Below are 51764 nucleotides of genomic sequence, written 5' to 3' on the forward strand. Positions count from 1 at the left end.
GACAGGGCTGAAGGCATGGCATCCTCCATCACAAGCCCACCCAGTGAATCACACGCCAGCCAGATCGCCTACCCCAAGTGATTCAACCCGCTAGGGCACGGCTCTAGCCGGGAAGCTCGACGACCGGGCCGAACTCGCCGAGGGCTACGTGCTCGACCTGGCTGAGGCCGTGAAGGCAAACGCGTTCGCCACCGCCGTTCAGCGCGACAAGACGAGCATGCCGGGCGCGCGGCCGAATGCGGCGCGGACCGCGATCCTGCTGGCGCGGGCGCGGAAGGTGTGAACGCGCCGGATCACGTCATCGAGGACGGCGGTGCCAGCGGCTTCGTCGTGCAGGCTGGCGGGCCCGTCTCGGCGGACATCGAGCGCCCAGGTCTCTGGATTGCCCCTGATCAGCACGGCAGTTTGATGGGCAGGCACCGTAGCCGAAAGGATGGCGCCGAGTTCCTGGCGTCTTGGTTCATTGCGGAGGAGCCGGAGAGGTCATAAAGAACCGTACCGTCGCCGACTTAATCGCTGACGGCAAGACTACGAAGCCGCTGTTCACCGTGGCGTTGGGATGCGAGCACAAAGTGCTCCTCAAGCTGGCACCATCTAGCGCGTGCTCGGCGAGTTGTCCCGGCTATGCCGCTCCGCGGCGGGAGACGGGAGGCTGCCTGCTTGCCGAAACTGGCGGTCCTTCCATCTTTCGCAAACTATCTCCAATCCACTCGGCTCCTCCAAAGAGGAGGCGATCTCGGGAGTCGTGATGGATGAAGCGGTCACTTCTCACCCTTTCGGCGCTGCTCGTCCTGCCGTGGGTTCTACACGTAGAGGCAATCGCACTGCAGCCAGGCGATGGCTCCGCCTTCGATGTTACAGTGCCATTCAGTGGTGCTCAGCCGTACAATCTCGCTGAACGGTCCCGCGATGAAGTGAACGTTATGGCCTTTATCCCACCGAGCATACGAGGAGCGGTGCGGGCAGGAACGAACAAGGCTGACCTCACACCTTATATCCGGGCAGCAGCAGCGACTGGTCGAACAATCCGGTTTCCAGATGGGGCTTATCGCGTCTGCAACTCGATCCCTCTGAGTAACGGGCAGCGGCTGTTAGGGAATGGAGTTGCGAGTACACGATTCGATATCGACACCTGCTTCGAGGCAACGGCGAGGGCTGTGATCGACGTTGCATTCGGAGACAGTTCTGGTCTCGACGGGTTTGAAATCCGCTTCATGCAACCGGAGCGTCCGGGCGGTAGAGACGCAATCATCAAATACCCACCAGCGGTTGATTTCAGCGTCGCGACTCGATTCAAAATTGGCACACTTCGAGTCTCGGGCGCATGGAATGGCCTACGGGCAGTCGGAAACGCTGGAGGCTTTTCGGCTGATCTCCTGGAAATCGGTGCGTATCGTCAGGGAATCATCTTAGATGGCCTGCTCGACTTTGCTCACGTCAATTCGTTGCACTGTTGGCCTTTTGGATTGCATACTGATACGCAAAGAGAAATCTACTACGATAAAACAACAATTTGCGCCGAATTTGGTGCAATTGATGGACTTGATATTGAAAGTTTAAATGCCTTTGCTTCCTCGGTCTACTCAAATCGAAATGGAAATAGCGGTGCCGCGAGGCAGATCGGAATGATGCAACTCGATGGTGATGGCGCGAGGATCAAGAACGACGGCGGCGATTTTCAGTTCGGGATGATTTCCTCGACAAAAGGCGTCTCGCCCGATCCAATACCCGTACTTTGGAACACTAGTGGCACCATCACGATTGGGAGCCTGCATCTTTGGGGAGCTTCCACTAAGTCATACGTCATCAACACTGCTGGGACACTAGTGGTCAATGGCGGATCTTTCGAGCACATTGGTGACTCGCCGGCTCTGCAAGTGACCGGCGGGACTGCGATCGTGACCGGTGTTCGCCTCTCCCCTCTACAAGGGTCAACCCGCACACAGCCATATCTCCTTGCGAACAAGGGCGGGTGTCTGATTGCAATAGCTAACACGGTGACGACCGCTGGTTCTGGTGATCTCGTCTCTCTAGAGTCGGACGACGCTTGTCATACAGTCACCGAGAACGACTTCGGGACCTGGGGTTACCGGCTGCCACCAGGTGCCCACCTTGGAGAGTACGGGCCGAACAAAGTCGCAGCGTTTACTTGGATGCCGACACCAACTTTCGACAAGGCAAATGGAACTTTTGCAGCAAGCAAATACCTCATTCGTCAAAGCTTTTATAGCTATGATCGCGGAGAGATAAGGTATTCTTACCGTGTTGTGTTTCAGAGCGGCCCCTATTCTGGCGCTTCTGGAAAATTTGTTTTGGTTGGACTTCCATTTACCTCTCAATCAATCGATCAGTATCCTGGAATTGGGGGAGAATTCTCTGGGTTCAATCTGCTCGGCAGCGCAGCCTTCGCAACGCCAATCGTTTCGGCTAACCCGAACCATCCAGGCGTATATTACTCGTTGGGCGGTGGTCCGGGTTCCTCCCACCTTAATGTCGCTAACGTGCCAACAGCAATAGGTTTGCGGGCTTTAAGTGGCGCTGGCTCCATCCCATTGCGCTAATTTCGGCTCATTTAGCACAATGCGAGCACGGCGACTTTCTTCGAGTCTGCGCTAAGACGAGTTGGTCCGCTCTCGGCAGATGAGGGCGCGACCTTATATTGTGAAAGCAAGGTAGAGCTCGGCGCGACGCTCATGGCGTTTGGCAAATCATTGGAAGTGAGCCGGTCACGCTAGAGGCTGTTATGTGGACATGGGCAGGATACCTGATCCAGGCGCCGCCCGAGGGCTCAGCCCGGACGAGGCGGCCGTGCGGGAGATCTGTGAGGCCGTTGGGCGGAATGCTGCGGCGACCAGCGTCAGCGATGACGACCGCATGGCCGAGGTGCGGAAGCGGATGCTCGCGGCGGCGAAGTAGCCAGACGTCAGCGGCGTCGATGATTGCTCGCGGTCATGTCGACAGCAGCAGCACTCCCGCCTCCCCCTTAATGCTCGATAGCACCTCGATTCCGTCGCTATTGTAGCCGACGAGGTGGGCTCAATTGCCCGCTGCGATGGACACCATGAGAGACGCTCCCCACTCCACGCGCCCTATGCCGAGTTACATAGACGTCTACCTGCGTGTCCTCAGCGCTCTGATGCTGCGCGATATGCGCAGCCGCTTCGGTGGAAGCTACTGGGGCTATCTGGTTCAAGTGCTGTGGCCCTGCGTGCATCTCGGGATCATCGTCGGGGCGATGGCTTTTCGCGGCATGAAGCAGCCAATTCTCGATAGCCCCATGCTGTTCGTCGCGACGGGCGCATTGCCTGCACTCGCGTTTCAATACGTCTCGCGCGAGGTGATGAAAGGCTATTTAGTCCATAAGCCTTTGACTTATTTCCCGCAAGTAAAAAAGTTCGACACTGTAGTCGCTCGAATACTCGTTGAAATAGTTAATGCATTTCTGGGATTGATGCTTGTTATGGCGACACTTATTTGCTTCGGTGTAGATCCTGTCCCGGTCGATATATTCCAATCTGTTACCGGCTATTTGGCGGCGATTGGCCTGGGTATCGGCATTGGGTTTATAAATGTTGGCATTGTCTCGATCTTTCCGGGCTGGGCCCTCGGCTATGTGTTGATAACAATTTTGCTTTACCTTTCGAGCGGCGTGTATTTCCTCGCCTGCTACATGCCGCAGGAGATCTATTATTATATGCAGTGGAATCCCGTCACGCAGATTATCGATTGGGTTCGTCTTGGCTACGAGCCCATGATACCTGCCCAGGTAGGCTACCTTTATGTCTTTATGTGGATATTCGGATCTCTAACCGTCGGACTAATAATGGAGCGCTTCGTCGTTCGAGCACAACAATAGTCTCAGCAGCAATAAATGCCTAGCCTTCATCCTGCAATATTAGCGATCGTCATAACCGTTGATCTCTGGTGCTGGATGTCAGCATTCCTTTATGCACGTGCCGGTCGAACATACCGCGCCTTGATCTATCTGTGGATTGCGGGCGTGCCGTTCCTTATCGCTGCAAGCTGGGCAAATGCCGATCAGGCGGCTAGGCGGTTGGAGGTGAATAAACAGCGCGAGTTGGCAGAGCGGCAGAAGTTCGCGCCCCCGTCAGACCGCTAGGCCAATCTTGTCAGACTGCGCGCACGAAAATAGCCCCGAGGCCGAAGCCCCGAGGCGGTATGTGGATAGCGGGGAGGATCAGGAAGGCGAGCGGCCCGTGATCGCCTTGAGCATGGTCTGGCGCGTCTCCTTCATCTCGTCGCGCACCGAGGATACCAGGTCGTCGATGCGTCGCTCGAGGCGGGTGATGACGTCGCCGGTCACGTAGGTCCGCGCGACCTCGACCTTGAAGTTGTGTAGGGCTTTGGTCTGGGCGGCGATCTGGATCTTCACCGCCGCCATGTCGATCGTCAGCGGGGACACCGCGTCCTTCGTGCCGGCACGCAGCTTGCCGATGACCCAATCCGCGTCCTTGCCGAGGGCGAATAGGAACGCGGCGAGCGCCACGACCTGCGCCCAGGTGATCGGGCCGGGCGAGAGGAACGAGGTGTCCATGGCATCAGGCTTTCAGCAGGCGGGCGGCGCCGGCGCGAACCAGCGTCGTGAGCGGCGAGGAGACGAAGAAGGCTGTCAGGATGGTGGCCTCGATCGGCACGTAGGCTGGGGGCAGGTCGTGTACCGGCCATCCGAGATCGAAGGTCGCCGAGGCGCACATCGCCCCGAAGTGGACGGCCGGCGGGATGCCGATACCGTAGATCAGCCCCTTGAAGGCGGGCGCGATGGCCGCTTTCGCTTGGTTGGCCGCGATCTCGGCCTGGACCACCTGCACCGCGACGTCGCGCTGGGTGTTCTGGCCATTCTCGATCCCCTTGAGGATCGGGGCCAGCACCGAGTTGCCGAACACCTTGATCAGGCCGGAGCCGACGGCGCCGAGCGCGGAGCCGATCGGGTATCAGGTCGTAGAGCCCGGCGAGGCCGGTGCGGACCGCGCCACCGGTCGCCTGGACCCCGGAACGAAGAAGCCCGCCGGTGGGGGCGGGCTTGGCGGGGTCGTTAATTTTCGCGGCCACGATTGTGGGGGCAGAAATTAGCGTGGGACTTGGATGGGAGCCGGGCTCCATGCCCGCCGCCGTCATCGGCGCCAGCGGGTCGGGCGCCGGCTCACCCATGCCCGGCGACCAGGGCGTGTCCTTGATCTTCGACCACTTGGCGAAGGCCGCCGCGAGCTTGGTGTGATAGCCGTGCTTCGCGTGGCCGGCCTCGTTGGAGCCGCGGGCGAACCCCGCCCAATCGTGCCGGCGCAGCTCGTCGAGGCCGTTCGTGACGATGAAGCGGACCATTGCCGTGAGATGCTCGGCCTCGCCGCCGTTGCAGAACGCCAGCACCATCGCCTGCGGCGTCGCGTAGCCGGCGGGCCCGGTGGTTCTCGCCGAGGATCTGGCCCAGCCCCCAGGAGGAGGCCTTCAGCGCCGCCGTCTCGTTGATCGCCATCGCCTGCATCAGGCGGGGATAGCTATCGGTCGGGTAGGCACCGGGCTTCCAGGACGCGTAGGCGAGGCCGAGCGAGGCCGCGCGGGTGCGTTCGGCACCCGAGAGATTGCGCCAGAGGACGTGCGGCTCGAACAGCATCTTCGGCCGCTTCAGCCGGTCGAAGCCGCCGCCGGACGACTCCACCTCCATCACGGCGTGGATCTCGTCCTCGCCGACGCCGATGGTGTGACCGATCCGGGGGAGGTCGTAATCCGTCAGCCGTGTTGCGGCGCAGACGAAGCCAGCGGCGCGCGAAAGCGCCTGCGTCGGGGGACGAGATCATATTCGACTCCGGTTTGTTCAGGAAGGCCGTTCGGCTCTTGGGGAGCGCTTATCCAAAAGGTCTATACTGGCAACACGTGGATCAATACGCGTAGAGCCCGCCAATCTCGGACACTATATTTTCGAGACACGAAAGGCCCGAAGGGTTTTATCCCAACGAGCCTATCCACTTGGTAGAAACGGGTTTTGCCATCGCCCGCCTATTTAGAAACAGATCTGGCTTAGCCCAGAACGCGCTTCAACACCTCGACCGTGCGCTCGTCACTCGTCATCTCATAAGCACGGGCTTTGCCGTTTTCCGAGAGACGAAGGTAATCCTCGAATGAGATAGAGAGGAGCTTTTCGACCGCCTCTTCGACCGTGTCTGCAATTATCGAATTGTCGGGCATTAGGAAAAACTCTCCCAATGTTTTCCCTTCGATAAACCGCTTAAGCGTGACGATAGGCGTTCCTAGCATCATGGACTCAAGGCACGCTAGCCCATAAGCCTCGTGATCTTTGAATTGTGCGGTAAAAAAATTCTCCACCATTATACGATTGGCCGTGGCATGGTCTACATAGCCGCCCGGAGCTTCTAATCCGTAGTTGACGTAATGGTGTGGGTAGAGCCGCGCGAAAGCCGCAAAAACTTCTGATGCGATAGGCCATACATGCGGAGTGCTCACGAACGAGCTAATTGACTTTTTTGCATATGATGAGGCGTGATCCTTGGGCGTGATGTCGCTTATGTGCGGCTGCACAAAGTATAGCAACTTGTGCTCGACATAATGTGGGTAATTTTTAAATGTTTCAGTATCAGGACAAATCATCACGTCCGCAATCCCGTCCTCATATACCTGATACTGTTGAGCAACATTCAGGATCATCAAGTCGCCATGCTCGCGCGCGACTCGCTTCAGCGACTCTTCTGCAGGCTTACACGTAATAAGCACGTATCCCGGCGGCCGAGAAAAATATTCACTCTCGCTGATAAGGGCGCTTCCAATCCCGTCGTTCGGCGCGTACCAATTGAAGCGCCCCCAGTCACTATCCGGGCTGAGAACCTCGAAACCTATTTTCTTGAAGTCCCTTACCAGGGCAGTTGTAGCAGGCGGATGATAGTTCTGAATGAGAATGGACTTGTTTCGCATCGGCCCGCCATTGATCCGCGCAATACGATTACGAGAAGGCGCCGCGTTAACGCCGGAGACGCAATCGGGACCGGCAGGTAGCAACATTCAATCGTGGCGTCTAGTAGAAGCAATCAGCGGGTGGTATAATCACTGGACGACACCGGAACATGGGGGGGGGGCTGCGAGGACGTACGGTGATTAGGGTCGCTAGCTACGATCACAACCCTCCGGACTAGAACTTGGCCTCCTCAACTCAAAAAGTCGACAAGAAAGAGGGCGTGATGCTTCTCAAAATCGCAGGACAAGAGGTGGAGTTTTCGGGGAGCGACACCGATGATTATTTCAAATCGCTCCAGACCCACGCCAACAGCTTTGATGATCTTATTCAGCTGGCGAGCCGCGTGCCGGCCGATGCTGTTATCTTTGATGTCGGGGCGAATATCGGTGTAAGCGCCGCCATAATGGCGTTGGTGAAACCGGCTGCGAGAATTTTTGCTTTCGAGCCGTCACCTGCAAACATCGGCTTTTTGAGGCAGAACACTGCGCGGTTCCCTAACGTGACTGTCGTCGAGGCAGCCGCTTCTCACAAGCCAGGCACCCTCCATTTTCATATGTCCGACTACGGCGCTGGCTCGCACGTCGTGACCGAGAACCACATCACACTCGGGATGCCGGTGGTTGATGTTCCAGCCATTCGCCTCGACGACTATGCCAACGAGCACGCCTTGCGCCCGGCGCTCATCAAGCTCGACGTGGAGGGGCATGAACCGGAGGTTCTGGCTGGAGCTGGCCGCATCCTCTCCGAGGAGCGGCCATTCGTACACATGGAGTTCAACACGTGGACGCTCAACGCCTATGCCGGGCACAGTCCCGCTGCATTTGCGCAAGCACTCTGGCACGCGTTCGATGTTGAAGTGCATAACAACCCAAAACCTAATTCTCTTACATTTCTTCACGATCATTTCGTCAAAGATCACTGCTTCGCCGATTTGATAATGAAGCCGAAGGCGGGTGTTCCGATGCCTACCTATGAGGAGATGTCGTTTTCACCCGCCGCGCGAGAGGCGATTAGCGCCGCGCGTCAGCTACCTCGCTGAGGATCACCAATGGCTCAAACCATTCACACCGGCTTCCCTGCTCGCGCATTGGGCCGAGGAGGGGCGCCATATAATGCCTCAGAGCCGAGCTTGTCGGCGAGCACGTCAAGGCCCGTGCTAGTCGTCGACCTGTCCAACTTCGCTCCGGTCCTGGACGGTCCGGTTAGTCCTCGCGAGCAGACGCAGACTTGGATCAACGAGCAGTCGGCTGCGGCCGGCTTTGGTCGACGGCATCCGAGTTGAGAGACGCGGGTCGAAGTATGCCTTTTTCAGGTCCGAGTCTTAGTCGCCAGTGCACGTGACGGCCCGGCGGATTGCCGCCCTGCCTATTATCGCAGCGGAATCGAGTCAGATCCCGCGATGTACCGCGTGCCGGCACTGGTCGGCACGTTGGCCGGCCCGATAAAGGCGAGCGAAGCCCCTCCCAACTGCACCGGATAGATGCCAGGTTTGGTCGTATCGGCGCGAGCGGCCGGCGCCGCCCAAAGCTGGCCGGCCGTCAGGGTGAACCCTCCGAACTCAGAGAAGGCGCCCGGGCGGAAGTCGATGGCTGACGCATAGAAGGGCAACCCGGACAGGAAGACGTTGCCCGAATTGCCCGAGTAGGCGCCGTGGGTGAAGTATACGCGGAAGTTGTAGTCGATCTTGCCGGCACCGTAGCTCCAGCTGCCCTGCTGAACGGCATAGGACGACACCGAGAACGAACCGTTGCCCCCATCGAACGCGGGCGTCGGGGTCCATGTGAAGGGCGCAACCTTGTTCGGCCCGTACTCGCCAGCGCGGGCGCCGGCCGGAACCGACAGGTTCAAGGTGTTGAAGTCGTTGTTCTGGATCGTGTGCTCACCGAAGTCCTGCGCCACAGCGATGAACGGCCCGGACGGATTTGCTGCGCGCGGCAGAACCACGTTCCCCTTAGCGATGATCGCACCACCGTTGGCGTTGATCATCGCAGCCGTCTCGAGGTGACCTGACCGGCTGGCTTTGGACCGGGCTGGTTGAGAGGATCAGCCGGAACGGAAGGAGTCGGACATGCGGCGAGGTCAGAAGACGAGCGCGGAGCAGGTGGTGCTCAAGCTGCGCCAGATCGAGGTGCAGACAGCCCAGGGCAAGAGCTTGGCGTTGGCGTGCAAGGAGGCGGAGATCTCCGAGCAGAGCTATTACCGCTGGCGCAAGGAGTACGGCGGCCTGCAGGTCGAGCAAGCCAGGAAGATGAAGGATCTTGAGCGCGAGAACGCTCGGTTGCGCCGGCTCGTGGCTGACCTATCCCTGGAGAAGCAGGTGCTGGCGGACGTCGCCTCGGGAAACTTGTAGCCCCCGAGCGACGCCGGCAGGCAGTGGACGGGATCCGGGAGAAGTATGGTCTCTCCGAGCGTCACGCCTGCCGGATCGTCGGCCAGCACCGCGGCACGCAACGCTACGTGCCGACCGTGCCGGCCGACGAGGATTAGCTGACCCGCGCCATCATTGCCCTGGCGTCTGAGTATGGGCGCTACGGCTACCGCCGCGTCACCGCGCTGCTGCAAGCAGACGGCTGGCAGGTCGGCAAGGATCGGGTTCAGCGCATCTGGCGTCGCGAGGGGCTGAAGGTCCCCAGCCGACAGAGACCTCGCAGCCGCCTCTGGCTGAACGACGGCTCGTGCGTGCGGCTGCGGCCGCTTCGCCGCAATCACGTCTGGAGCTTCGACTTTGTGCGGGCCCAGACCCACGATGGGCGAAGCCTGCGCATCCTGACGCTGATCGATGAGCACAGCCGGGCATGCCTCGCGCTGAAGGTGGCACGGCGCATCAACAGCCTCGGTATGATCGAGGCGCTGGCCGACGCCATGTGCCTACACGGCATCCCGGAGCATATCCGGTGCCACAATGGTCCTGAGATGATCTCGAAGGCACTCTGCAAATGGGTCGCCAAGACGGGCCCTCAGATCCAGTACATCGCCCCGGGCTCGCCGTGGGAGAACGGGTACTGTGAGAGCTTTAACGGCAAGCTGCGCGACGAGTGCCTGAGGCAGGAGATCTTCTACTCGCTCAAGGAAGCCCAGACTGTGATCGGTCTCTGGCAGAACACCTACAACCGCCTCCGGCCGCACTCGTCCCTGGGCTACCGGCCGCCCGCGCCCGTCAGCTTCCCTGATCTAGAGGCTGTTATGGACCTGGGTGGGGCGGTGCTCAGATGAGCGAGGATGAGCCCTGCCCGCAAGCCGTATCCGTCCGACGTTTCCGATGAGGAATGGGCGCTGGTCGCCCCTTACCTGACCCTGTTGCGCGAGGATGCCGGCCAGCGCGAGCATCCGCTACGGGAGGTGTTCAACGGCCTGCGCTACGTCGTCAGGAGCGGTTGTTCCTGGCGGCTGATGCCCCACGATCTGCCGCGCTGGTTCGTCGTGTATCAGCAGGCCCAGCGCTGGCTGTCGGCCGGCTGCTTCGAGCAACTGGCCGAGGATCTGCGCGCGGTGCTGCGCATGGCGGCCGGCCGCCCCCCGGAGCCGACGGCCGCCGTGCTCGACAACCGGACCTTGCGCTCTTCCCCCGAGAGCGGCGAGCGGGCGGGCTACGACGGGGCCAAGCGCAAGAAGGGCTCGAAGCTGCATATGGCGGTGGACACGCTCGGCCACCTCCTGGCCCTGCACGTCACCACCGCCGATGCCGACGACCGGGCTCAGGTCGGCCGCTTGGCCGAGGCCGTGCAGGCTGCCACCGGCGAGAGCGTCGAGGTCGCCTTCGTCGATCAGGGCTACACCGGCGAGGAGCCGGCCATGGCCGCCCGTGCGCACGGCATCCACCTGGAGGTCGTGAAGCTGCCCGAAGCCAAACGCGGCTTCGTTCTGCTGCCGCGCCGATGGGTGGTCGAGCACACCTTCGCCTGGGCCACCCGCTTCCGCAGGCTCGTCAAGGACTACGAGCGATACGCCAGCACCCTGGCAGGCCTCCACCTCGTCGCCCTCGTCTGCCTCATGCTCCGACAGGCCGCTTCAATCGCCACAGGTTCATAACAGCCTCTAGGCTACCAGCCGCCCGCGCCCGTCAACTTCCCCGATCTGGCCTTCCGGCTGCCCATGGCAGTGGCCATGCAGTAGCCTCTCACTCGGCTCGGTCCAAAATACCGGTCAGGTCAGCGGTCGCCACCGGCATCCCGCTCCGCTACCTCCAGGATTACGAGCGGGGGCGCAGCAGCGTGCCGCCGGCCCGCCGCCAGAAGCTCGGCGAGGCGCTCGGGCTCGACCCTCTGGTGCTCGGTGCGCCGGTCGCCCCCGCACCGATCGCTGAGCCGCTGCCCGCCGACGAGGCCGCGTGGCTCGCGCTCTACCACCGCCTGCCGACGTGGCTGCGCGCCCTGGTGCGCCGCTGCCTCGTCGTCCCCGCAACCCCTCAGGAGGAAGCCCGCGCATACTGAGCCCAGCCGATTTCGCCGTCGCCGATTGGGACAAGCTGTCCGCTGGCCTTCTGGCGCTCTCCGCTCGCCGTGCGCTGGCCGCTCGGCAGGACGAGCGGATGCTCCGGCAGAAGTTCGCTCCGGTCGGCGAGGACGAGCACCGCATCGCGGACCACGACCTCCCGGCAGTCGAGGAGGACCTCGACGAGATGGACCGGGAATCGGTGGTCCTCGCTCAGACCGCGCACGCCTTCTCGCAGATTGGGCGCTTCATAGCGGACGAGCAGAGCGGTCGGCCCGCTCCAACATCGGCCGGGACCGCATCGTTCAGCCCGTCGGGGCGCTGCTTCCTCGCCCGCGCTATCGCCCGGTTGACCGGCGCCCCCATCGGATCGGGAGCCGCCGCATGAGCGCCCTCGGCATCTACTGCGCCGATTGCGGCACCGAGTGCGAGCGGATCACCGGTCGCGAGGCCGGCGCCCGCGAGCCAGACCTGATCGACGCCCAGGTCTGGGCCTGCACGGTCTGCCCCGAGGCATGGGCGCCGTGTGCGGAGGACGGCACGCCGGTCGGGCTCCCGGCCGGCGCCCAAACCCGCAACGCCCGCGCCATGCTGCGCGAGCGCGAGGTCGAGCGTCTCGTCGGCGAGGCCCTGCGCGACGTCCCGAACGGCCGGACCATCGCCGAGGAGCGCGTCGCCGCCTTCCTCGCCCACGCGCTGCGGCTGCCGGCGTCCGAGGCCGCGATCGACCTCCTCAACCTCGAATGGTGCCGCCATGCGTGGCGGGTGCTCTATGGCGCCTCCTACGCCGAGGTCACGAAGCACGCCCAGACTTATCGCCCGAGGAAAGCCGCCTGATGCGTTCTGTCCTCGCCCGCGCCTTCGCCGCCCTCACGTCCCCCTCTCGCAATGGAGGGGGGCCGTGATGCGTCCGCACCTTCTCGGCGGCCCCTATGCGGCGGCCGAGATCTCGACGGCCTTCAGGTCGAGCCACAGATCAAGCCCGAGCGGGCCTTGCTTTCGGAGGCCCACACGCCCTTGGCGGACTTCTCCGTCGATCTCGACGGTCAGCCGCTCGGGCAGACGTGCCGCTACCAGAACACGGACCCTTGCGCTCACGCTGGATTGCTCCAGCACGATGCAGGGCACGATGGAGGAGCCCAGCAGGATCTTTCCCGACTTTCTCGGCACGTCGTGGGTGAAGTGCTTGTTGGCCATCAGCTCCGCCACTGCTTTGCGAGGAGCGGGCAGCGTAGCGACCCCTGCATCCTGCGCCTGTCGCATTGCGGCAACGGTCCGGTGTTCCCTTCTGCTGCGGTGCCACATTCGCGACCATTTTTGCAGCGGCTCGAAAGCAGTCAGGCTTCTTGCGCAGGCCACCTCTGCTCTGGAGGCCGCATGACCGTCTCCCACCCCACCGAGACGCGAGCCCCTGTGGCGAAGGCTGTGAAGGTCTTGTCGATCATGCAGCCGTGGGCCTGGCTGATCGTCAACGGCCACAAGGACATCGAGAACCGGGATTGGCGCTGCCACATCCGCGGCCTGCCCCTATCCAGCACCGCCACTGCACAAAGGAGGACGGATCGTGCGTAAGGAGAGGGGCGCTATCGCCCCCACGCGGATCAAACCGACTTCGCCGCTGCGCCTCGAGGTGGCGGCGTCCCTTGCCTATCCCGACGGGTCCATGACCGCGAACGGGCTCCGCACCGAAGCTGCTAGGGGCAACCTCCGTATCGAGAAGACAGTCGGTCGCTTCTACACCACGCTCGCCGACATCGAGAAAATGAGAGAACGATGCCACGTCCAAGAAAGCGCGCACGCCTGTGGCTCCGACCAGAGCGTATTCGCGACGGAAAGGTCGTCGCAAACGCGACCTGGATCATTCTCGACGGAGGAAAGCATTTCCCTACGGGATGCGCTCATGGCGAAGTTGCGCTCGCCGAGCAGCGGCTCTCAGAACACATCGCGGAAAAGTACCAGCCGAAGCGCAAGCTGAAGGATATCGAGGAAATCGACGTCGCTGATGTACTCAACATCTACTTCAGCGACAAAGAAATTGAACCGCAGCACCGCAAGCGTTTCGAAGGGCGCATATCACGGCTCGCCGAGTTTTTCGGCGGCATGATGCTCAGCGATGTGACCGGCGAGACCTGCCGCCGGTATGTTGTAGTCCGCGGGAATAGCGGCGGCGCGCGACGGGATCTCGAAGACCTTCGCGCCGCGATCAGCCACCACAAGAACGAAGGATTGCACCGCGGCGAGGTGCGCGTCGTGCTGCCGAGGAAGGGCGAGTCGCGGATGCGCTGGCTGACCCGTTCGGAGGCTGCTCGCCTGCTGTGGACGTGCTGGCGCCATCGCGAGGTCCAAGCCTGGAACACCGGCACGAAAAAGGGGAAGCAGGTCGCGACGAAGAAGCGACCGCTGCGCCATCTCGCGCGATTCATTCTCCTCGGCCTCTACACGGGCACCCGCGCTGGGGCGATCGCGTCGGCCGCCTTCCATCGCGGTGAGGGCCGGTCGTACGTCGATCTCGATGAGGGGGTCTACTACCGGCTGGCGCAGGGGAAGCGAGCGACGAACAAGCGCCAGCCGCCCGTGAAGCTGCCGCCGCACGTCCTGGCTCGCCTACGCGTCTGGTCAGAGATCCCGCGCAAGGACGGCTCAATGCCCGAGTACATCGTGGAATGGAACGGCAGGCCGGTTGCGTCCGTGAAGACGGCGTTCGCCGCCGCGGTGAGGCTTGCTGGCCTTGAGGAGAACGCCTCGCCCCACGTCCTTCGGCACACGGCTGCGACGTGGCTGATGCGGCAGGGTATCAACCTGTAAGAGGCGGCCGGCTATCTCGGGATGACCCCGGACGTGCTGCAGAAGGTCTACGGCCACCACCATCCTGACTTCCAAAACGAGGCAGCAGGCGCATTCAAGAACCGACGTCGCAAACCGCAATCGTTGGTCAATTCGTTGGCTGGACCAAAACCCCACAAACCAGAGGCATAGGCGCAGAGGCAAATTATTGTTTTATATCAGTGCTTTATATGTGGTGGGCCCGGCAGGACTCGAACCTGCAACCAGACCGTTATGAGCGGTCGGCTCTAACCATTGAGCTACAGGCCCTAACCGTTTACCGGCAAATACTTAGACTTGGTCTCGGGCTTCAGCAACAGATTGCTCTACAGAAATCCCCACAGAAACCCTGGATCTGAGTAGCCGGGGAGGGGGCTTTGGGCAAGGGGTCGCCGCTCGTCCCTGGTGGCAGCAAGCCCCTCGGGGTAGGGTCACGCCATGCCTGACCTCAACCCCACCGTCGGCGAACTCTTCAAGGCCAAGGCCGTCACCGACGATGAGGTTAACGCGGCCGTGGAGGCGTACCTCGCCAAGCCCGAGACCGACGCGCACCCGATCGCCGACGGCTACAGCCTCGACCTCGCAGCGGCCGTGGCCGAACATGGCTGGGCGAGCCAGGTCGTTGCCAACCCTGAGAGCAGTCCCGGTCTGAAGCGGTCGGCTGTCCGCACCGCAATCCTGCTGGCGCGGGCGTAGAAGGCGTGAAGCCTCTGCCTCAACCGTTCAAGTGCAGTTTCAAGACACGCCCGTTGCCTTGCAGAGCGCCGCTGCCGGGCAAGGCTCGAGGATTAGGAAGCACGTCCCGTCCCGTACGGAGCTCCAACCGGCATCGATCCAGGCCGCCCGATGCTGCGGCCTGAGATAGACCACGCGGACCGGGCGCGGGTGTGCGCTCACGTCGGCGCGGAGGTGCCGCGCCACCTCCCGGCACACCGCCTCCTCGAAGGGATTGTTCAGGAATACTACCAGCGGGCCGTCGGGAAATGCGAACCGGCTCGCATCCTCGTAGACGAGGCTGATGCGGGCGCGATCCGCTGCGGGCAGCGCCGCGACGTTGGCGGTTGCAACGGCATGCAGCTCGGCGGCGAATTCCACGCCGACAATCGTGGCGAAGGGGTAGCGCGCCGCGAGGATCAGAGCGCGTCCCTTTCCCGAGCCGAGATCCACGAAGCTATGTTCGGTCAAGTCCGCCTCCAGCGCATCGAGCGCCGCGCGGAATTCATCGGGGTCGCAGGCGATGTGGCTGACACCCGACGTCGCGTTCGGTCCGACAATCGAGAGGCCGTAGAGATGGGTGATGCCCCCCGTGCTCACACCCGCCTCCGCGTCGAAGGCAACGTCCACCGCCTCCTTGCGCGCCCGCCAGCGCGCCTCTCCGGCCCCGGACAGGCCCAGGGCCCGCCCGAGGGTGCGTGCAAGCCGCAGGACGAGGCTCCGCAGACCGAGATCGCGGTAGATCCGGAACGCCTTCTCGGTCTTGCGGGCGACGGCGGCGGTGAACATGGCTGGCAGGACTCGCATTGATCGGGGTCTGGCCCATCCAGCGCGATCCCCGCCCCGCGACAAGGCTCGGGCGCTTACCTCGAAAGGAGAGGAGACTGCCACTCTGCGGAGTAGGAGCGCGTCGCGTGATCCAGCCTTTGCAACGCGTGGTGAGCCTGGAGGCTAGCGCCTGACATGTAGCGACCTATGCGTGCCGGAGGACATCCATCGCGCGTGATCTGATCCAAACGCGTTGCGATCGCGTCGAGCATCGCGTAGCGGCGGCGGTATATCGCGCGCTTCTTGGCCGGGATTGCATCTGGTTCTCTTCGCGGCTCGCTGAGTGACAGCTCGTAGAAGCCGTTCGGCTGAAGATCGCCGCCGCGGTCCTGCCATAGTGCGTCGTAATTTAGGTGCGTCGAAGGCGCAGTTTGCTGTCGCGTGAAGTACGGGCTGCGTAGATGCTGCGTTGCGTCTGAGACTGCGAGGATGCGTGTAACGCCCAGCCCACGGCAAAACGCTCGGAAAAGCTCAACCGTGAAGTCGGTCGGCCGCATACCCTCGGCCTCCTTTGTGAAGCGGCGGTATCGATTGAGAACACCGTCTTCGGAGCGGCCTTGTAGGCCACCGATGTAGGCTGTGAGGCCACCACCATCCGAGGACAGGCAATATGAGAGCGAGATGAGGCGGTCCTTGCCTTCCCACAGGCTGAAGGTGGCCAGCCCGTCCCGTATGAACCAGTGAGGCTGATCGAGCACGATGCGATAGGATGGATCGATCTGGTGCAGGTCGAGCAGGTCGACGAAGGTATCCAGCGGCGTGTCGAGCAGGGGGCCAAGTCGCTCGATCGTTGCACAGTGATCGGTGATGCGGGCGATGCGCTCGCTCGCCGTCCAGCGCGCGCACAGGTAAGGGGTAGCGACCATCCCCCAAACTTCTGGACGACCTTCTAAGAGTCGCCCCAGGGCGCTTTCAGGCAGCGCTTCACGGAGTGGACGTAGGTCGGCGCGATAACGGAAGAAATTGTAGCCGACGTGTGCGACTCTTCGAGGAGAGCTTGCAAGAACGCGCTTCCAAAAGCGGCGGCGTAGCACACTCATCATCGGCGGCCGTCTCCCCACATATCAGCCGGCGCAAACCTGGACTGTCTGCGGATCCTTTAGGGAAGCCGACCAATCTTAATCCTTAAATCTTTCGGTCGGAGGCATCTGAAGTTCGGCAGATGGTGTATCGGCCGAGTTGGGGCCGGCTCGATCGAATAGGGTAGGCCTCACTACAACGAACGGAGTATATGGGGGCGGCAACTGTTCAGCCCGCAGCAGTCCGGCCTGGACCAAGTTAGAGTGAAAGAAACCTATGAGGTCGTTCGGCGAGAGGCTGCGGCAGCCAACGACGATGACCGCATGGCCGAGGCGCGGAAGCGGATGCTCGCCGCGGTGCTCTAGGCCTAAAACGAAAAAGCCCCACGCGGCGGGTGCCGGCGAGGCTGATTTGGGACGGATCGGGAGCGGACTGCGGACGAGTACACGCTGTTGTGACTCGCGCCCTACGGGAAGTCCGTCATTTTGACGGTATGCGTGACGCAGCTTCCTATTTCCGTCAGAAGGCCGACCTTTGCCGCGAATTGGCAGAAGCGCTGGGCTCTCATGATGACCCGGTCGTACTGAAGCTTCGCGCCATGGCTGATGAATGGGACGGCAAAGCCGGTGCGCCTGAGCAGCGGCTTTCAGCAAAGGTCTCTGGCGAGCCCGGCCAGGCCGGCACCCCGTACCTCCATTAATCGCAGGCTGACCGCGCTGGCGCCAGCGATGACGAGCGCCTGGACGAGGTGCGGCGGCGGCTGATCGCGGTCGCGCGAGGGGGGCTGAAACGAAAAACCCCGCCGCGGCTGAGCCGGGCAGGGCAAGTTCGGAGAGAAAACGACGGAGGGTCGTAAGGGACAAAACGGGTGACGCCGCCTGTTGTTCAGGCTCAGTCCGAAATCGCACGAAAAACCCCGCGCGGTGGGTGCCGGCGGGGCAACAATTGGCGGTCAGGGATAAGCGCAGGGCGCCTTGCGAGGTGCGGGCCGAGGTGAGGGCGGCATAGAGGTCTGGGGCACCCGCCACTCCATTCAGCTGTAGATATCCCCGGACGCCCACAGCGCTCCGTAGATGTTGCTGCCTCTTACGCCCAGGGCCCCTAAGTCCCTACCAGCCTTGATGTTCAAAGCGGTTGGCTCCCCGTCTGGAGCAATATGGCAGGTCGACAGAGACTTCTCACTGACACGCCTGACCTCGCCGATCCATTGATCGCTTTCTAATTCCAGACGACCCGTTTCGGCTGCTACGCGTGCAATGGACCTCCCGAAAAGCACTGGACCTGTAGGACAAAGCGGGTTCGTGCCGTAATATTCATCACGAACATTCTGAATGATTGCATTGATGGAATATTCAAGTTCTTTGCGACGCGGACGAGACCAAAACAGCCCATTAGACGCCGTAGTCCAGCTATCTGTTAAAAAAGATAGGGATCGAAAGGCCGCGAATCCCGCATGCTGCGGCGGCAGAAAAGGCCGTATGAAGCGCATCCCAAGGTCTGCGTATATTCCCCCGTGTTCGTATACGACGCACAGCCTCGCAAGATCGCACTTGTACGCATAGGGTTTAAGCTTGTCGAATGATCGTAAAACGTCGTTATCGAAGCTGGAATTGAGAAACTCTCTTATCTCATCCCCGCACCATAAGCGGTAAATTGCTTTTGGGTGCAAGTCTTGCATTGATTTGGTGTTGTATTGGACAAATTCTGGAATTTCAGTCGGAGGCTGCAATCCATCCACGATGTAGATCTGATGCAAGTTGATGACCGCGGAACCTTCAGACATGCAAGCGTCTCATTCAATGCGCCGGCCCGCTTTGAGGCAACCGTCGGCCGGTGTAGGTAGGGGAGATATTTCTGGAGAGCAACAATGACCGGCTTCATCGAGTCTAGCGGTGATCTTCATGTCGGACGAATGTCACGGGAGAATGGAAACTTTTATGCCGGGGCATCGCCTGATGCCCCTATCAAAATAGGCTCCTTTTGCGCGATAGCTCGCAATGTATCCCTGATCTCAGCAAACCACGATGTGAACTATGCAGCCGTTCAAGGAGCCTTCTACTACCATTATTTCAGTAAGCCGCATCCAGGCGAAATGCCACCTTTCACTAGAGAGCGGTCAAAAGGCCCTATCATAATAGGCAATGACGTTTGGATTGGAGCGGGCGTCACAATACTAAGCGGGGTGACCGTTGGCGATGGTTGTTGTATAGGAGCTAATTCTGTTGTCACTCGCTCTATGCCAGCCTATTCAATCGCAGCGGGGAACCCATGCAGATTTATTCGCCAGAGATATAGCGCTGATATTGTGCGCTTTCTTTTGGATCTAAAATGGTGGGACTGGGATGACGACGTAATTAGGCGGAATGAACGGTTCTTTGAAGCCAACTTGAATGAAATCTGTGTTGAGGAGCTCGCCGGATTGGTTATACCATAGCTTAGATTCAGTCACGATGATATCTGTGGATGTATCGTCTGGCGACAATGTGATCTAGTGAAACGTCAGATGTCGACACCGGCTTGTCCTAGCAAAATTTCCGCAGATGGGTGCCGGCGGGGCTGAGATTGAGCGAGTTTAGGTCGGTTTAGCGCGGCACGATCTGAAACCGCGCCACGTTCTGCGCCCGCGTGATCGGCCAGTAGTATCGCTGCAGCGGGTTGCACGCGTATTCCGGCGCGGCGTGGTACTCGCCGGCCCCCGGCTCGAACTCCTCCGGCACGGTGAAGCAGGTGGTGATGACGCGCAGGCCGAGCCCCTGCGGCGGGCGCTCGTACTTCACCGGCGGCAGGATCACCCGGTGCGTGTGCGCGTCGAACATCGCTCGATCGACGTTCCCCCGGCAGTCGCGCAGGTAGTTGACCCGCTGCCGGATGCAGAGCCGGCCGCCGGGCTTCACGGTCGGCGTCAGCACGGTCGTCTCGGGCACCTCTACCGGCAGGCCGCGATCGGCGATGAACCATGCGAGAATGCCGGCGGTCGAGAGGATCGCCGCAGAGATGATGCCGAGGCAGGCGTAGCCGAAGAACCGCACGGCCATCATTTCCCACCTCGGAAAATGGCGAGCATGTCGTAGCCGCCCTTGGCGAACGCCGCGACGCCCACAACGAAGGACACGGCCGCACCGCAGACCCACATCAGCACCTTGGCGGCCGTCCGAGAGGAGCTGACGAACTCCACCACGCCATCGAGTTGCTTCAGCTCGCGGTCGTTCTTGCCCTCGATCCACGTGACGGTTTCGGCCTTCAGCGCCATGAGGCGTTCGAGCTTCACCACGTCCGTCTCGCTGAGCGTGTCGAACCACTTGCGGAGGTGGGCCGGGAACATGTGGATGTCCCTGCCGTCGCGGCGGCCTTGAGCTTCCATCAGGCGCTGATCGAACCGTTCGCCGAGTTCTGTGTTCGGCGGGGCCGGCATCCTGTCTGCCATCTGCGCCTCGAGGATGCGGACGACTTCGCGAGCTGCGGCAAGGGACACCTCTTTCCGATCCGGCATGTCATCTCTCAGGCGTCCCTCGCGGCCGACGCCGTCAGCCGCGGCTCATCCAATCCGCGTCGCGCAGCTCGTCGGCCGTCACCGTGCCAGCCCCGATCTGCACCTGGGCCGGGATCAGCACGTTCTGCTCGCTGGCGTGGTCGTCGAGGTCGAGCTTGCGGAACATGCGGGCCGCGATGCCGTCCGGACCGCCGGCCGCCTTGATGACGGCGGGGGGCGCGGTGTCGACGAGGTACTGCGTGCCCTTGGCGATCACCGGCACCGCGACGTTAACGGACAGCGTCTTGCCCTTGGTCGCACCCTGGACGGCGTTGAGGCCGTAGCCGACGCCTGCCTCGAGCATCATCTCGACGCGCCGCTGCGACAGGAACAGGGTTGCCCACGGGTAGACCTTGCGGATGGCCTGGATCACGTACCCAGCAATGATCGGGATCAGGATGGTCAGGATCGGCTCGCGCAGGGACACGGCCAGCGCAACGAGCCAGTCGCCCCAGGGCAGGATCACGGCCTTGTCGCCGACGGTGGCGACCTCGGCGGAGAAGGCGGGAGACGCGACACAGGCGAGCGCCAGCGCCGCGAGCAAAAGCATGCGGGTCATGGTGGTGGTCCTGATGGTGGGGATGCGCGGCTGGCCCGGCCGGCTCGGTTAATTCGATTGGTGTACGCCGAAGTCCTTACTTGTGAGGCTCAGTTTTAGGGCGCATGAATATCGGATCCGCAGGACCTTAGCCTGCCATTGGAGTCCGCGGATAACGGGCCGGTGCTTGATTGGGGGGCCCTCAGCACCGGCCCGCGCCTTTGCGCGTCTAAGCTGAGACGATACCGGATTGAGACTTGGATCCCGATACGTCTAAAGTTGCTCTAGAGCGCTTACCGCATTGACCATAGGATGCGTTGTCGTTGCCCCGGGGCGCCCCCCTAGCCTCGCGGCAGACAAACGGCGGGTCGGTGTTGCCCCCCCGATGCCGGCCCGCTGCATTTCACGCCTCGCTCACACCCGAGCGCGCCCCGGCGATTGTCGCGGGCAGAGTGTGCGGTGCCGGCAGCGGCACGTCGCCCGGCCAGCGATAGGCGACGATCTCCGAGCGCTTGAACGCCGCCACATTGACCGCGTCGCTCTGGTTGCCGCCGAGCAGGAACACCTGCGTGGCGTTCGCGCCGACCACGAGGCCGGTGTGCCCCTGCCACGCGGAGCCGTTCCGCTTCTTCGTGGCGATGGCGCCGAGCGCGGGCGCCGGCAGTCCGACGCCCCAACTCTCGAACGAGCGAGCTGCGAGGCTGCGGGAGCCGCGGTGGCCGGCCCGCTCCAGCACCGCGTTCACGAAGGCTGCACACCAGGCGGTGCTGTCGGTCTTGATGCCGGGGAAGCCCGCATCGGCGAACAGCTTCACCACCTCGGGATTGTTCTTGGCGCCCGGCGCCTCCTTCAGGCCGTTTAGTGCCTCGGCCAGAACGAGCCAGCCCGGCTTCTCCGGCGCTTCACGACGCTCGCTGATGTCGGCCTTCTGCAGGGCGGCCTGCGTCTTCGGCCCGGCGATGCCATCGGCGACCAGCCCTGCTGAGCGCTGGAACGCGGTCACGGCGGCGATGGTACGGGGCCCGGCGTCGCCGTCCGCTCCCGAGGGCCCGAGGTCGTACCCGCGCGCCAAGAGAGCGCGCTGGATTTCAGCGACGGTCATGGTCTTCTCCGATGTGAAGGGGTCGTCTCGGGCGAGGGCTCAGAGCCCGGCGGGGCGCTCGGGCCAGTCGATGGCGGCCGGATCCGGGTGTGCCTCCGGTAGCGCCCGCAGGGCCGCACGGTAGGCGTCCGCCGCCTCTAGGCGCTCGGGCGCCTTGTCCGCCCGCCAGCCCGGCAGATCGGTGTGGTCCGTGCTGGCGAGCAACGCGGCCCGATGGGCGCGCGGCCACACCAGCGGCTGGCCGACCACGCTCTCGACGTAGATCTCGGCCGGGCGCAGGGTCTGCCCTTCACGCTCGGCGATCGCCGCTTCCAGGGCGGCAATGGCGGTGCGCAGGCCGGAGAGATGCAGCCCGGCAAGGCGCTTGGGCTTCATCGGAGGCTTCCCGCGTGTCAGGCCTCGCGTGGCGTCCCGAAGATCCTCGGACGTCGGCTCGATCGCCGCGACGCCTTGCGTCTCAAGGCTCCTGGCCTCGGCCACGAGATCGGCCAAGCGCGCCCGCCGATCATCTGTCGAGACCGCGTCGTGCAGGATCGCCACGACGATCCCGCCCTCAATGAGTAGGAGGTCCATCGTGCTCACCCGTAATATCCGCTGCCGGAGATGATGGAGTTGTTGGTTCCAGTCGAGTAATTCGCTACCGTACCCTGCAAGTTGCCGGTCATGTCGACACGATTGAGGATAGAAATGTAATTCGTGTCGCCATCGATCAGCGCGCCATAGTGCTGGAATGGTGCGAAGGGTGCACGCGGCGAGAACTGACCTCGGGCCTGACCGCCGATGATCTTGATGTTTCGACAACCATTGCCGATGAAGTATCCGGCCCCGCTCCCTTCGTTGGCCCCGTTACCGTCCGTCATCCCACCGTTGATTGTGAGGCCATCCACGTTGATGAGCACCCAGCCATGACCGGGGCTGTTGCAGACGATACAGCCGGAGAAGTCCAGGCCGCCGATGTTGCCCCGTGCCGACGCGGAGATTTGAATGTTGGGCTTGCGGGCGCCAGGGACGTTAGAGCCGTTGGAGGAGCACCACATCCCTGCGACGGTCCACTTCTCGATGACGCCACCGGTATCGCCGAGCAGCATGCCTTCCTGTGTGCAGGTATCGAGTAGCACCCGATCCGCGATCTGCACGGCATGGACGAGCTGCCCCGGCCCAGGGGCCGCCTGGATGCCCCGAAAGCATTGCAGGGCCTCGCCATTGCCGATCCCGGCGCCGGACACGTTGAGCAGCAGGACTGCGCTATCCGTCGTACCGCCAAACGACCACCCGCCGTCGAGATAGAACCCCTGAACCAGTCCAGTGCCGACACCGACCCTGACGGCGTTCCCGAACGGCCCGAACGTCCGCATCTGCCCGAGGCGGTTGTTGTACGAATTGCCGCCGCCCTGGATGCTAATAGCCGCCGGGCATGCCGCGCCCGCGACCGCCTCGACGAACCCGAAGACGGGCTCGTAGATGTTGGAGAAGCGGATCAGCGGCGCGCTGCGCGGCGCGCTGGAGACGATCTGAATGCGCCCGAAGCCGGAGCGGCTGACCGTTGTATCCGGCGATCCGAAGGTGAAGGCGGGCGCATCGGTTCGCGCGGAATAGAGGATCGTGCTGGCCTCTGCGTCGTGGACGATGCGGCTCTCGGTCTCGCTGTAGACCTGCGTCCCCAGATCGAGGCCGCCGCGCGGATAGCGCAGATACCCGCCCCCCTTTGCCTTGAGGCGCGCCCTGGCCATCACCGCGGCATCAAGCCACGTCACCGAGGACGACTTGTCGTCCACCAGCATGACGAAGTCGTTGGCCCGATCACCGGCAGCGCGGGAGATGTTGGCGCCAATAGCCTTGATCGTGGTGCTGCTGGCGTTGCCCGTGGTGTCGAGCTTTTCCGTGAGGGCGCCGGTCAGTCCCGGCACGTCGGCAACTCCCCCAACGCCAAACGTGGACGACGGCTGCGGCGGCCACTCGCCGCCCTCCTTCGGGCCGTAGATGACGTTGGATTGGCCCTCGCGCTCGACGACCCAGTAATCCCCATCTTCGCCGTCGGAGGGCTGCGGCGGCAGAGTGCCGGTGAGCAGGCCCGACCCGCGCCGGCCCGCCTGCCCGGCGATGGCCACGGGCGTTACGATCGCCTGCCGTCCCTGACCAAAGGTGATGCCCTGGCGGTCGGCGATGAAATCGCGGATCTGGGCCGGGTCGCCGTAGAACAACCGCACAGGCGCGAACATGCGGCGCGCGCCGTCCACCACCTCCAAGATGTCGGCGGTCAACTCGCCGCGCGGGAACTTGGCCTGCGCGAAGGCGCGCGAGACCTGATGCACGAAGGTGTTCCGCTTCGTCTGGTCGCCGCTGCCGTCGGTCGGCGGAAGGAGGCTCAACCCATCCTGAAAGGTGAGAACCTTAATCTCGGCAGGGGGCTGGGCCACGCCGGCCTTGGTTTCGGCCGGCGCGATCCACGCCTCGAAGACACGCCCGTCCACCGACAGCGGGTTGCCGTCCTTGTCGTACAACGGGATCTCCCAATAGGGGTCCGTCTGCGTCGAGATGATGAACTGCGGCAGACCGGCCATGGAGGGCTCTCTCGCGTCGGGCAGCCGAACGGCCGCGGCGCGGCGGTGAGCCACGCGCGGGGTCGGTCAGGGTTGCGGGTGTTAAGGTGGGCGGCTCAGGCCAGCCCGGTCGCCTCAGTGGGCGGTTGCTGCAGCGCCAGCGGGCGCGAGCGGGGCATCAGGGTCGTCTGTGGCGGCGGCTGGTGCAGGGCCGCCGCGGTCGTTCAGCAGGTTCGCAAGGCGGTCGTTTTCGATCTTGAGGATCCGCACGAGGTCTAGCGCTTCAGCCTTCTCGCCCGCGATCTTGGCGGCACGGGCTAGGGCAGCATCCCGCTGCGCCTCAAGCTCGCCGATCCGTCCATTGATCTCGACGATGCCGATCGTCTTCTGCTCAGCCGCCTCAGTCATTGCTTGCCTCCGCCGCCGGCTCGCGCTTGGCGAGGTTGGCCGTCTGGATCTGCACGGCCATCTGCTGGCCGCCCGACGTGAACACCAGCACCCACGAGAAGAGCTGGTTCGGCAGGTCGCACAGCATGATGCCGACGTCGCCGACGCCGATTTCCGGGGTGAGCCCGCTGCGGGAGGTGATTGCCACCGGGTCGCCCGTCTTGAATGTGCTTGCCTCCTGCATATCGCGGAAGGTCTCGCCGAGGTATGCGGCGATCTCGTCGGACGTGTTCAATGTGCGCTGTCGGGTCTCGGAGAAGGTGAGCATGAGTGTCTGTCCTATGCTTTCGGCTGGAAGCCAGCGAGGTGAAGCTCGTTGATCTGCACCTGCCCCGCACCTGGGGAGGTGTAGCTGTATTGGATGCGAACACTGCGCGTTCCGGCTGGAAGGTAGCGAATGCAGGATGCGCGGAAGTCGAAGGTGTTGTTGTTTGGCCCAACCGAAACGGACGTGTTCTGCTCGTTGAACTTGAAATATCCGGCGACAGCGCCATCCACGATCAACCGCATTCCCAGAAGGGATGTCCCGGCAGGGCCGGAAATGGTCAGCTTGCCGAACACCTCGATGTTGGCCGGGAAGTCTGGATTGCCGACGAGGTAAGTGAAGTTGAGGTTGCCATCGATCTGGTTGTTGACTGTGCCGGCGCCGGCGATCAGCGTGTAAGACCCGATGTCGATGCGCAGCGGTGTGGACGCTTGCTGCGAGAGCAGCCGCAGATACGGCACGCTCAGCGTCCCAGATCCTGCATCGAAAGAGAAGGCCGGCACGCCCGACACGCCCGGTGACGTGATGACGAACTTGTCGGCGTCGAACCGAACAAGGCTGCCGCCGCCTGGGAGCAGATCGAACGTCATCCCGGTGCCGCGCGTCTGGCCGCCCACCTCGGCTGCGAGCAGCATCTCGAACCGGGCCGTAACGCCTGCCACTCCAGAATTTGCTGACAGCGTCATGCGCCCGAACGCCGTGCCGCGGTCGGTCTGCGCCTGCACCGCCGTGATCTGCCCCGCCAGAGCGCCATCTGCGTTGATGCGCGCCGTCGTCTCGGTCGATAGGCCAGCCAGTGCGTTGTCCGCCTTTACGACAACGGCGTCGATCCGCTGTCCCAAGGCGCCGTCAGCGTTGATGCGAGCAGTCTGCTCCGAGGTGACGGCCGCGAGCGCGTCGCCAGCCTGGACGACAACGGCGTCGATCCGGGTGGCGAGGGCGCTGTCGGCGTTCGTGCGTGCGGTGATCTCGGACGTGACCGCCGCTGCGTTCGCATCGGTCTTGGCGACAACGCCGTCGATCCGAGTGGCGAGCGCGCCATCGGCGTTCACACGGACATTGCTCTCCGCGATGATCGCCGCCGCGTTGGTGGCGTCGTTGTCGAGGCTTTCCAGTGCTCGCGCCAGGGCGTTCTGGCCTGTCGCGAGGGCGTTCTCGATCCGCCCACGCACGTCCTGCGTCAGGCCGGTGTAGTCGATGGGCTCCATCACCACTGTGCCGGCGCCGATGACCAGCGAGGGGGCCGCAACATCGGCCACTGACCACGCGCCGCGCGGGCCGGCTGGCGTCACGCCGCGCACCCGCACCTTCATCTGGTCCGAGCCGCCGACGACCGCCTCGAACGTCGTCCGGTCGCCCTCGTACGCGCCGATCCACGACGCGCCGGCATCGTAGGAGACCTGTGCCTCGTAGCTGACCGCGTTCTTAGCCGGCTGCCATCCGGCGGTGAGGATGAGCGAGGCCTGCCGCTGGTTGATCTGCGCCATCAGCGCGGCGATCACCGGCAGGGCCGACGAGAACAGGTCGGGGATCTGGAGGAGCGGCGGCACGCCGTCCTCGGTGGTCGCGTAGACCTCGGCCGCATCCATCACGCCAGATAGATGGATGTGCTCGCCGTCCTGATCCGGGTCGCCGTCGGTGATGAGGACCGGGAAGCTGCGGGGCTGGCCGGGCGAGAACGCAAGCCACGCGGACTCCTGCGTGTCGGAGCGACTCACCGCGTCCGCCAGCGTCACGCCGCCCACCTCGGACACGCTGACGATGGCCTCGGCGTCGTTGGCACCGCGCGTCACCCGCACCGGGCCCCACGGGCTGCCGTCACGGCGGCGGATCTCGACGTAGTGGTTGCCGCTGGCGGCCCATTCCGGCGGGGGATCGAGCACGAGGCGCCGCGTGCCCGGGGTGAAGCTCAAAACCTCGCAGGACTGCCCCCAGGTCTCGGGCTCCTCGGTGGTGATCCGCACGAGGTCGCCACGCTTCAGGAGCCGCCCCTCCATGCGGGCGGTCCACGACACGGTGATGCGCCGGTACTGGCTCTCTGCCGCCATCATCCGGACCATGCCGGCGGCCTGCTTGCGGTTGACCACGCCTTCCAATTGGACGCGGGCCGGCTTCAGCAGGGTCACACCGTCGGGCGCGGACGAGACCTCAGCGAGCCGCCACGTGGTCTCGTCGAGGTACTCGCCCACCATGCCGTCGGCCCACGCCTCATCCGAGAGCGCGTAGTCGATCTCCAGCGTGTCGCGCACGATGTCGTTGTCGGTGAAGAGCATGCGCGGCAGCACGCGCGGCTCGTCGCGGGTGACCGTGAGCTTGTCGCCCACCGGCGCGGGGAAGGCACGGCCGGCCTTCAGCACCGTCTCGAGCACGTCGTCGAGGTTCTGCACCTCGGTGAAGCGGTGATCGAAGGTGTGGCCGAGCGCGTCCCAGAGCGCGGCGTGGCGCACGAAGCTCTGGAAATCCACGTCCGAGATGCTGAGACCCGCGGCGTAATCGCCATTGCGCCACCAATCGAGCGCGGCCCAGGCGATCGAGCGCGTCGGCTCCTCGACGAACTGCCCGTCACGCCAGACCGGCAGGATGCGGGTGCCGATGACGCGCAACTGCCCGCCCGAGACACCAGTGAGCTGCTTGGAGGCGACGCCCTTCACCGCCAGCGTCGTCACCCGCGGGAACGCCTGCGGCCCCTCGATGTGCGCGCGGGCGGCCGTCCACGTCACGTCGTCAGTGCCGCCGATCTTGGCGATGCCGCTGTCGTTGACGCTCGGGTTCGCCCGGCGCCCGCTGACCTCGTAGCGCCCGCTCTCGACCAGCCGCCGCACGGTCATGCGGATCTGGCTCGGCTTGGCCTGCTGATACTGGTCGTCGACGATCGTGGTCCAGCCGGTGATCGGCGCGCCGGCATTGTCGACCTTGCGGACGCGGATCTGCACGTGCGTCGTCGCCGCGAGCGTCCGGTCCTTGAAGGTGACGTAGGCGCCGCCCGGCCACACGAGGTCGAACAGCAGCTCTTTCGCCTGCGTGCCGGCCGCGTTGATGATGTAGCCGGGCGTCCAGTCCGTGGAGAGTTCGGCCCCACTCAGCTCGTCGGCCGTGACGACGTTGACCGGGTAGAGCGTGACCTGCTCGCCCGGCTCGACGATCTGGATCTTGATGCCGGGATAATCCGGGCTGTAGCCGGTCTGGTAGTGCCAAATGGGCGTGTCGCCGATGAGCACCTGCTCCACCCGCATCCGACCACACGTCAGCGCGTAGAGCGCATAGTCGGTCATCGCGTCGCCGGCATACTCGCTGTAAGTCGGCGCGGCGTAGTCGGGGGCGAAGCGCAGGCGGCCGTTCAGCACCGGGATCGGCTGCATCGGCCGGGCGGCGTTGCCCTGGAGTCCGAACGAATAGAGCGCGTCGGTGCTGTTGGTCTTGCCGCCGGATTTCGGGCTGAGGAAGTGGCTGATAGCGAGCGCGCCAGCGCCGACGATGGCAGCAGCAGCGAGCTTGCCGGCGAAGGTGAGGGTCGCCGCCGTCGTGCCCAGCGCGCTGAGACCAAGCCCAGCAACGGCATATGGCGCCAAGGCCGTGAGAGCGACCAGCGCCACCACGGACATGATGCTCTTGCCAGTCGAGCTGCCACTTGATCCGCCGCCGAGCGGCCGGCTGATGAACTCGACGTTGTCGTTGACCGCGAGCGCGCGCGTCTCCCACTCGGCGCGTGCGTAGAACTCGCCGTTGATCCGGCAGACCGTCGGCAGATCGAACCGCCACGCGACTCGCGCGAGGAAGGCGGCCACGGTCTCACCCATGACGGCCTCGGCCTCGCGCATGAGGAGCACGTGTGCGCCCGCCTCGCGAAGCGAAGCGTCCGCGGGGTCATAGACCTCGAGGTTCTGGCGGATGGCGATATACATGATGAGGCGCTGGGGGCCCTATGATTTCGCGTGTGGCGATGTGCGTGCTGGCGGCTGCGGCAATCGGAGGCTGCTCGGATCGCGGCGGGTACCAGAACATGCTGGCCAACGGCGGGGCGCTCTCGATCGAGCCCGCTTCCGCCTCTGGGTATGACTACACGGTGGCCATCAAGAGCGGCCGAGACATCGGCTTCAATCCGGACAACAAGGCAGAGCGGGACGCCATGACCCTGAGCTATGCCGCCAAGCAGTGCCCCGGCGGGCGGATCGTCAAAGAGGACGTGATCGACATGGGCTCCAACGCGATGGGCCCTGTGCGCCACTACTTCATGCGGATTGGCTGCCGGCCCGCCTGAAGCACCGGAGATAGTGGAAGCCGATCGCGCGCAGCGACGGCAGGTCGTCGGCCACCACGCCGTTGGCCTCGTCGATGTGCAGCACCACGCCGGCCGTTCCCGGCACGACGTAGGTGCCGAGGTGGAAGTCCCGCTTCGACACGTTCCCCATCAGCACGAGGTCGCCGTCGCGCGCCTCGTGCTCGGGGATCTCCCGCCAGTTCTGCCGCTCGGCATGGTTCAGCATCGCCTCGGCCTGCTGCCGAGTCGTCGCCGCGACGAAGGGCAGTTCCGGCATCGGAACGTCGTAGAGCGCCGCCTGAACGTGCCGGGCAAGGCCGTAGCAGTCGAAGCAATCCGGGCCCGTCGCACCGATCCGGTAGGGCCGGCCGATCAGGTCCGAGAGGAAGGCGATGCGGTCCATCAGCCGACGCGCGCGATCACGCTATTGATGCGGCGGGCCAACGCATTGTCCGCGCTCACTCTCAGCGTCATCGATCCCTCCGGCAGTGCCGGATGCTCGACCTGCAGGGATGGCACCGATAGCGTCCCGCTCTCGGCGTCGAAGCGGAAGGCCTGGTCCAGCCGACCGCGGACATCAGCGGCGAGCCCAGAGTAATCGATGGGCGGCATGGCCGGCGCGCTCGCAGCGGCCACAGCAGCAGGGGCGGCTACCGGCGCAAGGCCCAGCCACCGCAGAACGGATCGACGGTTCATGTGACATCTCGCTGTGAAGAGGCGGGCGGGCCGGGGAGCCTTGTGCGGCTCGCCCGGCCCGTTCACCATCGGAGGCGCCAACCAGTCCGACGGGGAACCGAATGCCTAATGCCCTGCCCATCCGGTTCATTAATGAGCAGGGAGTTGATACTGGCGACTGCCTTGACGGGGCGCCACTTATCCGAACGGCCTTTATGTACGACCCACTGTTCGGCCAGCCTCGGGATCCAAATTCTCCAGAGAGATGGGTGAGAGATTATACGCAGCTCGACGGGCTGGTTGACACGGGCGCCGCGATGTCAGTCGCCGATCGTGCTCTCATTGCTAAGCACGGCTGCCCACTCGTCGGAACAAAGCTGATAAGCACGATTACGGGGCCAGAAGAAGTATCGATGCACAAGTGCCATCTACTCTTTCCCGACATTGGCAGAATGATAGAAATAGAGGTTGCAGGTGCATCGCTACGGTCAAGTGTCAGGAATTTTGACCTGATCCTGGGCTGCACGTTCCTCGATCTGGGTGTCTTGATGATGGATTTCCCGGCTAGGCAATTCAGCTTCACGCTGTCCTGAGGGCAAGCGCCACAGGACGGACCATGGGCTGCCCATCTCCGGCCGATCCCCGCACGAGCGCGCTGTCATCTCGACAAGGACTCTGGCAGTCTCAACCATCGTCTCTCTCCTCACGCAGGGATCAGGTACGTCAGCCGCCAGCGCCGGGCCGCGGCGAGTTCGAGCGGCGGGTCGAGGCTATGCGCCGGCGGCCACCATCAGCGCCGGGAAGCGCTGGCTGTCATAGATCTCGCGCATCACCCGCAGCTTCGTCGGATCCGCCATGGTGAGCGTGCCGTCGAGGCGAGCGCGCTTGCGCTTCACGCTGCGCAGGAGGAGCCGGAAGGGTCCGTGCCCGACCGTGTCCGGATCGCTGGCAAGGTAGCCGCGGAAGATCACCACCACGCTCTCGTTCAGCTTCGTCGCCGGTTCGAGGTAGCGGGCCACCTCGCGGTTCACGTTGTCGATCCAGATCGGCGCCTCGACCCCGAGCTTGCCGATGCGTGGGTACTCGATGCCAAAGGGCACTGCCTTGAACAGCACGCGCTGGCCCGCGTTCAGCGGCGCGCCCTCGTCGAGGTGGAAGGTCACGTCCTCGGTGTTCATCACGGCCCGGATCGGTGATGGCTGGCCGTTCTCGATGAAGCTGGAGTGCAGCAGTTCGAGGGTGACGAGCATCCGCTGCGACACGTCCACGGTCGCGGCAGCCTCGGTCCAAGCCTGCGTAGACGCAATCGGCATCCAGTTTCGCCTCAAAGTCGTTAGAGGGTGTTTTGTCACCCGTGGCAGTGGTTTCGGGGTTTGAGATGGCACGGCCGATCGGACAGCACAGCAATCGCCGTAACTTCGAAGTGGCGGAGCGGAGCACGCACCACATGGCCCAGGTCCTAACCAACGTCATGGGGCAAATGTTGAACAACCTGCCCGCTGAACAGCGTCAGAAAGCTTTCTTCCTCATGGGATCAGCCGCCATTTGGTCTGCCGATCATGTGAAGGGTGATGATGCTGACCTTGCGCGGCCGATCATCCAACAAATGGCCCATGCGCACGTCAAGAATGCGCTGCAATCGATCGGAAAGAAGCTCGGCCTCGATCTGCCCGACGTCGAAGGGGACGGCTTGAAGCGGCACTAGCGCGTCAGAGGTTCCGAACGTCGAGCACGCAGGAGACGAGCGTACGGTCGAACCCGAGCTTGCGCTCGCTGATGCCGCCCGCGCCCTCGCGGATCATCACCGTGCGGTTCAGATAATCGCCCGCCGGCTCGCTCCAGATAGGCATGACGAACTCGGCAGCACCATCGCCGATGGTGTTGGCGACGAACGAGCGGAACACCGCCAGCTCGGCCGGGTCGAAGATCCAGCCGTAGCCGAGGCGCGAGATGCGCAACGTGTACTGCGGGCGCTGGCGGATCTTGCCCGACTGCATCGGCGAGGCCATCGGCGCCTGCCCGAGCGCTTGAACGGCATACGCCTGGCGAGCGACGAAGAAGGACAGGTTGGCGGGCCAAGAGGCGGGCATCGATCAACGCCCCACGCGCTTCAGGCCCCAGGCCCGTGACAGAGCATCCCGCACGTCCGGATCGCTCGCGATGGCACCCGCGATCGTCTTACCGATCACGATGGCGTCGCGCGGCCCACGGGGGCTCTGCACGCGCTGCGTCTGCGACGGCTGGCCAGTCGTGTTGATGATGATGGGCGCCTCGTTGCCGTTCGCGGCAGGCGCCGTCGCCCGCCGTGACTCGCTGGAAGCTGGCGAGGTGAACGCCTCCCGCTGCGGCCCTACGTAGCCGCCATCGGCGTAGCCGGGCCCGCCGCGGCGCAGTCCCTCAAGCACATGCACGCCGATCCGGTTGGTTGAGGCGGCATCGAACACGTACTCGCCCCGGTGCACAACGCCAGCCACGTCGTAGCGGGCACCATGGCCCGTAAAGCCGCCGACATCGAAGAGCCGAACGCCTCCCGTTGGCGAGTCTCCGCCCCCGCCGCCGAACAGGCCGGAGAGAAAGCCTCCACCACCCGAGCCTCCGCCCGCCGCGCTGAAGGCCGATGAGATCGCGCTGTCCATCACCTTGGCGATCAGCCGGTCGGCCGCATTGCCGAAGGCGTTCGACAGGGCTGTGGCCGCATCCCCGCCGCGGCGCAGATCGGTGACGAAGGAGGTGACGCCGTCCGAGAAGATGGCTTTGGTCTCGGACATCTCCAGCGTTTCGCGGGTCCGGCCGATGGAGGCGCGGGCCTCGGCAGAGGTCGTATCGCCGAACCGGGCACGTGCCACCGCATAGGCCTGCTGGTCGATGCGGTCGCGCCCCAGCTGCTCACGGGAGAACTCGTCGTCGCGGACGAACTGCACGAGGCGGGTCGCGCGCGACGCCTGCTCCGCAGAGAGGGCGAAGCCTTCCAGGCTCTTGCGCAGGGCCTCGCTCGGCGGGACACCGCGGGCGAGCATGTCTTGATAGAGGTCGGCCGCGCGGGTCGAGGCCTCCAGTTGCGCGCCGTTCCGGCCGTAGAGCTCGGTGTTGCGGCGGAGCGCATCCTGGCTGCGCTCGACAGCCTGGGTCTGGGCGTCGAGGTCGCGGGCCACGCCTAGCGACGAGGCGTCGCCGAGTTGCCCGGCCCGGCGCATGATGTCGACGCTGTAGCCCGGCCCGGTCCCGTAGCCGTTGAGCGCCTTGGTCAGGTCTCCGCCTGCCCACTGCTGGCGCAAGCTGAGGTAGGCCGCAGCGCCCATCACCGCCTGGTTCGGGTCCTTGCGGTCGAAGCCAGGGATCAGCTTGCGGATGTCTTCTTCGGCACCGACGGTGATCTGGCCGTAGCCCCATGCCGTCGAGGCGGGGTTGCCGAACCGATCCTTGATGTTCGTCGGCCCCGAGAGGCGGAAGCCGTTTTCTTTCTCGCCGATCGCCGCCAGGATCTCCGGCGGCACGGTCGGGAACCGCTGCGACGCCGCGAGCACCAACTGCTGGATCTCAGACGGCGCGCGGGCGAAGGCTCCGCCGCGCTGAACCTGCTCCAGCGTCTGCGAGCGCGTCAGATTGCTGAGTTCGATCTGGCGGGCCCGCTCAATCCCGGCGCGATCCGCCTCCTTCGCCTCCCGCAGCTGATCGTCGAAGGTCTTGTTGACCTCTGCTGCCGAGCGACCGAAGCCGGTAGCGCCGACTATGCGCGAATTGAACTCGGCGGTCCGGTTGAGCGCCGCGGTCGCGCGGCTGCCGAAGCGGTCCATGTCCTCGACGAGGTTGCGGACGACCGTACTGATATCGCTGAACCCGCGCTTGGCCTCCTCGACCTGCTCGGGACGCAAACCGAACCGCATCGGCTCGGTGATGGCCTTGCGCAGCAGGACGCCTTGATCCGTGAAGCGCTTCAACTCCTCCTGATCCGGCGAGAGCGACCGGAGCACAGCGCCGATCTGATACGAGCGCTGCGCGGCCTGCGCGCGCTCGGTCTGCTCCTGTCCGAGGCGCTGGCGCTCGAGCAGCCGATCGAGCTCGGCCTGAATAGCGGGGCGCTGCGCACCCACACCGAGCAGGCCGAGGATGCCGGTCTGCTGCTGCGGCCCCTCAGCCAGCACGCGCCGCAGATCCGCAATGCGCGTCTGCAGGTCGCCGCCGGTGGCGAACCGGTCCAGCGTCTGTCCGAGGCGATCCCACGCTGTACCGATGGTCTGCGTGACCAGGGCCCAGCCGCGGGTTTCCTCCGCCACGCCGCGGGTGCTAGCCCGGACGGCGTCCAGCAGCGCCCGCTGAGCGCCGAGCCGATTGCCCTGCGCGTCGAGCCGACGGATGTTTTCCGCCTGCGCCTCGTTCAGGATGCCGTAGCGCTGGCCGAGGTCGTCGACACCCTTCGACACATCGCCGAGCGAGGCCGCGAGTTGCGCCGCCCCCTCGGTCGCATCGACGCCGAGGAAGCGGGAAAAATCCCGCGTGGCGCCGACCGCATCCCCCATGATTTCCGGGCCGACGCGACCGCTGCCGGCGTAGACCGTTGCGATCTCGCGCGCGCCGCGGCGGCTGAAGTTGCCGGCCCGCACCTGCGCGTCTGCGAGGTCATTGATCTGGCTGAGGGTGACGCCCGAGGTGCGGCCCACGCCGGCAAGTGCCTTCTCCGTCTCCTGCTGCGAGCTGCGATAGGAGACAGCAGCCGCGATGCCGGCGACGACAGCCGCCGTGACGCCGCCGATCGCGCCGCCGACGAGGCCAATGCGGCTGACGAACCCGGCCACAGCCTCACCCGCCTGTCCGAAGGCGCCCTTGACGCTCGCGCCGCCGGGGCCGGCGAACACCTGCGCGATCTGCGGTCCCTGCTGCAGGGCAATCATGCTGAGCGGCGAGCCGGAGCCGAGCTGAGCGACGACGTCGCCGCCCTGGTAGGTCAAATTGGTGATCTCGTCGGGGCGCAGGCGGCGGTTCTGGTTGGCCGCTTCTGGCACGTTGCCGAGCGAGCCCAGGCGCCGGCTGGCCTCAATGTTGGCGAGGGCGGCAGCGCCGGCACTGCCGAGATCGCGCCAGCCCGACACCGTGTTGCGAACGATTGTGGTCCGGGCCTCGGCGGTCCGCCGCAGTGCGTCCGTCTCGGCGCGGTAGGCCTCTTCGAAGGCTGCCGCGGAGGCGCGAGCGGCACCGACCTGCGCGTCGCGAACGCCGAGCAGCGTGTTGACGTTGGCCTGCGCCGAACGCGCTGCCTGCTCCTGCCGCGCAGCCCGGATTTGATCCTGACGCGCAAGCTCGGCCTCGAAGACGGACGCCGAGTCGCGCGCCGAACCGACCGCGCCGGCACCGACGCCGAGCAGGGCGTTGACGTTCGCCTGCGCTCGCGCCTGGGCCTCCGCCTCGCGTGCGGCCTGGGCGAGGCGCTGCCATTTGGCCGTCTGCCGGTCGGTGGCTGCGGCAGCCTGGTCGGCTGCCGCGCCCACCTTCTGGAAGGCGGCCTGCCCGGCGCTGCCAGCGTCGTCGAGGACGCGCTTCAGTTCGGCGCCGCCCTCGACGCCGAGGCGGATCGCGATGCTAGTCGCCATCGTCAGCGTTCTCCCGGTAGGCCTTCACGATGATGGGCTCGACCGATGGCAGAGCATCGGCAAGCAGGGCGGTCTCGGCGCCCATCGCATCCGCCATCATGAGGATCGCCCCGAAATCCAGGGCGTAGGGGCCGGCGAAGGCGGCCCGGACCTGCCCGCCGCAGCGGCGGATGACCGCCCAAGCCACGGTGCCTTCGTCCGTCTCCGTCGCATGGACGGCGTAGGGGCACTCAGGGCAGGCTACGCTGCAGGCCTCGCAGTATTCGGATCCTCCGCCGAAGTGCCATCGGGCGAGTTCGAGGATCCGTTTTTTTCCTCGTCCCGCCGCAAGGCCGGGGTGACGTAGAGGGCATCGAGCGCGTCGTAGGCGGGCCAGTGGTCGAGCAGCGCGTTGATGGTCTCGGCGGTGACCGGCGCGGGCTCGCCGTCGGCGGTGCCAACGCCCTCCCACTCCACGATGCCGCGTCGGGCCAGTTCGTGCACCAGCGCCATGCCGGCGCGAGTGGCGACGTCGGTCTGATCCTCGTCACGATAGACCCTGCCGACTGCCTCGCGGGCGACGAGCATGGACGCGACGGTGATCGGCCGAACACGCACGCGCACGCCGGGGATCAGATCGAGCCAGAACGGCTCCTGCGAGGCAGTGGAGAGCTTCAGCATCGGTTGGCCGCCTCAGTAGGTGGTGACGTTGTTGCGCAGGGTGGCGATGACGGTCTTGCCGGACACGCTGTCCTTGGCCGCCTGCCAGTTGAAGGTGGCCTGCACGCCGTTTGGGCCGGTCACTGGGGTCTTGGCGCGCGGCAGGTAGACGGCCGGCACCTCAAACACGAGCGAGCGACCCGCATCGGTGACCCAGCCGAAGGTGAGCGCGACCGGCTCGCCGGCGGTCGCCTGGTCGAGCAGGGTTGTGTCGCGGAAGCGGGTCGTGATGGAGCCCGACATCATCACCATGCCGGGGTCGGCGTCCTCGATCCGACCGTCCGGGCGGATGGTTTCGACCTTCTCCAGCCCGTTCGAGTAGGTGAAGTCAGCCGCGGTGACGGAGGCCAGCGCCACACCCGCGCGGGTGACAGCACCCTGGAACGGCGAGAACCGCTCGATCGATGCCTCGGCCGGCGTGCCGGCGCCAGAGTTGGCGAGCTTGTTCTCGCCCTGCGCGATCAGGCCGAGCGTCGCGGTCAGCAGACCCGAGCGCTGCATCTGCACCCGAAGCGTGTTGCCACGGACGCCGAAGTTCTGGCCGTAGCTCGGCACCTCCGGCAGGCCGACCTCGACCGTCATGGACGGCAGGTTGGTGGCGCCCGAGGAGAAGACATGCTGCTGCCCGTCGGTGATGGCGGTGGTGACCGGCTGCCCCATGAACAGCTTCAGCCAGTTGCCGAAGTTGCGCAGGTCGATCGGCACGACCACGTCACCATCATTATTGATGACGTCGCGCGAGGGCGGCAGCGCCTCGCGGCCGTAGCCGAGGAGATCGGAGGCGATCAGTCCCTGCTCCTCGCCGAGGTTCGACGAGACGAAGGGCAGCTTCCGGTATCCGGTGCTGGGCGGGGTGCCGTAGGTGGTCTCGAAGGCAGCCGCCATGATGGCGTTCGCGCCGCGGGCTCTAGCCATAGGTCTCTCCTGGGGCCGGTGTCAGTTCAGGGGATCGGTGGTGCCGTAGACGGCGGTGATGCCGACGACGGCGAGGCGGGAGACCTTGGCGCCCTCGGCGGTCAGGGGCTCGGTGGCGGCGGCGCTGACCTGCAGGTAGTCGCAGAGGCCGCCGAGGGTCCTGTCGGCCGCGACGGCGGTGCCGATCGCCTGCAGCATGGCGTCGAGGCGGGCCTCGGCGGTCTTGGTGCCATAGGCGTTCGCGGCGACCTCGACCGGCAGCTCGTGCTCGTAGATCCACGTCGTCGGGTTCAGCGTCACCTCGGGCTCGCCCGGGTCGCCGTCATCGACATTGACGTAGCCGTTGGCCTCGATGGCCCGCTGCTTGACCTCATTGCGATAGTGGGTGGCCTTCGGGAGCGCCGCTTTTACCAGGGCTGCCACAGCCTCGATCACCTGCTCGCGCTTACTCGGCATGGGCGCTCGCTCAGTTGCAGATGACGCGGACGGTGACGGGAATGGTCGCCATCGTGAGGTTCGGCGTCGCGGTCTCGAACGGGCCTGACGAGAGCGCCAACGTTCCGCGCGAGCGCTTCGCCAGCACGGTCGCGCCCGAAAGGGTCTGCGAGGTGACGCCGCCGATGATGATGGTGTCGCCGATCCAGCCCGGGATCACATCGACATCGGCTGGGGTCGAGCAGGCCGGCCAGGAATAGGTGACGACGCCCTGTGCGTTCGCGTTCGCCGTGTAGCGCTCTACGCGCTTCGGGGCGCCAGCGGGTCCTGCAGCGCCCTGCGCCCCGGTCGGGCCTGCGGCACCTATGTCGCCCCTCGGCCCTATTGCCCCCGACGCACCCGTTGCGCCGATGGGCCCGGTGGGTCCAGCTTCTCCTCGCGGTCCGGCAGGGCCGTTAGCTCCGGTGGCGCCAGCGGGTCCCCGAGCGCCGTCAGCGCCCGCATCACCCTTCGGACCTTGAAGTCCCTGAGGACCCGCCGGACCAGCCACGCCGTTCGTGCCAGCAGGGCCGGTAGGACCGACAGGTCCTGCCGGGCCCGTAGGTCCCGTCGATCCTCGTAATCCGCGATCGCCAGTCGCACCAACCGGCCCCTCAGGGCCGCGATCTCCTGGCTGCCCTTGCTGTCCGGCCGGTCCAACATCGCCCTGCGGCCCCTCCGGTCCCTGAGGACCAACCGGGCCAACCGGGCCGGGTTCACCCTGCGGACCGGACGGCCCTTGCATGGTCCGCATGCCGTAGCCGACAGGGCGCGCCTCAACGACGACGGGAGCCGCGAGCGCAAGACAGAGCGCGAGGCGAAGGAGCGCGCGCATCAGCCGCCTCCCATGCCGTAGTGCATCTCGGGGGTGCAGTCGCCGTCTGGCGCCGCCGTCGTCTTGGCGATGATGAAGTCGGGCTTGCTCGTGCCCATCGTGACGTCGGTGCCGGCGAGGTAGAGCACGCCGTTGTCGTCGGTCAGCACTTCGTCGGCCGTCTTCGCGCCGAGCAGGCGGATGTTGACGTTGCAGGGCACCACCACCCGGTAGGTCGTGGCGTCGGCCGGGCGGCTGATCGGAAACACCTTCGGGGTCGTACTGAGCGCTTTCAGCCGGATCGGCGTCGAATGCAGCCGCCGAAACGGCATCGTGGTGACGACGATGCCGGACGGGTCGGGAAACGCGACGATCCGCCCATCGGGGCCGTAGACGGCGACGGGCTGCGTGCCGGAGCCCGACGGCACGCCCGGCGCGACGCTGGGCGGCGTCTCGGCCGAGACGGCAGAGAGGCTTAGGACGAGAGCAAGGACGGCGGACACAAGGCGCAGCATCGCGGCTCCCCCTGTCTAGGCTTCCCAGTTGGCAGCGATGGCGCCGGGCACGCGGTCGGCCCAGCGCTTGGCGGTCGTGGCGATGTCCAGCCGCTTGCGCAGCTTCACCTGCTTCACGAGCACGAAGATCACGACGAAGGAGCGGCCCTTGTCGGGCCCGGCCTCCTTGATCGCGCGGAAGGACTTGCGGCCCTGGTAGCGCGCCGCCTGCCGCCGGTAGAAGGCATCGGCCACAAGCACGCCGCCCGACTTGCTCGGGACGAACCGCAGCTTCACGCCGGTCTCGCGCTCCCAGGAAGCGGGCGACAGCGTGTTGCCGGTCGAGCCCTTGGAGCGGCGCCGGGAGATCTGGCGCACGCCCGCATCCGGGGTCGGGATCGCGAGGTACTTGCGCCCCTGCGCGGTGATGGTGACGCCGCGGTCGAAGGCGTCGATGAGCTTCGGGGCGTTGCTCGAGACGTAGGCCGCCGCCTCCGCGCTCTCGCCCGTCCGCGGGAATGTTTGGCCGCGCCAGGTATTGGCGAGGCGTTGGCCGAGGCCGGACTCGCGCACGTCGCTGCGCAGATCCTCCTTCAGGCCCTCGGTGATCTCGCGCATGCCGGCGGTGACCGAGCGCGCGATCTGCTTTTCCGTGCCCTGCAGCGCCGCCCGCGGGTCGGCGACGGTGGCGCTGAACCTCACGGCTCCTCGTCCTCGGGCTCGTCCGGCAGCACGGGCGCCACCTCGCAGGTGCGCACCAGCCGTCGAGCGTCGATCCGGGCCAGACCGATGACCTGCACCGTCTCGGTGACCGCGTTATCCTCGTCCAGCAGGTCGATCTGATCGCCCTCGGCCGGCTCCGCCACTTCGGACAGGCGCACGTCGATCAGCATGGCGTCGAGGTCGAACTGGTTGCCGGCCGCGCCGATGATTGCCTCGGGCGAGCGCCGACGGATGCGCACGGGCAGGCCGGTCTCGGCACTGCCCGCGCGCCAGATCGCATCCAGCCCGAGGTTCGGATCCTCGAACTGGGCGTCGACCATGATGGTGAAGGCGTTCACGCCTTGCGCAGCGCCTCGATCAGGTCGGCCTTCGTCCTGGCCGCCGAGACATCGAGGCCTCGCTCCTTGGCGAGCGCTTCCAGTTCGGGCTTGGTCTTGGCGTCGAGGTCGTCGCCCTGCTCGCCCTCGCTCGGCTTCTCCGAGCCCGAGCCGGCCTCATCCGCCACCTCGTGCGTTCCGGCCCGGAGCGCGGCCTGCGCCTCGTCCCAACCCATGCTGACGGGCTCGCCGTTCTTCTTACCCTTCTCGCGCAGTCGCATGGCGCTGCTCCTCGCTTGCTTGGCCCGGCGGGCCAGATGGATCGGGTCGGCCGCATCCTCGGCCGGGTAGGGGTCGACCTCGTCGATCACGAGCAGCCGGACCCGCCCGGTGACAGGCGAGTTGGCGGCGGTGAGGGACAGACGAGGTCGCATCGGTGCCTCGATCAGTTCGAGGTGGTGCCGCGCACCAGCAGGCCCGGCCGCTTCACCAGCGGGAGCGGGTTCGACTCGGTGTGGATGTCCATGCCCTTGCCGAACTTCTTCGGCTCGAGCGGGGCCACGAACACCTCGGCGTTGCCGATGTCGGGCGCCTGGTTGACGGCCGACCAGAAGTCGGGCGGCGACCAGTAGTTCACGAAGGTGTCCGAGGTGCCGAGCGGGATGAACCGCACGTCGCCGGCCGGAATGAAGCGCTCCGGCGCGGTGCGGGTGCCGTCCTCCTGCAGGTAGGAGGCGGCGCCGCGATATTCCTCGAAGGTGATGCCGCCGAAGGTGAAGCCCTTGCGGACGTCCTCGCGCAGGATCTGCGGCCCCGACTGGTAGTACTTGAACGCCTCCTTCACGTTGGCGTGGGAGGTGAACTTGGCGAACCACTCGGGCGAGCAGAGCGCGTGCACGCCGGTCATGGTCTCGCCGAGGAGGCTGTCCTCCATGTACCCGGACACCTCCTGGCACTTGCCGAGCACGTTGGTGCCGGCGGTGCCGAGCGCGAAGTCGACCACCTTCTCGGTCACGCCGAACTCGGTGAAGTAGTTCACCAGCACCGAGCCGTCGTAGTCGCGCACCACGCCCTTGAGCGCCCCCATGCGGAGGTTTTCCAGGGTGATGGCGTGCTTGCGCCGCATGGTGATCAGCTTGCGGTTCACGAAGCCGAGCACCGTCTCCAGGCCGGCCGAACCCTGCGGGGTCAGCGCCAGCATGTTCTGGACGTCGGTCGCAAGCACGCTGTCCTCGTGCGGGATGTGCGGCACGACGAAGCCCTTCGGCCGCTGGCGGCCGCGGGTGCCGAGCGAGGCAGGACCGCCGCGCGGACGGGTCGGCAGCAGGTTGAGCACACCGTCTTCGATGATGACGGTGACGGTCGTGGTCGCGATGGGCTCGGGACGGAAGATGCCGAGCTCGTTGATGCGGCCGTAGCTGTTGGGCACCATGGTAATGGTGCCGGTGAGCGAGGAGGCGCTGAAGGCCTCCTGGTTAAAGATGTCGATGATTTCGGGCATCGATCAGGCTCCCTGACGGACGATGATGCCCGCTGCGGCGAGCTGGCCGTTGGCCGCCGCGCGCTTCGTCGCATCGTTGATGGAGGCCCCGTAGGTGAGGCCGGCGTGGCTCACGGTGGCGCGCCGCGAGATGACGACCGCCTTCGCGTCGGCGCTGGTGGCGTCGACCGCGAAGGCGAGGATGGCGGCGGCCGTCTGCGAGCCGTCGGATCCGGTGGCCGCGGCGGGCACGTACTTGCCGGAGGCGGTGACCTTCGCGAGCACGGTGCCGGACACGAGTTTGCCCGAGCCGGTGGCAATGATCGCGGTGTCGCGCGAGGCGTAAGCGTCCTCCTCGAACTTGAGCCAGTCCGAGGCGACGATGGCGGTTTCGAGCAGAGCCATGGTCAGGCGTCCTTCTTGAGGTTGGCCCGCGCGAGCTCACGCTCCATGCTGGCCTTGGCTGCGGTGGCGCCGGCGTTGCCGACGGCGGCGGGCGGGTGGGACGCGATCGCGGTCTGCTCCTCGGCGGCCACGAGCTTGTCGAAGAGCGCCGTGCGGATGTCCTCGACGCCCTTACCCTCGGCGAGCATGGTGGCGGCCAGATCCTCGGGGATGCTCGGGTCCTTGCGTCGGGCAAGCGCGACGAGGTTCTTGGCCTCGCCCGCCGCCGCGATGCGCTTCTTGGCGTCCTCGACGCCGACGCCCTCGGCGAGCAGCGTGGCGGCCATGTTCGGCACGCCGCCGGTGGCGCACAGGCGCGCGATCTCGGCTGCGTCGGCGCGGGTGACGGTGGTGCTCGCCTCGACGGTCTGCTTGCCCTCGGCGGCGGAGATCTCGCCGTCGAGGCGCGTCACCTCACCGGCCGCAGCCTCGAAGTCACGAAATTCGTCGTCCGTCATAGACCGGCCGCGCGCGGCGGCAGCAATTTCGGACATGCGGGTGGATGCCTTCGCGCGATCGCGACGAAGGCCAGCGAGATCGCCAGGCATGACGTCTTCCTTCGGGTTGGTGGACAAGGCGCTGGTGCGCCAGGATCCCGGCTCGTCGGCCGTGGATGCTTTCGCGGGGTCAGCCCCGCGCGGCCCGCGCTCGGCGCTCGGTCGAGGCGGTGCGGGCCAGTTCTGAAAGGCTGCGCTCGTAGGTTTGGACGCGGTCGGCCATGCCGGCAGCCACCGCGGCGGCGCCAATCTTCATGCCGCCCGCGCCGAAGTCGCTCTTCACCTTGGCGACCGTGGTGCCGCGGCCACGGGCCACGTCGGCGATGAACTGCGCCTCGATGCCGTCGAGGATGGCTCGGATCTCGGCCGCACCGTCATCGCTCTGCGGATCGGGCCGCTTGTTCGGGGCGCTCGACGAGACGATCTCGATGCTGAGGCTGCCGGAGGCGTCGGGCTCGACCTGCTTCGAGATCGCGGCAACAACGCCGATCGATCCCACCATGCCGGTTTTCTCGACCACCAGCTCGGAGGCGGCGGTCGCGAGCCAGTAGGCAGCCGAAGCGGCGGCACCCGAGACGTGGGCGAGTACGCGCTTGCGGCCCCGCATGGCGTAAATCTGATCGGCCAGCGCGTTCATGCCGGTAGGCGAACCGCCAGGCGAGTCCACCAGCAGCATGATGGCGCCGACGTCTGGGTTGGCCTGGGCGAGCCGCAAGTCATTCGCCACCATCGTCGCCGACACGCTGCCGGACATCTCCGTCATCAGGTTGGCGCGGGGGAAGATCGGGCCGGTGATCGGCACAATGGCGACGCCGTCGGCGGTGGTGACGGCATAGCGTGCACCATCGAGACGCCGGACGGGGCCGCCGACGGTCGCTTGCAGATCCTGACGGACCCACGCCTCGCCCTCGGCCGCCCGCCGCTCCGCGCGCTCGATCCGGTCGATCGTGGCGAGGCTGGCGAGGTGGTGGAGGTAGTCGGGCCGGATCGCCCAGGGCTCGGCCGTGAGGGCGTGCAGGGCGCGCGTCATGGTTGCTCCTCGGTGGGGGCGCCGAGCGGGCCGTCCTCGGGGGGCTCGGCGGCGGCCGGCGCTTCGACAGCGCTGCGTCCGTCGCTGGTGTAGGCAAGGCCCAACTCGTCGGCCCGGGCGTTGTCGGCCGCGTTCTCGGCGTCGATCTCCTCGGCGTCGTAGCCGCCCTCGGCGACCTTCCGGCTGCGCGAGGACAGGCCCGCCTGGATCTCCTTCGTCTTGCTCTCGACGTCCTGCACGGGGTGGATGTACGGCCACGCCTGCGGGATCCAGTTCACCGCGTAGACATCCTCGCGGCGCATGCCCTCGGGCAGCTTCAGCGCCCCGGAAAGCAGGGCGAGGTCGACCCAGCGGCGCCAGACAGGCCGGCACAGCTGATAGACGACGAGGTGATGCTGCCACATCTCCACCGAGCGCCGGAACGAGTTCAGCGCTGCGCGCAGGGTCCGGTCGTTCAGCTGACCGTAGTCGCCGCTCAGCTCCTCGTAGAGCAGGCCCGCGGCCACCGCGACGCCGCGGAGCGCGGTGCGCAGGTAGGCGTCGAAGTTCGGCCCGCTGTCCGGCGGCTCGGCGAAGGTGACATCCTCGTTGTCGGCCAGCACCTGCAGGGTGCCGGGCTCAAGATCCAGCGGCGCCGCGCCGTCGTCATCCGGGGCATCGGTCCCGAGCGGTCCGCCGCCGATCGCGCCGTCAGCCCCGTCTTCGAGGACGCGCTTGATGAAGCCGACGAAGCGGGCAGCGTTCTTCTTCCGGACCAGTTCGGCGTCGAGATAGCCGTCGAGGTCGTAGAGGGTGCGCAGCGCCCGGGCGAGCCAGGGTTCCCCGCGGTCCTGTCCGGGCCGCATCGCCCGATAGAGGTGGCAGACGTCCGCCGCCGGGACGAGCGTCGTGTCGAAGCTGTCCGCGTTGAAAGCGCCGTCGCCGGGGTGCTCCCGGTAGAGGTGATACCCAGTGCGCCGGCCGATCGCGTCGTACTGGATGCCCTGCCGGATCCGGTTCGTGGGATCGGTCTTGAGATGGGGGCAGTGGTCGCCCTCGATCGCTTGAAGCTGGAGCGGCACCGTCAGGCCGTCGGAGGCGCGCCGGGTGCGCAGGCGGACGAAGGTCTCGCCACCCTCGATCATGCCGCGGACGGCAATGGCCTGCAGGCCGTAGAAATCGTGGGCGCCGACCGAGTCCGCCTCGTCGGTCCAGGCAAGGAACAGGCGCTGGATCTCGGCTCGGAACGCCGCGTCCTCCTTCTTGATCCGCTTCGCCTCTTCGGGGGACAGGCCGTCGGTCGGGCGCTTGGCGATGGAGCGCGGGGTGATGCCGGTGCCGATGATGTTCGAGACGAGCTTGTCGACCGCCGCGCCGGCATAGGGGTTCTTGCGGGCCTGATCGCGCGACTTCCGGCGCAGCTCGTCGAGCGCGTAGGTGATGGCGGCGTTCGGCCCCCAGCTGCCGACACGCCACGAGCGCGAGCGGCGCCCGACACCGCCGGCGATGTCGTAGGGGCCGGCCTCCGCTAGGGCGCCGCTGCCCTCGCCCGACAGGCCCATCGCGAGCGGAACCGGGGCGCTGCTGCCCTTCAGGGTGACGCTGACATCGCGGTAGCCCGTGCCGTAGCCGCTCACGCCTACCACCCGCTGCGGCCCGTCATCACGACCTGCCGCGTGCGGCGGCGGGGGATGCCACCGCCTACCTGCGCGTCGAGGGCGTTGATCTGCTGATTGAGGTCGCCGAGTGCGAGGCGCATCTCGGCATAGCTCCGGTACGTCACGCGGCCGGTGCCGTCGGCGCCCTCGACCGTGAGGATGCCGGAGGCCATGGCGTCGCGAAGCTTCGAGGCTTGGGTGCGCAGCCGCGCGAGATCGCGGGCAGGATCGTCCGCCATGCTCTACCTCGTCCGGCTGCGGACCCGGCTGCGCGGGGCCATGCGTTTCAGGTTGCGGTCAGCGAGCGAGCCCGCGGCTACGGCCGGGGTCGCGATCTCAGCCGCCGGTGCAATCGTCGTCCGCTGGATGCCGAGAGCATCCTCGAGGCCGCGCCAGTGGGTCTCGCGCCAGCGGTCCCAGCCGCGCATGGCCGCGAGGCCGCGGGCGTAGTTCGCGCAGTCGAGCCACTCGTTGCGGCGCCCGCCGATCGGCACCCATTCGCGCCGCGTACGGCCGCGGCTGACGCTCACCACCAATTCCTCGGCGGTCAGCTGCCGGACACCGTCCTCGGGGATGTCCCGCGGCAGGTGGACGAAGCCGGCCGGGAACGGCGCGTCGCCCGAGGGGCGCTGTAGGCCCAGACAGCCCATCAGCTCCTGCTTGGCGAACGAAGCGCCCACCCGGACCGTTTTCAGGCCGCGCCGGAGCTTCTTACCCTTGGCCGTCGAGTCCTTGTTGCCGAGACCGAGGAAGGCGCCCGAGTAGCTGTCCTGGCCGTCGATCGCGTGGACGTTGCCGCGGCCGGCCTGGGACCGGACGAAGGCGTAGACCTCAGCGGTGAAGGCGCTGGAGTCGATGCCCCAGTCCCGCACCATCATCTCGGAGCCGCTGGCGTGCTCCCAGGTCTCGCTGAACATCGCCTCGAGCTCGGTCCAGACTTCGGACCGGCTCGTGTCGCCCGTCAGCACTCGGTGCTCGATCAGCCAGCGCTCGCGGTTGCGGCCGAAGCCCCAGACCGTGACCTCGATGCGGTCCTTCTGCACGTCCGCGCCCGCGAACAGGATCAGCGTGCCGGCCGGGACCGTGCCGGCGAGGTAGTCGTCGCGCCTGGCGTAGACGTCCTGCCACTCAGGGGCGTCGGCGCCCTCTTTCCACGTCCGGGCCAGCTGCGTGTTGAAGAAGGTCCGCAACGCCTCCGGCCCCCGTCGCAGCGCCCGCGCGAACTTCGCGACCGTCTCCTTGATGGTTTGCTTCGGCGCGTAGAGCTTGGAGGCCTGCCCGCCCGCATGGTCGTTCGGGACAGCCTCACAGCCGCACGACCGGCAGAGGGCCCGCCGCACGCCGTATGCCTCTGGCGCCCACTGCTCGGGCACTTGGTTCTCGCCGCAGCAGGTGAACGAGGCCGTCTGCCGCCATTCGATCTTGCGGAGCGCGACGAGGCGCTGCGCCTCGGTCCACGGCTGCTCGCAGCTGACGCATTCGTACCGGGCGGACGCGGTGACGATCTTGCCACCCTCATCCTTGTCGAAGCGGACCTGCTCCCACTCCATCGACTGCCAGGCCGCGCAGTGCGGGCAGCAGACGTAGGGTTTGCGCTGGTCGCTCTCGTCGTAGCTCGCTTCGATCGCCGAGCGGCCGGCAATCGTTGGAGAGCAGGCCACCACCGTCAGGCTGTTGGCCTTGAACTCGGCCTGCCGCTCCTCGGCGAGATCGATCGGTGAGCCCTCGCCGCCGGCCGAGAGCGGGTACTTGTCGATCTCGTCGCAGACCAGCAGCCGGATCGGCCGCATGGCGAGGTTCGTCGGGCTGTTGGCGCCCACGAGGGTGATGTGGCCGCCGGGAAACTGTTTGTGTGTCAGGGTGGCGCCCGAGTCCCGTGACTTGGCGTCCCCGAACAGGTCTCGCAGCACCCGCGTGTCGCGGATCATCGGCGCGAGCCGGTCCTTCGAGAAGGTCTCAGCCGCGTCGTCCTTCGGGAACACGCCGAGGATCGGGCACGGCTCGACGTGAATGAAGCGGCCCGCGATGTTCTCGATGCAGGTCGTCTTGAGCAGCTGCGTGCAGGCCATCAGCGTGATCTTGCTGACGCCCGGCTCGGTCGCCCACAACATGGGCCCGCGCGCCACCTCGACACGCGAGGCGATGAACCGGCCTCCGTTCGAACTCTCCTTGCTCAGCCGGCGATACCGCTCCGCCCACTGCACCACGTCGAGATCCGGAGGCGGGGTCAGCCCGCGTCGCCACGCGCTGCGCAGGCTCGCAGTGTCAGCCGAACTCGCCGGCGGAGGGCTCACCGAGTTCGGTGAGGTGCTTTTTGACATAGGCGGTCAGGACCGGCGTCAGCTGCCTCGGTTCGATCTTCAGCTCGTCGGCCATCTCGATCGCGACCCGGGCTGGCCACGCTAGCCAGGCATCACGAAGCGCCCGGCCTTCCTCGAAGAACGCTGCCTCGGCCGCGGGCCGATCAACGAGCTTGCTGCCGTCCCGCTCGACGATCTGCTTCCGGTGGAGGCCGAGCCAGTTCTCCTTGCGCCGGACAGCGATCGCGGTCGGCAGGTTCGGGTCGTCGGGGTCGAAGGCGTCTTCCTGGCCGCCGTCGCCATCGAGAGGCGCCGGGCGCGGCTGTGGCTCGGGAGCGGGCTTCGGTGCCGGCTTCGGCGCAGCCTCGGCATGGGAGGCGTTGTTACCGTCCTGCGCCCGCACGGGCCGATGGGTAACACCGCCTCGATAGGTCGCTGGCCGCTGGTCGAGGTTCCACTCGGTGGCTTCCACATCCACGCGACCAGCGCCGTCGAGGACGAGTAATCCCTTCTGCTTCCAAGTGGTTACGGCCTTGCGCGAGACGCCACGATGACGGGCGAACTCGGCTTGGCTGAGAAATTTTGCGCCGCTCGTCTCTGCCATGGGCGCTGTTACCCGTCACCGCGTTACCGGGTTCCACGACCCTGGCGCTAGGAAAGCTGGGGGCCCCGACCACCCGTATAGGTTTGGGGGCGCCAGGGTCCCCCGGGGTTCGGGCGGGCCCGTGGTGTGACCGCCAACGCAATTCGGAGATGAGATGAGCGACGAACGAAGGGGTGACTGGTATCGGCGCAAGCCGGACGAGGGGGAGTGGGAGCATACGCGCCGGATCGCGCTCTCTCCCATCAGGCCCCCGGATTGGCCCGAAGGGGTCCGCTCCATCAGCATAGAGGGGGTTGGCCTTCTCGGTGTCCACGAGAAGAGCGGAGAGCTCTACTGGGACGGCAAGCCGGTTGCGATCCGTCCGCCCGTACGCCTCGGGACCTTCGAGCGATGGGCCGCCGCCCTCGCCACGATGGGGACGGTCGGCACCTTCATCGTTGAGCTAGGACGGTCTGCCAAATGGTGGGCAGGATGAGAAAAGCCCCACAGCGGGCGATCCGCTCGGGGCACAAGCCGCCATCGTAGGGAAGCAGGCCGACCCGAGCGAGGAGTTGTCCATGCCTGCCGGGGGTTACCCCATGAGCACTCAGAAGCGGAGGCCCTCGGAAAACGAAGATGTTATTTCGATGTGCGCTTCAACGTACCCTCGAAGTCACATGAGGCACCATGCCAATAGAGGCAGCCGTCCTCTGATACCTTCGCCGACTTAAAGTCGGGAGAGAACTTCACGGTAATGCGACATAGGCCGCCACCTTCATCCTTCTTCGTAAATAGGATTTCGGATGTGGTGAGCGCGCGACCATTCATTCCAACGCCGCCGCCGCAGCCAGAGATGCCCGTCGAGAACGATGCAGCAAACTGGTCAGGAGCATCGATGACGATGATCTTGGCACTCTGCGAGTACGCTCCCTTACGCTCGTATGTCCCCTCGGCGCGGTAACCCGGTCCAGCCGCGATGGCCGGAATGACCATGGCAGATGTGAGGATAGCCGAGAGGAGCAGAGGGGAGCGCATGCTTCAACCTACGCGGATGCAGTAGGTCACGTCGAGCAGGCGAAAGAACGATCCACTGCATCCGTATGGTGAGAGGCTACGGCCACTGCCTCGGTTCTAAAACCTTTCGCGGTGGCCTAACCTGAGCCAGCGACCAACCAAGGTGATGGCAAGTCGTGCCCTTTTAGGGCACGGTCAGAAGGACCAGCCTACAAAGTGGAGAAGCGGTGCTGTCCGTCTCCGTCGCGGCTCCACATCGATCCCATGAGGGAGAGTTAAGCGGCGTCTATTATCTTGTACTAGATGCTCGCAACCTGCGCAATGTCCAAGACTATGGGCGACATGCGCCCGAAGAGGCTTACACCCACCTTGACCCGATCGTTGGGCAGGATCGCCTCTACGACACCGGGGAAGCTTGCGAACGGTCCTTCGCGGACCAGCACGCTGTGCCCGACGCGGATGCCCGTAGGCTGAACGATCTCCGCCTCGGCAAGCCGGTCGGCAAGGCGCTGGAGTTCGACCGGATCGAGCCGGGCGGGGCGCATAACCAGGGACACGATGTTTCCCTCAGGTCCACCCTCCGGCTCCGGATGCGAGACGATCTCCGCCACGCCGGGCTTGGAGCGCGCCTGAGCGAGGTGCCCTGCGTCCCGTACGCCGATGAACACCGTGCGCATCAACAGGGGCGTAGAGCGGACCACCCGGCGTCCGCGTCGCACTACGACCTCGGACGTGCGGGGCAGGTACCAGTCGACCTTCAAGTCCTCCAGCCCTTTGAGCGCCCTCGTGCCCATGCGCGGCAGCGTGCGGGCGATGTGCCAGGACAGCGTCGTGTCGATCTTCACCGCCGTAGCGCCCAGCACAGGCGCTGTGACGCTTGTCGTGGACGCCGGCACGCCTGCCGCCTTGCGCTCGGCCCTACGCTGCTTCCTAGCCCGCTCGCGCTGCTTCTTGCCCGCTCGGTTCATATCGCCTCCCTGACTCTGTTCTTCAGGCCACAATCTCGAACCGACGGGCGACCTTGGCGCTCGGCTCGGCCTCCAGCACGTCGGCCCAGTCAGTGCCGATCTGCGACGGTAGTTCGACGCGCACCATGCGATCCCTGACCGCGAGGCGATGAGCGAGCGCGTAGGCCGCAGCCTGTCCACCGAAGGCGCGATCGGCATCGCCGAACACGACGACCTCTCGCGTGCAGTCCGGCGGCTGCCACTTCGCCAGCATCGTAGCGTTCGTGGCCGCCCAGACAGGCATGTCGAACAAGCGCGCTGCGGCGAGCGCGGTCTCGATGCCCTCCGCGATCCCGAGCCTCTCAGCCGGCGGGAACAGGCGGACCGCAGCACCGTCCGGCACTTTGCCCGGCATCAATCGGCGTGGGATTTCAACCGCTGCCTTACGGCCATCATGGGTTAGGTAGGTCCGGTGGAGCGTGGCTGCCTCGCCGTCGGGGCCGGACACCTTGGCGACCATGGCCGGATGGTAGGACGGGACGTCGTCCTGATAGCGGAGATGGTCCACGATGCGCAGGCAGCGCGGAAACGTGGTCTGCCCAAGCCGAGCTGTCAGGTAGCGGCCGACAGCGTCATCGGGCTGGATCAGGCGGGCCTCGGACCAGAGCCGGTTCAAGGCCGAGCGGCAGTCCTCGGGCGAGCGCTCCGCTGCCGACGGCAAGACGGGGGCATCTTCAATCAGCGGCTCCAGCCGCTCGGCCAGTTCGCGGAAGTCGATACCGAGCACCCGCATGGCGAGGTCGATGCCGTCACCGGCCCCGCAGTGATTGCAGATCCAGGTGCCGCGGCCCTCCTTGTCGTCGAAGCGGAAGCGGGTCCTACCGCCGCACATCGGACAGGGGCCATTCTTGCGGCCGGACAGAAATTGGCTGTCCACGCCGATCATTGGCAGCAGGCTCGCCCATCGATCGCGGGCGCGGTCTCGCAACGGCACGAGCATGCTCAGGCGGTCCTCCGTTTGGCCGAGGCGATCTGCTTGGACTTCAACCAGTTGAGGATGCGTCGCTCCGGTTCACGTTCCGGTGCGTGCTGGTAGCGGTTGGGCCAAGCGCCGGTAAATTCCTTGAACTGGTGGGCGGCCCAGCCCGGTGCGTAGCCGCGGCGGCGCCCGTAGAGCTTGAGCTGGCCGAACAGCGCGATCTTCTCCTCGGCCTTGGCCTTCACCCGCTCGCGCTTCAGTTCGACGAGGTTGCCCTCCTCGCAGCGGATCTCGCTCTGCTTCACTGGCTTGAAGCCGCAGGCGGGACAGGTCGGGGTCTTCGGCGGTTTCAGGAAGGCGCAGGACGAGCACTTCTTCGGTAGCGACACGATTCGCTCCCGTGCCTCCTGCCTCTGCCGCGAGCGACCGTCGTCGAGAGCATTGTGGTGGATGTCGGTGACGAAGCCGAGCCGCAGATGCGTGTCGCTGTGGTCGAGAATCTTGCAATCGGATTTCGGACCATAGATCGGGTGCGGCTCCGGCATCCGCAGGCCTCGCCCGACGATCTGCACGAACAGCATCTCGGATTGCGTCGGCCGCGCCAGGACGATGCAGCGCACGTCGAGATCCACACCGGTCGTCAGGCAGCCGACGCTGGCGATGACCCGCACCTCGCCGGC

The 51764-nt window shown here is 65.6% G+C and carries 61 protein-coding genes, 1 tRNA gene and 3 pseudogenes (1 of these 65 running past the window's edge); 18 read left to right on the forward strand and 47 right to left on the reverse strand.

Annotated elements, in window-relative coordinates; translation table 11 throughout:
- Nucleotides 1-148 precede the first annotated feature (148 nt).
- The 3 genes from MFF24_RS28900 (at nt 149) to MFF24_RS22470 (ending at nt 3856) form a co-directional block, all read left to right on the forward strand.
- Complete coding sequence (locus MFF24_RS28900) at nt 149-283, forward strand: hypothetical protein (RefSeq protein WP_283214540.1); 135 nt, start codon at nt 149-151, stop codon at nt 281-283.
- A 469-nt stretch (nt 284-752) separates the two neighbouring features.
- Complete coding sequence (locus MFF24_RS22465) at nt 753-2561, forward strand: hypothetical protein (protein ID WP_238227958.1); 1809 nt, start codon at nt 753-755, stop codon at nt 2559-2561.
- A gap of 500 nt (nt 2562-3061) precedes the next feature.
- Nucleotides 3062-3856, forward strand: a complete 795-nt coding sequence (locus MFF24_RS22470) for an ABC transporter permease (protein WP_238227980.1) — start codon at nt 3062-3064, stop codon at nt 3854-3856.
- Nucleotides 3857-4198: 342 nt separating this feature from the next.
- On the opposite strand, the gene MFF24_RS22475 is transcribed toward MFF24_RS22470, so the two are convergent.
- From MFF24_RS22475 to MFF24_RS22490, 5 genes and pseudogenes are all read right to left on the reverse strand, one after another.
- On the reverse strand, nt 4199-4555 hold the full coding sequence (locus MFF24_RS22475; protein ID WP_238227982.1) for a hypothetical protein: 357 nt from the start codon (nt 4553-4555) through the stop codon (nt 4199-4201).
- Between the two features lie 4 nt (nt 4556-4559).
- A complete protein-coding gene (locus tag MFF24_RS22480) occupies nt 4560-4904 on the reverse strand; it encodes a hypothetical protein (RefSeq protein ID WP_238227984.1) in 345 nt (114 codons plus the stop codon).
- 358 nt (nt 4905-5262) lie between these two features.
- A pseudogene (locus tag MFF24_RS28975) lies at nt 5263-5388 on the reverse strand (N-acetylmuramidase domain-containing protein); the annotation flags it as partial.
- An 82-nt stretch (nt 5389-5470) separates the two neighbouring features.
- A pseudogene (locus MFF24_RS28980) lies at nt 5471-5680 on the reverse strand (N-acetylmuramidase domain-containing protein); the annotation flags it as partial.
- Between the two features lie 353 nt (nt 5681-6033).
- Nucleotides 6034-7029, reverse strand: a complete 996-nt coding sequence (locus MFF24_RS22490) for a glycosyltransferase (RefSeq protein ID WP_238227985.1) — start codon at nt 7027-7029, stop codon at nt 6034-6036.
- A gap of 134 nt (nt 7030-7163) precedes the next feature.
- On the opposite strand from MFF24_RS22490, the gene MFF24_RS22495 reads away from it, so the two are divergent.
- Nucleotides 7164-8021 carry an FkbM family methyltransferase gene (locus MFF24_RS22495; RefSeq protein ID WP_238227987.1) on the forward strand — a complete coding sequence of 286 codons (858 nt, stop codon included), beginning with the start codon at nt 7164-7166 and terminating at the stop codon, nt 8019-8021.
- A gap of 329 nt (nt 8022-8350) precedes the next feature.
- Here the strand turns inward: MFF24_RS22495 and MFF24_RS22500 are convergent, their stop codons facing one another.
- Nucleotides 8351-8968, reverse strand: a complete 618-nt coding sequence (locus MFF24_RS22500) for a hypothetical protein (protein ID WP_238227989.1) — start codon at nt 8966-8968, stop codon at nt 8351-8353.
- Nucleotides 8969-9050: 82 nt separating this feature from the next.
- On the opposite strand from MFF24_RS22500, the pseudogene MFF24_RS22505 reads away from it, so the two are divergent.
- The 5 genes and pseudogenes from MFF24_RS22505 to MFF24_RS22525 all read left to right on the forward strand — a co-directional run bounded on the left by MFF24_RS22505 (nt 9051) and on the right by MFF24_RS22525 (nt 12250).
- Nucleotides 9051-10195: pseudogene (locus tag MFF24_RS22505) on the forward strand (IS3 family transposase).
- Nucleotides 10196-10201: 6 nt separating this feature from the next.
- On the forward strand, nt 10202-11011 hold the full coding sequence (locus MFF24_RS22510; protein ID WP_238227991.1) for an IS5 family transposase: 810 nt from the start codon (nt 10202-10204) through the stop codon (nt 11009-11011).
- Between the two features lie 182 nt (nt 11012-11193).
- The gene (locus MFF24_RS22515) at nt 11194-11412 is read left to right on the forward strand and encodes a hypothetical protein (RefSeq protein WP_238227993.1); all 219 of its coding nucleotides are present in this window, start codon (nt 11194-11196) and stop codon (nt 11410-11412) included.
- A gap of 98 nt (nt 11413-11510) precedes the next feature.
- Nucleotides 11511-11801, forward strand: a complete 291-nt coding sequence (locus MFF24_RS22520; protein WP_238227996.1) for a hypothetical protein — start codon at nt 11511-11513, stop codon at nt 11799-11801.
- Nucleotides 11798-12250, forward strand: coding sequence for a hypothetical protein (locus MFF24_RS22525; protein ID WP_238227997.1), 453 nt, complete (start codon nt 11798-11800; stop codon nt 12248-12250). Before MFF24_RS22520 ends, MFF24_RS22525 begins: the two co-directional genes overlap by 4 nt.
- A 93-nt stretch (nt 12251-12343) precedes the next feature.
- Here MFF24_RS22525 and MFF24_RS22530 read toward each other — a convergent pair whose 3' ends face one another.
- On the reverse strand, nt 12344-12610 hold the full coding sequence (locus tag MFF24_RS22530) for a hypothetical protein (protein ID WP_238227999.1): 267 nt from the start codon (nt 12608-12610) through the stop codon (nt 12344-12346).
- Nucleotides 12611-12790: 180 nt separating this feature from the next.
- Between MFF24_RS22530 and MFF24_RS22535 the strand changes: the two genes are divergently transcribed.
- Both MFF24_RS22535 and MFF24_RS22540 read left to right on the forward strand, forming a co-directional pair.
- Nucleotides 12791-12985, forward strand: coding sequence for an ASCH domain-containing protein (locus tag MFF24_RS22535; RefSeq protein ID WP_238228008.1), 195 nt, complete (start codon nt 12791-12793; stop codon nt 12983-12985).
- A gap of 201 nt (nt 12986-13186) precedes the next feature.
- Nucleotides 13187-14218, forward strand: a complete 1032-nt coding sequence (locus MFF24_RS22540) for a tyrosine-type recombinase/integrase (protein WP_238228010.1) — start codon at nt 13187-13189, stop codon at nt 14216-14218.
- 212 nt (nt 14219-14430) lie between these two features.
- Here MFF24_RS22540 and MFF24_RS22545 read toward each other — a convergent pair.
- Nucleotides 14431-14506 (reverse strand) — tRNA-Ile (locus tag MFF24_RS22545).
- A 168-nt stretch (nt 14507-14674) separates the two neighbouring features.
- Between MFF24_RS22545 and MFF24_RS22550 the strand changes: the two genes are divergently transcribed.
- On the forward strand, nt 14675-14932 hold the full coding sequence (locus tag MFF24_RS22550) for a hypothetical protein (RefSeq protein WP_238228012.1): 258 nt from the start codon (nt 14675-14677) through the stop codon (nt 14930-14932).
- 39 nt (nt 14933-14971) lie between these two features.
- On the opposite strand, the gene MFF24_RS22555 is transcribed toward MFF24_RS22550, so the two are convergent.
- Nucleotides 14972-15739, reverse strand: a complete 768-nt coding sequence (locus MFF24_RS22555) for a class I SAM-dependent methyltransferase (RefSeq protein WP_238228014.1) — start codon at nt 15737-15739, stop codon at nt 14972-14974.
- A 74-nt stretch (nt 15740-15813) separates the two neighbouring features.
- Nucleotides 15814-16821 (reverse strand): DUF535 family protein, encoded by a 1008-nt coding sequence (locus MFF24_RS22560; protein WP_308445612.1) that lies wholly within the window; start codon nt 16819-16821, stop codon nt 15814-15816.
- Nucleotides 16822-17291: 470 nt separating this feature from the next.
- Here MFF24_RS22560 and MFF24_RS22565 point away from each other — a divergent pair, with 470 nt between their 5' ends.
- Nucleotides 17292-17498, forward strand: a complete 207-nt coding sequence (locus MFF24_RS22565; RefSeq protein ID WP_238228016.1) for a hypothetical protein — start codon at nt 17292-17294, stop codon at nt 17496-17498.
- A gap of 333 nt (nt 17499-17831) precedes the next feature.
- Here MFF24_RS22565 and MFF24_RS22570 read toward each other — a convergent pair whose 3' ends face one another.
- On the reverse strand, nt 17832-18581 hold the full coding sequence (locus MFF24_RS22570) for a glycosyltransferase family 32 protein (RefSeq protein ID WP_238228018.1): 750 nt from the start codon (nt 18579-18581) through the stop codon (nt 17832-17834).
- Between the two features lie 309 nt (nt 18582-18890).
- Between MFF24_RS22570 and MFF24_RS29085 the strand changes: the two genes are divergently transcribed.
- Complete coding sequence (locus MFF24_RS29085) at nt 18891-19232, forward strand: DapH/DapD/GlmU-related protein (protein WP_373322740.1); 342 nt, start codon at nt 18891-18893, stop codon at nt 19230-19232.
- 148 nt (nt 19233-19380) lie between these two features.
- On the opposite strand, the gene MFF24_RS22575 is transcribed toward MFF24_RS29085, so the two are convergent.
- The 9 genes from MFF24_RS22575 to MFF24_RS22615 form a co-directional block, all read right to left on the reverse strand.
- Nucleotides 19381-19836 carry a hypothetical protein gene (locus tag MFF24_RS22575; RefSeq protein WP_238228021.1) on the reverse strand — a complete coding sequence of 152 codons (456 nt, stop codon included), beginning with the start codon at nt 19834-19836 and terminating at the stop codon, nt 19381-19383.
- Complete coding sequence (locus MFF24_RS22580; protein ID WP_238228023.1) at nt 19833-20270, reverse strand: hypothetical protein; 438 nt, start codon at nt 20268-20270, stop codon at nt 19833-19835. The genes MFF24_RS22575 and MFF24_RS22580 overlap by 4 nt, the downstream gene beginning before the upstream one ends.
- A gap of 52 nt (nt 20271-20322) precedes the next feature.
- Nucleotides 20323-20886 carry a hypothetical protein gene (locus MFF24_RS22585; protein WP_238228024.1) on the reverse strand — a complete coding sequence of 188 codons (564 nt, stop codon included), beginning with the start codon at nt 20884-20886 and terminating at the stop codon, nt 20323-20325.
- A 382-nt stretch (nt 20887-21268) separates the two neighbouring features.
- Nucleotides 21269-21967, reverse strand: coding sequence for an NlpC/P60 family protein (locus tag MFF24_RS22590; RefSeq protein ID WP_238228026.1), 699 nt, complete (start codon nt 21965-21967; stop codon nt 21269-21271).
- 39 nt (nt 21968-22006) lie between these two features.
- On the reverse strand, nt 22007-22540 hold the full coding sequence (locus MFF24_RS22595; RefSeq protein WP_238228163.1) for a phage tail assembly chaperone: 534 nt from the start codon (nt 22538-22540) through the stop codon (nt 22007-22009).
- A gap of 5 nt (nt 22541-22545) precedes the next feature.
- Nucleotides 22546-24528, reverse strand: coding sequence for a hypothetical protein (locus MFF24_RS22600; RefSeq protein WP_238228028.1), 1983 nt, complete (start codon nt 24526-24528; stop codon nt 22546-22548).
- Between the two features lie 114 nt (nt 24529-24642).
- Nucleotides 24643-24915 carry a hypothetical protein gene (locus MFF24_RS22605; protein WP_238228030.1) on the reverse strand — a complete coding sequence of 91 codons (273 nt, stop codon included), beginning with the start codon at nt 24913-24915 and terminating at the stop codon, nt 24643-24645.
- On the reverse strand, nt 24908-25222 hold the full coding sequence (locus tag MFF24_RS22610) for a hypothetical protein (RefSeq protein WP_238228032.1): 315 nt from the start codon (nt 25220-25222) through the stop codon (nt 24908-24910). Before MFF24_RS22610 ends, MFF24_RS22605 begins: the two co-directional genes overlap by 8 nt.
- Before the next feature lie 11 nt (nt 25223-25233).
- Nucleotides 25234-29121, reverse strand: a complete 3888-nt coding sequence (locus tag MFF24_RS22615; protein ID WP_238228035.1) for a host specificity factor TipJ family phage tail protein — start codon at nt 29119-29121, stop codon at nt 25234-25236.
- 20 nt (nt 29122-29141) lie between these two features.
- On the opposite strand from MFF24_RS22615, the gene MFF24_RS22620 reads away from it, so the two are divergent.
- Nucleotides 29142-29477, forward strand: a complete 336-nt coding sequence (locus MFF24_RS22620; protein WP_238228037.1) for a hypothetical protein — start codon at nt 29142-29144, stop codon at nt 29475-29477.
- Here MFF24_RS22620 and MFF24_RS22625 read toward each other — a convergent pair.
- On the reverse strand, nt 29449-29880 hold the full coding sequence (locus tag MFF24_RS22625) for an NlpC/P60 family protein (protein WP_238228039.1): 432 nt from the start codon (nt 29878-29880) through the stop codon (nt 29449-29451). The genes MFF24_RS22620 and MFF24_RS22625 overlap by 29 nt on opposite strands.
- Entirely contained in the window at nt 29880-30089 is a 210-nt protein-coding gene (locus tag MFF24_RS22630) for a hypothetical protein (RefSeq protein ID WP_238228041.1), read from the reverse strand. Before MFF24_RS22630 ends, MFF24_RS22625 begins: the two co-directional genes overlap by 1 nt.
- Nucleotides 30090-30274: 185 nt before the next feature.
- On the opposite strand from MFF24_RS22630, the gene MFF24_RS22635 reads away from it, so the two are divergent.
- On the forward strand, nt 30275-30745 hold the full coding sequence (locus MFF24_RS22635; RefSeq protein WP_238228050.1) for a hypothetical protein: 471 nt from the start codon (nt 30275-30277) through the stop codon (nt 30743-30745).
- Nucleotides 30746-30922: 177 nt separating this feature from the next.
- Here MFF24_RS22635 and MFF24_RS22640 read toward each other — a convergent pair whose 3' ends face one another.
- Nucleotides 30923-31465, reverse strand: a complete 543-nt coding sequence (locus tag MFF24_RS22640; protein WP_238228052.1) for a DUF1833 family protein — start codon at nt 31463-31465, stop codon at nt 30923-30925.
- A 134-nt stretch (nt 31466-31599) separates the two neighbouring features.
- On the opposite strand from MFF24_RS22640, the gene MFF24_RS22645 reads away from it, so the two are divergent.
- Nucleotides 31600-31857: a hypothetical protein gene (locus MFF24_RS22645; protein ID WP_238228054.1), complete on the forward strand. Its 258-nt coding sequence runs from the start codon at nt 31600-31602 to the stop codon at nt 31855-31857.
- Between the two features lie 4 nt (nt 31858-31861).
- Here the strand turns inward: MFF24_RS22645 and MFF24_RS22650 are convergent, their stop codons facing one another.
- The 20 genes from MFF24_RS22650 to MFF24_RS22745 all read right to left on the reverse strand — a co-directional run bounded on the left by MFF24_RS22650 (nt 31862) and on the right by MFF24_RS22745 (nt 48165).
- Nucleotides 31862-32242, reverse strand: a complete 381-nt coding sequence (locus tag MFF24_RS22650) for a hypothetical protein (protein ID WP_238228062.1) — start codon at nt 32240-32242, stop codon at nt 31862-31864.
- Nucleotides 32243-32245: 3 nt separating this feature from the next.
- Nucleotides 32246-35737: a phage tail length tape measure family protein gene (locus MFF24_RS22655; RefSeq protein ID WP_238228072.1), complete on the reverse strand. Its 3492-nt coding sequence runs from the start codon at nt 35735-35737 to the stop codon at nt 32246-32248.
- Nucleotides 35727-35924, reverse strand: a complete 198-nt coding sequence (locus MFF24_RS22660; protein WP_238228074.1) for a DUF7697 family protein — start codon at nt 35922-35924, stop codon at nt 35727-35729. The genes MFF24_RS22655 and MFF24_RS22660 overlap by 11 nt, the downstream gene beginning before the upstream one ends.
- A gap of 53 nt (nt 35925-35977) precedes the next feature.
- The gene (locus MFF24_RS22665) at nt 35978-36397 is read right to left on the reverse strand and encodes a hypothetical protein (RefSeq protein ID WP_238228076.1); all 420 of its coding nucleotides are present in this window, start codon (nt 36395-36397) and stop codon (nt 35978-35980) included.
- 12 nt (nt 36398-36409) lie between these two features.
- A complete protein-coding gene (locus MFF24_RS22670; RefSeq protein ID WP_238228077.1) occupies nt 36410-37351 on the reverse strand; it encodes a phage tail tube protein in 942 nt (313 codons plus the stop codon).
- Nucleotides 37352-37372: 21 nt separating this feature from the next.
- Complete coding sequence (locus MFF24_RS22675; protein ID WP_238228079.1) at nt 37373-37807, reverse strand: hypothetical protein; 435 nt, start codon at nt 37805-37807, stop codon at nt 37373-37375.
- 10 nt (nt 37808-37817) lie between these two features.
- Nucleotides 37818-38006 (reverse strand): hypothetical protein, encoded by a 189-nt coding sequence (locus MFF24_RS22680; protein WP_238228174.1) that lies wholly within the window; start codon nt 38004-38006, stop codon nt 37818-37820.
- A gap of 161 nt (nt 38007-38167) precedes the next feature.
- The gene (locus MFF24_RS22685; RefSeq protein ID WP_283214541.1) at nt 38168-38488 is read right to left on the reverse strand and encodes a hypothetical protein; all 321 of its coding nucleotides are present in this window, start codon (nt 38486-38488) and stop codon (nt 38168-38170) included.
- Nucleotides 38489-38659: 171 nt separating this feature from the next.
- Nucleotides 38660-39154: a hypothetical protein gene (locus tag MFF24_RS22690; protein WP_238228082.1), complete on the reverse strand. Its 495-nt coding sequence runs from the start codon at nt 39152-39154 to the stop codon at nt 38660-38662.
- 15 nt (nt 39155-39169) lie between these two features.
- Nucleotides 39170-39835, reverse strand: a complete 666-nt coding sequence (locus MFF24_RS22695) for a DUF6441 family protein (RefSeq protein ID WP_238228090.1) — start codon at nt 39833-39835, stop codon at nt 39170-39172.
- Entirely contained in the window at nt 39832-40194 is a 363-nt protein-coding gene (locus MFF24_RS22700) for a head-tail joining protein (RefSeq protein ID WP_238228099.1), read from the reverse strand. Before MFF24_RS22700 ends, MFF24_RS22695 begins: the two co-directional genes overlap by 4 nt.
- A complete protein-coding gene (locus MFF24_RS22705; protein WP_238228101.1) occupies nt 40191-40607 on the reverse strand; it encodes a Rho termination factor N-terminal domain-containing protein in 417 nt (138 codons plus the stop codon). The genes MFF24_RS22700 and MFF24_RS22705 overlap by 4 nt, the downstream gene beginning before the upstream one ends.
- 11 nt (nt 40608-40618) lie before the next feature.
- On the reverse strand, nt 40619-41674 hold the full coding sequence (locus tag MFF24_RS22710; RefSeq protein WP_238228103.1) for a major capsid protein: 1056 nt from the start codon (nt 41672-41674) through the stop codon (nt 40619-40621).
- Nucleotides 41675-41677: 3 nt separating this feature from the next.
- Nucleotides 41678-42058: a head decoration protein gene (locus MFF24_RS22715; protein ID WP_238228104.1), complete on the reverse strand. Its 381-nt coding sequence runs from the start codon at nt 42056-42058 to the stop codon at nt 41678-41680.
- Between the two features lie 2 nt (nt 42059-42060).
- The gene (locus MFF24_RS22720) at nt 42061-42555 is read right to left on the reverse strand and encodes a hypothetical protein (protein WP_238228106.1); all 495 of its coding nucleotides are present in this window, start codon (nt 42553-42555) and stop codon (nt 42061-42063) included.
- 169 nt (nt 42556-42724) lie between these two features.
- Nucleotides 42725-43624: a S49 family peptidase gene (locus MFF24_RS22725; RefSeq protein WP_238228108.1), complete on the reverse strand. Its 900-nt coding sequence runs from the start codon at nt 43622-43624 to the stop codon at nt 42725-42727.
- On the reverse strand, nt 43621-45165 hold the full coding sequence (locus MFF24_RS22730; protein ID WP_238228165.1) for a phage portal protein: 1545 nt from the start codon (nt 45163-45165) through the stop codon (nt 43621-43623). The genes MFF24_RS22725 and MFF24_RS22730 overlap by 4 nt, the downstream gene beginning before the upstream one ends.
- A 77-nt stretch (nt 45166-45242) precedes the next feature.
- The gene (locus tag MFF24_RS22735) at nt 45243-45500 is read right to left on the reverse strand and encodes a phage head-tail joining protein (protein WP_238228117.1); all 258 of its coding nucleotides are present in this window, start codon (nt 45498-45500) and stop codon (nt 45243-45245) included.
- A gap of 3 nt (nt 45501-45503) precedes the next feature.
- Nucleotides 45504-47555: a phage terminase large subunit family protein gene (locus tag MFF24_RS22740; protein ID WP_238228119.1), complete on the reverse strand. Its 2052-nt coding sequence runs from the start codon at nt 47553-47555 to the stop codon at nt 45504-45506.
- Nucleotides 47527-48165 carry a hypothetical protein gene (locus MFF24_RS22745; protein WP_238228121.1) on the reverse strand — a complete coding sequence of 213 codons (639 nt, stop codon included), beginning with the start codon at nt 48163-48165 and terminating at the stop codon, nt 47527-47529. Before MFF24_RS22745 ends, MFF24_RS22740 begins: the two co-directional genes overlap by 29 nt.
- Before the next feature lie 154 nt (nt 48166-48319).
- Between MFF24_RS22745 and MFF24_RS22750 the strand changes: the two genes are divergently transcribed.
- Nucleotides 48320-48640 (forward strand): hypothetical protein, encoded by a 321-nt coding sequence (locus tag MFF24_RS22750; protein ID WP_238228123.1) that lies wholly within the window; start codon nt 48320-48322, stop codon nt 48638-48640.
- A gap of 143 nt (nt 48641-48783) precedes the next feature.
- Here MFF24_RS22750 and MFF24_RS22755 read toward each other — a convergent pair whose 3' ends face one another.
- From MFF24_RS22755 to MFF24_RS22770, 4 genes are all read right to left on the reverse strand, one after another.
- Entirely contained in the window at nt 48784-49179 is a 396-nt protein-coding gene (locus MFF24_RS22755) for a hypothetical protein (protein ID WP_238228125.1), read from the reverse strand.
- Between the two features lie 278 nt (nt 49180-49457).
- A complete protein-coding gene (locus MFF24_RS22760) occupies nt 49458-50126 on the reverse strand; it encodes a transcription termination/antitermination NusG family protein (RefSeq protein ID WP_238228127.1) in 669 nt (222 codons plus the stop codon).
- 22 nt (nt 50127-50148) lie between these two features.
- Nucleotides 50149-51105, reverse strand: a complete 957-nt coding sequence (locus MFF24_RS22765; protein ID WP_238228129.1) for a DUF7146 domain-containing protein — start codon at nt 51103-51105, stop codon at nt 50149-50151.
- A 2-nt stretch (nt 51106-51107) separates the two neighbouring features.
- Nucleotides 51108-51764, reverse strand: partial view of a DEAD/DEAH box helicase gene (locus MFF24_RS22770; protein WP_238228131.1) — the final stretch only. It continues 819 nt past the right edge of the window; only the last 657 of its 1476 coding nucleotides appear in the window; its start codon lies off the right edge, out of view; it ends in the stop codon at nt 51108-51110.

The organism is Methylorubrum aminovorans, assembly GCF_022179725.1.
In the GTDB taxonomy this organism is placed as follows: Bacteria; Pseudomonadota; Alphaproteobacteria; order Rhizobiales; family Beijerinckiaceae; genus Methylobacterium; species Methylobacterium aminovorans.

Excerpts from the sequence above, each read along its gene's own strand:
- MFF24_RS22465 (WP_238227958.1), top strand. The coding sequence starts at position 753 with ATGAAGCGGTCACTTCTCACCCTTTCGGCGCTGCTCGTCCTGCCGTGG.
- MFF24_RS22470 (WP_238227980.1), top strand. The coding sequence starts at position 3,062 with ATGAGAGACGCTCCCCACTCCACGCGCCCTATGCCGAGTTACATAGAC.
- MFF24_RS22475 (WP_238227982.1), bottom strand. The coding sequence starts at position 4,555 with ATGGACACCTCGTTCCTCTCGCCCGGCCCGATCACCTGGGCGCAGGTC.
- MFF24_RS22490 (WP_238227985.1), bottom strand. The coding sequence starts at position 7,029 with ATGTTGCTACCTGCCGGTCCCGATTGCGTCTCCGGCGTTAACGCGGCG.
- MFF24_RS22500 (WP_238227989.1), bottom strand. The coding sequence starts at position 8,968 with ATGATCAACGCCAACGGTGGTGCGATCATCGCTAAGGGGAACGTGGTT.
- MFF24_RS22510 (WP_238227991.1), top strand. The coding sequence starts at position 10,202 with ATGAGCCCTGCCCGCAAGCCGTATCCGTCCGACGTTTCCGATGAGGAA.
- MFF24_RS22520 (WP_238227996.1), top strand. The coding sequence starts at position 11,511 with ATGCTCCGGCAGAAGTTCGCTCCGGTCGGCGAGGACGAGCACCGCATC.
- MFF24_RS22525 (WP_238227997.1), top strand. The coding sequence starts at position 11,798 with ATGAGCGCCCTCGGCATCTACTGCGCCGATTGCGGCACCGAGTGCGAG.
- MFF24_RS22530 (WP_238227999.1), bottom strand. The coding sequence starts at position 12,610 with ATGGCCAACAAGCACTTCACCCACGACGTGCCGAGAAAGTCGGGAAAG.
- MFF24_RS22535 (WP_238228008.1), top strand. The coding sequence starts at position 12,791 with ATGACCGTCTCCCACCCCACCGAGACGCGAGCCCCTGTGGCGAAGGCT.
- MFF24_RS22540 (WP_238228010.1), top strand. The coding sequence starts at position 13,187 with ATGCCACGTCCAAGAAAGCGCGCACGCCTGTGGCTCCGACCAGAGCGT.
- MFF24_RS22550 (WP_238228012.1), top strand. The coding sequence starts at position 14,675 with ATGCCTGACCTCAACCCCACCGTCGGCGAACTCTTCAAGGCCAAGGCC.
- MFF24_RS22555 (WP_238228014.1), bottom strand. The coding sequence starts at position 15,739 with ATGTTCACCGCCGCCGTCGCCCGCAAGACCGAGAAGGCGTTCCGGATC.
- MFF24_RS22560 (WP_308445612.1), bottom strand. The coding sequence starts at position 16,821 with ATGATGAGTGTGCTACGCCGCCGCTTTTGGAAGCGCGTTCTTGCAAGC.
- MFF24_RS22565 (WP_238228016.1), top strand. The coding sequence starts at position 17,292 with ATGCGTGACGCAGCTTCCTATTTCCGTCAGAAGGCCGACCTTTGCCGC.
- MFF24_RS22570 (WP_238228018.1), bottom strand. The coding sequence starts at position 18,581 with ATGTCTGAAGGTTCCGCGGTCATCAACTTGCATCAGATCTACATCGTG.
- MFF24_RS29085 (WP_373322740.1), top strand. The coding sequence starts at position 18,891 with ATGCCACCTTTCACTAGAGAGCGGTCAAAAGGCCCTATCATAATAGGC.
- MFF24_RS22575 (WP_238228021.1), bottom strand. The coding sequence starts at position 19,836 with ATGATGGCCGTGCGGTTCTTCGGCTACGCCTGCCTCGGCATCATCTCT.
- MFF24_RS22585 (WP_238228024.1), bottom strand. The coding sequence starts at position 20,886 with ATGACCCGCATGCTTTTGCTCGCGGCGCTGGCGCTCGCCTGTGTCGCG.
- MFF24_RS22590 (WP_238228026.1), bottom strand. The coding sequence starts at position 21,967 with ATGACCGTCGCTGAAATCCAGCGCGCTCTCTTGGCGCGCGGGTACGAC.
- MFF24_RS22595 (WP_238228163.1), bottom strand. The coding sequence starts at position 22,540 with ATGGACCTCCTACTCATTGAGGGCGGGATCGTCGTGGCGATCCTGCAC.
- MFF24_RS22600 (WP_238228028.1), bottom strand. The coding sequence starts at position 24,528 with ATGGCCGGTCTGCCGCAGTTCATCATCTCGACGCAGACGGACCCCTAT.
- MFF24_RS22605 (WP_238228030.1), bottom strand. The coding sequence starts at position 24,915 with ATGACTGAGGCGGCTGAGCAGAAGACGATCGGCATCGTCGAGATCAAT.
- MFF24_RS22610 (WP_238228032.1), bottom strand. The coding sequence starts at position 25,222 with ATGCTCACCTTCTCCGAGACCCGACAGCGCACATTGAACACGTCCGAC.
- MFF24_RS22615 (WP_238228035.1), bottom strand. The coding sequence starts at position 29,121 with ATGTATATCGCCATCCGCCAGAACCTCGAGGTCTATGACCCCGCGGAC.
- MFF24_RS22620 (WP_238228037.1), top strand. The coding sequence starts at position 29,142 with ATGATTTCGCGTGTGGCGATGTGCGTGCTGGCGGCTGCGGCAATCGGA.
- MFF24_RS22625 (WP_238228039.1), bottom strand. The coding sequence starts at position 29,880 with ATGGACCGCATCGCCTTCCTCTCGGACCTGATCGGCCGGCCCTACCGG.
- MFF24_RS22630 (WP_238228041.1), bottom strand. The coding sequence starts at position 30,089 with ATGCCGCCCATCGATTACTCTGGGCTCGCCGCTGATGTCCGCGGTCGG.
- MFF24_RS22635 (WP_238228050.1), top strand. The coding sequence starts at position 30,275 with ATGCCTAATGCCCTGCCCATCCGGTTCATTAATGAGCAGGGAGTTGAT.
- MFF24_RS22640 (WP_238228052.1), bottom strand. The coding sequence starts at position 31,465 with ATGCCGATTGCGTCTACGCAGGCTTGGACCGAGGCTGCCGCGACCGTG.
- MFF24_RS22645 (WP_238228054.1), top strand. The coding sequence starts at position 31,600 with ATGGCCCAGGTCCTAACCAACGTCATGGGGCAAATGTTGAACAACCTG.
- MFF24_RS22650 (WP_238228062.1), bottom strand. The coding sequence starts at position 32,242 with ATGCCCGCCTCTTGGCCCGCCAACCTGTCCTTCTTCGTCGCTCGCCAG.
- MFF24_RS22655 (WP_238228072.1), bottom strand. The coding sequence starts at position 35,737 with ATGGCGACTAGCATCGCGATCCGCCTCGGCGTCGAGGGCGGCGCCGAA.
- MFF24_RS22665 (WP_238228076.1), bottom strand. The coding sequence starts at position 36,397 with ATGCTGAAGCTCTCCACTGCCTCGCAGGAGCCGTTCTGGCTCGATCTG.
- MFF24_RS22670 (WP_238228077.1), bottom strand. The coding sequence starts at position 37,351 with ATGGCTAGAGCCCGCGGCGCGAACGCCATCATGGCGGCTGCCTTCGAG.
- MFF24_RS22675 (WP_238228079.1), bottom strand. The coding sequence starts at position 37,807 with ATGCCGAGTAAGCGCGAGCAGGTGATCGAGGCTGTGGCAGCCCTGGTA.
- MFF24_RS22685 (WP_283214541.1), bottom strand. The coding sequence starts at position 38,488 with ATGTTGGACCGGCCGGACAGCAAGGGCAGCCAGGAGATCGCGGCCCTG.
- MFF24_RS22690 (WP_238228082.1), bottom strand. The coding sequence starts at position 39,154 with ATGCTGCGCCTTGTGTCCGCCGTCCTTGCTCTCGTCCTAAGCCTCTCT.
- MFF24_RS22705 (WP_238228101.1), bottom strand. The coding sequence starts at position 40,607 with ATGCGACCTCGTCTGTCCCTCACCGCCGCCAACTCGCCTGTCACCGGG.
- MFF24_RS22710 (WP_238228103.1), bottom strand. The coding sequence starts at position 41,674 with ATGCCCGAAATCATCGACATCTTTAACCAGGAGGCCTTCAGCGCCTCC.
- MFF24_RS22715 (WP_238228104.1), bottom strand. The coding sequence starts at position 42,058 with ATGGCTCTGCTCGAAACCGCCATCGTCGCCTCGGACTGGCTCAAGTTC.
- MFF24_RS22720 (WP_238228106.1), bottom strand. The coding sequence starts at position 42,555 with ATGACGGACGACGAATTTCGTGACTTCGAGGCTGCGGCCGGTGAGGTG.
- MFF24_RS22725 (WP_238228108.1), bottom strand. The coding sequence starts at position 43,624 with ATGACGCGCGCCCTGCACGCCCTCACGGCCGAGCCCTGGGCGATCCGG.
- MFF24_RS22730 (WP_238228165.1), bottom strand. The coding sequence starts at position 45,165 with ATGGGCCTGTCGGGCGAGGGCAGCGGCGCCCTAGCGGAGGCCGGCCCC.
- MFF24_RS22735 (WP_238228117.1), bottom strand. The coding sequence starts at position 45,500 with ATGGCGGACGATCCTGCCCGCGATCTCGCGCGGCTGCGCACCCAAGCC.
- MFF24_RS22745 (WP_238228121.1), bottom strand. The coding sequence starts at position 48,165 with ATGGCAGAGACGAGCGGCGCAAAATTTCTCAGCCAAGCCGAGTTCGCC.
- MFF24_RS22750 (WP_238228123.1), top strand. The coding sequence starts at position 48,320 with ATGAGCGACGAACGAAGGGGTGACTGGTATCGGCGCAAGCCGGACGAG.
- MFF24_RS22755 (WP_238228125.1), bottom strand. The coding sequence starts at position 49,179 with ATGCGCTCCCCTCTGCTCCTCTCGGCTATCCTCACATCTGCCATGGTC.
- MFF24_RS22760 (WP_238228127.1), bottom strand. The coding sequence starts at position 50,126 with ATGAACCGAGCGGGCAAGAAGCAGCGCGAGCGGGCTAGGAAGCAGCGT.
- MFF24_RS22765 (WP_238228129.1), bottom strand. The coding sequence starts at position 51,105 with ATGCTCGTGCCGTTGCGAGACCGCGCCCGCGATCGATGGGCGAGCCTG.